Here is a 56,242-nt window from a genome sequence, read left to right on the forward strand (position 1 = left end):
AGCTACGATATGTATTTTTCCGTGTTTTAGAGTGATTTAAGTATAGCAAAACCCCAGTAAATATCGTATTTACCGGGGTAAAAAGCTATGGTGCAGGTAACTTGCAAGGGGGATAGGAATGGGGAAAATAGGGGATTTTGTTAGCTATATGTAAGCTACGGAACATAATTATGAACAATTCAGGATAATATAAGACTATATTTTGTTGATTGCGTTCACCAATTCTTTTGGGTTTATGTGGGTGTAAACCTTTTCGGTCAAGTCCATTTTCGACTTGTGACCGACTATTTTTTTGATGATTGTGTGGTTCACATTTGCCGATACAAGCATTGAAATGCAGGTATGTCTTGTTTCGTGTATGGTGTGGTCTAAACCTAAATCGTTTTGCAGAGGTGTCCAGTGGTTGCGTTTAAAGTTATCGTATTTCAGCGGCTTGCCATTGGTGTTATTCAGAACATATCCACATTGAGAATCGCAGATGAATTTCTGCCAAAACGGCAGTACTTTATCTGCTATAGGCACGGTTCGTACACCTGAATCGGTCTTTGAACTTTCAACAAAGAAAGTCTGTTCGTCAAGGTTTACATTTGAAATTTTCAGATTGAGAAGTTCAGACACACGCACTCCCGAATAAATCAGCATAAGCACTATTTTTACCGAATCAAGATTTGAATATTCCCACAAAAGATTTATTTCGCTTTCCGAAAACTCCCTGCGTGCTCGTTTTGTTTCATCTGACTTTGCATTGATTTTCAATTTTTCTGCAAGATTGTTATGGAGCATATCGTGAAATATGCAGTATTCGTAGATTTTGTTCAACAGAATTTTAATTCGCCTAACCGATTGATAACCGTTGTTGCAGTTGTCGAGAACTCGTTGCATATCAATGATTTTTATATCGGACATCTTGCGATTGTATAACATTGAGCATTGTTTGTATGCCGCATTATACTGTCTTTTGGTGTTCGGATTTGTGTCTTCGGTGATGAACTCCTTGTACCAAAGTTCATAAATTTCTGAAAAAGTGCGTCTTGCCGAATCAACATCAAACGGGTTTTGATTGTAATCAGCAAGAGCGTTCAGAGCTTTCGGCTTGTTGGGAAAGTAGCCTATAACTCTGCGTTCCTGATTGCGTGTTTCTTTGTTGTATCCTATTGTCACGCAGGCAACCCACGGATTGCGCCTGTTTCCGCTCAGCTTATAAACAGAGCCGTAGCCGTTAGGCAGTTTCATTTTATACACTCCTTTTGCTTAAAAAAGGGTGCAAAAATCCCCTGATATTCAAAACTTGAAAAATTCAGGGGAGTGTGATACAATATTATTGCTTTTAGTAGTATCACTGCACCCTGTGTGGTGGTTTCCGCTCCGACTTGCGCCAACAGGTCAGGGCGGTTTTTTTTATTTATTTATCTCTTCCATTATTGTATCTATTTTATCTATGTCGAGACTGTAGCAACGGATATTGCCTAAAGTTTTTTTGATTATTAAACCGTAATCGGACAGGGTGTTTAACCTGTTTGTAACTGTACTTCTGCTTAATTTCATAACATCCATTAGTTCCTTTGTGCTTATTCCGCTTTCGGAAAACAAACTTGCCTGAATAAGCAAAAAATACAGATTACTATATTTTTCGTCGGCGCCTTTAGGCAGAAAGATAATGCACTTTCCGTAATGTGTCAGTTGCTCTAATCTTTTCTCCAAAGCGTACACCAACTTGTGCAACGAATCATCAATAATATCGGTAAACATAATTATAAAAGGAGTTAAATCTCCCTTGTTTTTCGGGTCATTACACACCTTGAATGCCTTGTAGTAATCGTTTATGTTCTCTTTAATAGAATAAGACATTCTGTAACCGATAATTGATTCAAATTCTTTTGACAACAAGTAACTGCTGATGAAACGGGATGTTCTTCCGTTGCCGTCATAGAAAGGATGAATGTAACCAAAGAGGTAATGAAAAATTGATATTCTGAAAACACACTCAATGCTTTTGTCATTAAGTATTGCCAACGCTTTATTCATACACTCTATAATTTTTTCTTCGGGATTAACTCCTCTGTGAAGTTCTTTTTGCGTTGCACTGAGGACGCTTGTTGAATCTTTTCTGAAGATTTTACCGTCAGGCAAATCAGACGGGTTATCTTCTTCGATTTCAAAATATACTAAATCATTGTACAGGTTGCGGATATCTTCGCAGGTGTCAAAGGACATAGTTTCATTTTTTTGCAACATAAGATATTTTTGCACAAGCCCCATAAAACGCTTCCCATGGCTCTTTGTTTCCAGTTCTGACAAGACACTGTTAATTTCTCTTCTTGAGCTGTAAACACCTTCAATATCATTTGTCTTTACAATTTCATCAACCAAACATCTGATAGCGAAATGGTCAATTGCTTTTTCGGGTAATGAATCCCTTAAAGCTTTGATTTGCTTATCGGTTTTATAAATGTCACGAATTTTCGTTATAAATTCGGGTATCATCACAAAAAAAGCAGGGTTATCGTGTATCAGAAAATCTAAGTGTACTGCGTATTCGCTTTTATACCTTTCGTTGTAAATTTTTTCATAATTTTCTTTGTCAGAATAAAACAGCTTATCTAAAGATTTATACCCCAAATGTATCACCTCTCCAATAAGTATTATATGCCGTAATTTAACAATTATACGCATATATCAGAAAAGCAATTCGTAAAAATAGGCTGTTTTTACGAATTGAATATAATTATACACCGACAAATTCACAAAATCAATATATTTTTACAAATTTAACTGTTACAGTAAAACAGCTTTTCTCACTGTAACGATTTACTGACTTCTTTTACAAGACCGAGGATTTGAACACGGGTGACGTCGTTATTTTTGAACACTCGTGGGGGATAGTAGGGGTTGACTGAATGCAACTCAACGGTGTTATCGTTGTAAAGGACCTTTTTAACAACAGCCTCTTCATCGTCAACGAGGACTGCGGCAATCTGACCGCTGTCAACGGAAGTTTGCTTTTTAATAAGAATTTTACTGCCGTCATCAATCAGAGGGCTCATAGAATCACCGTGAACATTTATCCATATATATTTATCCTGTTCTGAGGGGCAGGTGATGTATGTAGGCATATAGTCAACAGGCACATCCTGAGCTATCACTCCGAACCCTGCCGAAATGCTGTCATATACCGGTCGCATAAATACATTTGTTTGCGGAAGGGGGGTTGCTTGTTCCGGTGTTTTATCGTCCCAACCCATAATATACGCAGGAGTAGTTCCTAAAGCTTTACAAAGCGGTTCTAATACGCTTGTTGGTAACTTTTCAATCTCGCTGCTTTCATATCTGTATATTGTAGCTCTGTTCTTTCCTATCAGCTCGGCAAGTTTATCAACAGTTATATTTTTTTCTTCTCGCAATTTTTTAATGCGTTCGCCGATTGTCATAAGTAACACCTTTTTTCAATATATTGTTATTGACATAATGCAAAATAAGTTGTATTATAATGGTAGTAAGGGAACGGCTTTAGCTGTTCCGCTATTCAAAAACTAATTATTTTTTATAACCGTCTTGTATTGCAGTACAGGGCGGTTATTTCTTTATGGTGAACACAATAAAAAATGTGAAAATTACTATCACAGCTATGTATTCCACGCAATCACCCCCTTTCTCAAGGGAGTCGAAACAGCCGCCACCGTTCCTTTACTGTACAGTATTATAACATAACGGTTGCAAAAATGCAACTACTTTTTGAAAAAATAAAAATAATTTTGCAAAAATGCGAAAAATATATTGACAATAACTTACAAGGGTGGTATCATATAGTTGTCGCAGAAATGCAACACAATAAAAACTGGAGGTGATAAAATTGACTAATGTTGATAAGCTGAAAGGGGCTATCAAGGAGAAAAGATTAACCCCTGAAAAGGTTGCTGAAAGTATCGGTATCGACAAAAGTACGATGTATCGTAAACTTTCTAACGGTGGTGAGGATTTTACCATTAAGCAGGCAGACGCTATCACACAAATTCTCGGATTAACAGGTGATGAGGCACAGGCTATTTTTTTTAGTCAGTTTGTCGCATAAATGCAACTATTATATTAAGGGGGTGAGAAAATGGGATTTTTTAATAATTTATTCAACATAGAAAAAGCACCAACAGTCAACAAGACTGTCAGTGCACCTTATGTTCCGCCTTATCCTTTAGAAAAAGATTTTTATACTTTTGATAAGGTAGAGTGGAGCGGAGCGTTACCACCTCATTCAATGACACTTTCTTTTGTACTTCCTTATTCCGATTGGTGCGAATTTGAAAAGTCAGACCTTTATCGAGATTTGGAGAATTATCTTCAGGAATTACAAAAACGAGGTAACCCGAATGAGAATGTAGGCACTCAAGATTGATAGGCAGATGTTCATTGTATGTAGGAACATACTCATCAACACCTTTTGCCTTGTGATGATAAGAATTAACTTCGTGGGTGTTGTAATCTTCGGTGTACTCTATGCCGTTCAGAACTAATTGAATGTCGGTAACAGAAATAGGCAGTTGCGATTTATTGTTAAGTTTATAATGAATGAAAAGTCTTTTCTTTCCCTGCACGCCTAATTTGTATGCGTATTCAAGCATTGTGATTTCCAAATTCACTTTGTGCGAAACAAAATAGTTAATCAGGTTTATTAAAGATATTAAAAAGCCTGCAATGCCTAAAATACCACTAATTATTACCCACATATAATCAGCTCCTTTGCTCGATTATAACATTCGCAAAAGATATTTGCAACACAATCAATAATACCACAATCACAGTCCTATTAAACGGACTTAGCTGAAAAGAGGTGAAGAAAGATGGAAGTAATAATAATTTTAGGACTGCTAATGCTTTGCACAGCTTTTGTTTCAGCAGTATTAGCAATAAAAATAGTAGCCGCCCATTTGTATAAAACAATAGACAGCTACCTTGATAAGCACGACGCTCAAATTATGGATCTGATTAAGTGGGCAAAGGAGAATGAAAATTGAACAAGTTTTTAATATTTGTAGTGTTTATTCTCAACGCAATTAGCTTACTTCTGCTGATTATAGCAATGCTTATCAAAGCAGGAGTTATCCGTTAAGAAAGAAGTATTCAAATAATGCAATCAAAATTGCTGATAATAGTGAAATTGCAATAAATGGCATTGAATATTTAGTAATTCCTAATATCAAAACTTTTATGTTTCGTGTTTTGTATGTATACATCTTTTTATCTAACGGTCTTAAAGGAATTCCTAAAGCAGAACAACAATCGTCATATTCTTTGTCGACTAATTTTGAAATGCTTTGAAAGTTAATTTTATCTAATGGAAGAGAAAATACATAGCTGAGTTTTCCGCCAGCGATAAGTTTATTATCGGCAATAATATCTTCGCATTTTTCAACGGCTTGTTTAATTTCAAAAGTAATTTCCTTTTTGTACAAATGTTCTTCAAGCAGGTTGAATATGGGGAAAATCACTAATTCATATCGTTCTTTCAGATAGGTTTTGTTCTGTTCCTTTTTAAATAATATCCAAGACAGAACCAAAGTGCATAAGGTTGAAACTGCGGATATTATTAAAGTCAACCACGATAAAATATCATTCATATTTACGCCCCCTTTCATAGTTAATCATAACATTTAAGGTCGTGTAAAGCAATAAAATATCGAAAAGCAGGTGAGAAAATGGCAAAACTTAAACTTATTGACACAAAGGACAGGTTCCTTCTTGAAATTGACGGAACAGAAATTCCGTATGTTACAAGCTATCAAATAACACGAACGGTCGGCGAGGTTGTACTGCTCAAACTGGCTCTCAGCGTTGCTGATGTTGAATCAGTCGAAATCGTTTCAGACAAAATTACCAACGAAAATTAAGGAGGTGTACATATGGACACAGTTCAGATGAACAAAAAAATCAAAGAAATTATGGATAGCAGTGATGTCTATCTGCTCTCGGAAGATGCCGCAAAGGCTATTGGAGTTGCTCCGCAAAACTTGCGTGAACAGGCAAAGGACGAACCCGAAAAATTGGGATTCAATGTAATTGTAGTCGGCACATCTATCCGTATTCCGAGAATACCGTTTCTCAATTATATTCTCGGTTCAAACCCGTTGAAAGGAGTGTAACAAATGCGGTTAAGAAATTACCCGACAAAAAGAAAGCTGCTCAAAGATGTGGAAAACCTCAGAGCAGAGAACAGACATCTCAGCATTGAACTGAGAAACGCAAGAACGGACCTTGCACTCGAAAAAACAGCGTCAAGCGGTTATCGTCACGAGAACCGAGAGCTAAAGTGCAAGCTCAAAGCCCTTGAAACGCCTGAAACCGAATCCTTCGGTTTTGAATGTGTGGGGGTGAAGAAATGAACTACAGAGAAGATCCATTTTTGGTGTTTGACGATGAAAAAGGTTGGATTACTCATACAGTTCACCCAAGTGGTTTTGTTGATAATGAACTGCTGACTGATGAACCCGAAGCTGTCCAGGTTATAACTAAAATATGGATTGAGTGGTGTATTACCCCTACAAAAACTGTAAATAAGCGTACAAGTAGTTATGCCCTTAAACATTGTTTTGAGCGTATGACAGGCATTTATCTGACGAACAACCAGTTTAAACAGGCAATGGTGATGTGTGGGTATCTGCCGCATTGCGATTGTTCGGAACTTAATTGGACTTATGCTATTAGTTCAAGATCTGCGTGTTTTAAATCGTATCACAAGGGCAAATATAACCCACTGATTTGCGAATACGCTTATGGGTTAAAAAAAGAAAAATCCGCTGAAGCTCTGCAAAGCCTCAACGGACAAAGAAAAATACCTTAATTAAATGATAGACAATTTTAAGCGAATTGTCAAGGAGGACTTTAATATGTCAGTAAAAATATCAGCTTTTGAAATTGAAAATGTTAAGAGAGTAAAGGCGGTTGCTTATGAACCGACCGAAAACGGACTTACCGTGTTGGGCGGTAAAAACGGACAGGGCAAGACATCTGTTCTTGACGCAATTGCGTGGGCTCTCGGCGGTAATCGTTTCGCTCCGTCTGCTCCGTACCGTGAGGGTTCAACGATTCCGCCACATCTTAAAATCAAGCTCTCAAACGGTATTGTTGTGGAGCGTAGCGGTAAGAACAGCAGTCTTAAAGTAATTGACACCGCAGGCAACAAAGGCGGACAGGCTTTGCTTGACGCATTTGTCAGTAACTTTGCTCTTGACCTGCCGAAATTTATGAATGCAACCGGCAAGGAAAAGGCTGACACGCTTTTGCAGATTATCGGTGTAGGCAACAGAGTTTACGAGCTTGAAACGCAGGAAACACAGGTGTATAACGAACGCCGTGCTATCGGTCAGATTGCAGACCAAAAGAAAAAGTTTGCCGCCGAAATGCCCGAATACGAAGGCGTGCCGAATGAACCTGTGTCAGCCTCGGAACTTATCAACAAACAGCAGGAAATTCTTGCACGCAACGGTGAAAATAACCGCCTGAGAGCAGAAAAAGATAACCTTGAAAGCCGTGCCAACAATTTGCAGAGCGAAATCAACAGGCTTAACGAGGATTTGAGAAAATACAATTCTGAGCTTACAAAAGTGCTTGCACAGCTTGAACAGAGCAGAAAGACCGTTGCCGAACTGCACGATGAAAGCACGGCAGAGCTTGAAAGGAACATTACCGAGATTGACGAAATTAACCGCAAAGTCAGAGCCAACCTCGATAAAGCAAAAGCTGATGAGGACGCAAAGGAATATTACGGCAAGTACGCCGATATGACGGCACAGCTTGAAGAAATCCGCAAAACAAAATATGACTTGCTCAACAACGCAAATTTGCCCCTTGACGGCTTATCGGTTGAAAAAGGCGAGCTTACATATAACGGTTTTAAGTGGGACAACATGAGCGGTTCGGAACAGCTTCGTGTCGCTACGGCAATTGTTCGCAAGCTCAATCCTGAATGCGGATTTGTCCTGCTTGACAAGCTCGAACAAATGGATACCGACACACTCAAAGATTTTGCAAAATGGCTTGAATCAGAGGGATTGCAGGCTATTGCAACAAGAGTTTCAAACGGCGATGAATGTTCAATAATCATCGAGGACGGCTATATTAAGTCCGAAACAACCACACCTGTTACAACACCGACTTGGACAGAAGGAGAGTTTTAATTATGGCTACAAGAACTACAGCTAAAACAACAGCAAAAACAAATGAATGTGTAATCAAATGCAATCCGCACAGAGAGCTTGCCTGCGGTTATACCAAGGTCAAGATTATGCCTGAAAACTATTCAAGAATTGTTTTGATTGCAGGTATGACAGGCAAGTCAATACAGGATTTGACAAACGAACTGCTCAACTACGCAATCGACTATGTTGTCATTGATGTTGACGGCAATAAAATCAATTTTTCAGATGTACAGGGGGTGAGATAATGAACATCACGAAAGGTAAAATCAAGTCGGCTCAAAAGGTTGTAATTTACGGTCCCGAGGGTATCGGCAAATCAACATTTGCTTCGCAGTTTCCGAATCCTCTGTTTATCGACACGGAGGGCAGCACAAAAAATCTTGATGTTGCGAGAATGGATAAGCCAACATCGTGGACCATGCTAAAGAGTCAGCTTGAATATATCAAAAGCAATCCGACTGTATGCAAGACGGTTGTTATTGATACAATCGACTGGGCAGAACAGCTTTGTATTGATGATATTTGCTCAAAGTACGGCAAAAAAGGTATTGAAGATTTCGGTTACGGAAACGGATATGTTTACGAAAAAGAGGAGTTCGGCAGATTTTTGAACAGCCTTGAAGATTTGATTGACAGAGGTATCAATGTTGTGCTTACCGCACATGCACAGCTCCGCAAGTTTTCACAGCCTGATGAAATCGGCGAGTATGACCGTTGGGAGCTAAAACTCGGCAAAAAGACTGCTTCACAGATTTCTCCGCTTGTAAAAGAATGGGCGGATATGGTGCTTTTTGCAAATTATAAAACAGTAGCGGTAGCGACCGACAAAGACGGCAGAAAGTACAAGGCACAGGGCGGAGGGAGAGTGATGTACACGCTTCATCACCCTTGTTGGGACGCAAAGAACCGTCACGGACTGCCCGAAGAAATGGATTTTAGCTACGCAGGCATTGCTCATATTTTTAATGATGTTGCACCTGTAAATAACGCTCCTGTTCCGCAAAATCCGATACCTCAGCCTCCTAAGGCAGAGCCTGCGACACAGCCTGTGCCACAACCTACGCAGATTGAAAAAGTTCCCGAGCCTGTTCCGCTGTCAACACCTCAGATACAGAATGATAAATCTGTCAATATTCCCGAGGGCATACCAAAAGCTCTTGCCGACCTTATGAGAGCTAACGGTGTTGATGAAAGCGAAATCAGACAGGCGGTGTTTACACAGGGACACTACCCTTACGATACACCAATCACAAACTATGACCCACGATTTATTAGCGGTTGCCTTGTGGGAGCGTGGAATAAGGTATTCGAAGTGATACAGAGCAACCGTGACTTACCGTTTTAATAAGAAAGGAAGATGTATAAATGGATAGAGAATTTGGTTGGAACGACGAAATAACCGAAGAGGGCGGAAATTACGAACCGCTCCCCGAGGGCGATTATGATTTTACAGTAGCAAAGGTTGAGCGTGCTCGCTCACAGGGTAAAGGTAAACTGCCACCATGCAATATGGCAAAGGTGACTTTTGATGTGTGGGGAGCAGATGACAAGCGAGAAATTACAGTTAATTTCGTACTGCACTCCTCGCTTGAATGGAAGCTGTCACAGCTCTTTTTGTCCGTGTCAATGAAAAAGCACGGCGAACCGCTCCGTATGGACTGGACAGGCATTATCGGCAAGAAAGGTAAATGTCAGGTTATCATACGCAAATATGTCAAGAATGACGGTACAGAGGGCGTAACAAATGACATCAAGTATTTTTATGCCTACGATGAGCAGGTGACAACGATATCGCCTGCCGTAGCACAGTCTGCACCTCAGCAGTATATACAGCCTACATATCCGCCGCAGTATAACACACAGCCTGCAACGCCAAATACTGCGATGCCGAATAACTGGACACCGGGTAGCTTTTAATGCAACTTCGAACGTACCAGAATGAAGCAAAGAATGCCGTTTTCTCCGAGTGGGAAAGCGGCAATTTAAAAACATTACTTGTCTTGCCTACAGGCTGTGGCAAGACGATAGTTTTTGCAAAAATCACCGAAGAATGTGTCCGTCGAGGTGACAGGGTGCTGATACTTGCCCACCGTGGAGAATTGCTCGACCAAGCGGCAGACAAAATCCAAAAAGCAACAGGACTTAATTCGTCGGTTGAAAAAGCCGAGCAAAGTTGCATAGGTTCGTGGAACAGGGTTGTTGTAGGCTCTGTACAGACGCTTATGCGTGAGAAAAGACTGTCAAACTTTGACAGCGATTATTTCGACACAATCATTATTGATGAAGCACATCACTCAATCAGCGACAGCTATCAGCGTGTGCTTGAGCATTTTGACAATGCAAAAGTGTTGGGTGTTACCGCAACACCCGACCGAGGAGATATGAAAAATTTAGGAGCAGTATTTGATTCGCTTGCGTATGAATACACACTCCCTAAGGCTATCAAAGAGGGGTATCTGTCACCGATTAAAGCTGTGACAATACCGCTTACACTTGACCTTTCGGGAGTTGCCACACAGGCAGGAGATTTTAAAGCAAGTGATATTGACACGGCACTTGATCCGTATCTTTATCAGATTGCCGAAGAAATGAAAAAATACTGTAAGAACCGTAAAACTGTTGTGTTTTTACCACTTGTAAAAACATCGCAGAAATTTAAAGACATTTTGAACGAAAAAGGCTTTAAAGCGGCAGAGGTCAACGGTAACAGCGAAGACAGAGCGGAAGTATTGCAGGATTTTGAAAATGATAAGTACAACGTGCTGTGCAACTCAATGCTTTTAACCGAGGGTTGGGACTGCCCAAGTGTTGACTGCGTTGTCGTTTTAAGACCTACAAAGGTGCGTGGGCTTTACTGCCAAATGGTCGGCAGAGGTACAAGACTTGCTCCAAACAAGACGGAGCTTTTGCTGCTCGACTTTTTGTGGCACACCGAAAGACACGAACTTTGCAGACCTGCACATCTCATTTGTGACAATGAAGAAGTCGCACAAAAGATGACCGAAAACTTATCGGAACAGGCAGGATGTCCGATTGATATTGAAGAAGCAGAGGAAAAAGCAAGCGAAGATGTTGTGGCTCAGCGTGAAGAAGCGCTTGCAAATCAGCTTGCGGAAATGCGAACACGCAAACGCAAACTTGTAGATCCGTTGCAGTACGAAATGTCAATTCAGGCGCAGGACCTTGCAGGATATGTTCCAGCATTCGGCTGGGAGTGTTCTCCGCCTACAGACAAACAGAAAGCAAAACTTGAAAAGCTCGGAATATTCCCCGATGAAATTCAGAGTGCCGGCAAAGCAAAACTTATTCTTGACAGGCTCGAAAAGCGAAGAATTGAGGGCTTAACCACACCTAAACAAATCCGTATGCTTGAAAGCAGAGGTTTTCAGCACGTGGGCAAATGGCAGTTTGACGAAGCGTCAGCCTTGATTTCAAGGATTGCCGCAAACGGTTGGAGAACTCCGAAAAACATTAACCCGAAAACATATGTACCGCAAAGCGAGGTGAATACGGTTGGACTTACTTAATGCACTTGAATACATCAGTCCGTCAGAGCTTGACTACCAAGACTGGGTAAATGTCGGAATGGCACTCAAACAAGAGGGATACAGCGTAAAGGACTGGGACGATTGGAGCAGAGCAGACAGCCGATATCACAACGGTGAGTGTGAAAAGAAATGGCAGAGCTTTAACGGCTCTGCCTCACCTGTCACAGCAGGCACGATAGTCCAAATGGCAAAAGACAGGGGGATGACTTTTCGTGAATCGAAAGAACTCGGCTGGAATGATGAAATTGCTTTTGAACAGGGCGATATCGGAGTAACAGCCTGTGAGGGTGTAAAGTTTCACGAGCCTGCAAACTGGAATCCTGTGAATGAAATTGTAACCTACCTTGAAACCCTCTTTGACAGCTCCGAAAATGTCGGCTATGTAACCGAAACTTGGGAGAAAAACGATAACGGCAAGGTTAAATATCTGCCTACAAAGGGCAGTTGTGACCGTACGGCAGGTGAGCTTATTGCCGCCCTCAACAATTGTGACGGTGATATATCAAATGTATTCGGTGATTACAAACCCGAGGCAGGTGCGTGGATAAGGTTTAATCCGTTGGACGGTAAGGGTGTTAAAAACGAGAATGTAACCGATTATCGTTACGCTCTGGTGGAATCTGACTGTATGGCTCTTGAAGAACAAAATGCAATCATCAGAGAGCTTGAGCTGCCTGTTGCGGTGCTTGTTTATTCGGGCGGAAAATCAGTCCATGCTATTGTTAAGATTGATGCCGCAAACTATGACGAGTATCGTAAAAGGGTTGATTATCTCTACAATGTATGCCATAAAAACGGCTTTGAAATCGACAAGCAGAACCGCAATCCGTCAAGGCTGAGCCGTATGCCCGGTGTTATCCGCAACGGCAAAAAGCAGTTTATCATTGACACAAACATCGGTAAATCAGACTTTGCCGAGTGGAAAGACTGGGTGGAAAGTATCAACGATGACTTACCTGATCTTGACAACCTTGCAGATTTTTTTGAAAATCCTCCTGAACTTGCTCCGCCTCTGATTGAGGGAGTATTGCGACAGGGACATAAAATGCTCCTCGGCGGACCCTCAAAAGCAGGTAAGTCATTTGGTCTTATCGAATTGTGTATTGCAATTGCCGAGGGAACAGAATGGTTCGGCTTTAAGTGTGCGCAGGGCAATGTCTTGTATGTGAATCTTGAGCTTGATCGTGCGTCCTGTTTTCACAGATTCAAGGATGTATATGAAGCATTGGGACTTGAACCAAAAAACTTAAACAGAATTGATATTTGGAACTTGCGTGGTAAGTCTGTGCCTATGGACAAGTTAGCCCCTATGCTCATTCGCAGAGCACTGAAAGGCAACTTTATAGCCGTAGTAATTGACCCGATATACAAGGTTATTACAGGCGATGAGAACAGTGCGGACCAAATGGCACATTTCTGCAACCAGTTTGACAAGGTATGTACAGAAATCGGATGTGCGGTAATCTACTGTCACCACCATTCAAAAGGTGCTCAGGGCGGTAAAAAGTCAATGGACAGAGTTTCGGGCTCGGGTGTTTTCGCTCGTGACCCCGATGCACTCCTTGACCTTACAAGGCTTGAAATCAGCGATGATTTGATGAAACAGCAAAAGGATGAAAGAACCTGTAAAATCTGCAAAGAATGGATAGGTCGCTTCAACAAAATCAGTGAAGTGTGTTCGCAGGACGATTTGGTAATGTCAAATAATATGATTGACATCGCACGCAAAACGCTTCCTGAACAGTCTTTTAAGCTGATGATGTCAGATGTTGCCCGTGCCGAAAAAACCGTAAAAGGGATGTCAGCGTGGAGAATAGAGGGTACTCTGCGAGAGTTTCCGGCATTTGATGCACTTAACCTTTGGTTTGATTATCCGATTCACAAATCGGACGCAACAGGTGTGTTGAAGGACTGTAATTTTGAGGGCGATTTTAACATCAAAGGCTCACCCTACAAAAAGAATTTCAGCAAGAAAAAAAGTGAATCGGAACGCAAAAAAGAACGCTCAGAATCTATTATGACAGCGTTTACTGCAGAAGAAAATAACGGTCAGGCAGATATAAATGACATTGCTACATATCTTGGAGTTACCGAAAAAACAGTCCGAAATCGACTAAAAGAACACGGCGGATTTTGGATTGACGGCGGTAAAACAGGATTGAGGGAAAAGGAAAAAGTCGAATAAATTTTCCTTTTTTGTCAAATTTGGAAAGAAAATTTTATCGAGAATTTCCCTTTCCGTGAAGGAAAATAGGGAAAATTTCCCGAGAAATTCTCTTTCCGAAAATGACGGAAAATGACTTTTTTCTCGAGATTTTCCGAGGGAAAGAAAAAACCTATATATATATTCTATATATATAGGAGTATTTCCGTTCCCTAAGGTCACAGGGGTGAAGTAGTTGTGCGAAGCTTACGCACAACAACTCCTTCCCCTGACCTGTGACTAAAAGCAAAATTTTAAAGTTAAGAAAGGAATGGCAAAAAATGGCAAAATGCAAATCGACTTCAAAAGATAAAAGATTGAAAATCGCTAAGGGAATGCCACCTTTGAGGCGAAAACTTCCAAATAAAAGTTACAGTTACAAAAACGATCAGGTAATGGACTGGATTTCTAAACGACCGGCGTTGATTGACTATGTGTTGGATAAGTTAGTAGCTAACGGATACATAGTTTACGACCCGAAATTAAAGTTGTGGTATGGAGTTGATTATTTTGAAGAAAATGAAGACTGAATTTTTTATGCCGATGATACCGCCGACCGTAACGGCACAGGAACATAAAGTTATGGTAAAAAACGGCAAACCTGTTTTTTACAATCCGCCCGAGGTGAAACAGGCAAGAGAAAAGCTCATGTCACATTTAGCAAAGTTTAAACCGTCAGACCCGTACAAGTCGGGTGTCAGACTGATAACAAAGTGGTGCTTTCCTCGTGGTAAACATCAGGACGGCGAATATCGTATAACAAAACCTGACACGGACAATCTGCAAAAAATGCTAAAAGACTGTATGACCGCTATCGGCTTTTGGTCTGATGACGCACTTGTTGCAAGTGAGATATGTGAAAAGTTTTGGGCAGAGGTTTCGGGTATTTACATCAAGGTGGAAATGCTGTGAATATCTCGGAAGTTAAACGCAACCTTGAAAGAACCGTGCTGTACAATGGAGCAGAATACATTCTGAAAGGCTGTATCATCAGACGGAATACAACGGGTCGGTTTTACTATCAGGCAGAGCTTATGGACACCAAAGCCAAAAGCTCGTTGATTGTAACTGCACTTGATAAGATTGACGAAAGGAGAGCAAACGATGAAAGCGAGAATACCGCCTAAAATCCCGAAACAGCTCAAACAGGAAGCTGAACGGATTGCCAAAAACGCATACGAGCAGATCCGAGAAAAAGAAAACAAGGACATCACACGCAGAGTATTTAAAACAATGCTGTATGCTTTGCATAAGGATTTCGGATTTGGTCGTGACAGATGTGCAAAGGCACTAAAGTCTATGACCGAAATAATTGAACACTCCGACACTGACGAAGTGTTTTGGGAGCATATTGACAGGGTTGTCATCGACAAGTTGAAACTTGAATTTGACCGCAGAGATTACACAGACAACGGAAAAGTTGTTAATTTTGAAGGAGACGAAGAAAGGGTCACGGGAAATGAATGAAACAGCCCTTGGTAAATATTATGATTTTTATGCCATCGATGAATATTATTGTGAAGATGACGAAGTTTTACCAAGACCTCCCAAAGTTATCGGCAAACCTTGCGAAGCAAAAATTTACAAAAAGCATATATATTTTCATTGTCGAAGTATGTTGAGATAAGGAGTGATATAGAATGAAATATTATTACAAATTGATTAACAATGAAACAAATGAAATAGAGAGCTATGTAGAAAGTTCTGGATGTATAAGACCTGAAAACATTTGTCATATACTTGGACTTAGCGGATATCACGCTGTAAGCTGTACAAAACAAGAATATGAGGAAAAGCCGACAGCGGAAAATACAGAATCAACAGCGGAGGCTATCTTATCAAAACTCAAGGATATTAACACTCATCTCGCAAATATGAAAGGATATGAAGAACGAGATGAAAATGTCGGTGAAATTGTTACATTACAAGACTTTGATAATCAGATAACAGAAGATGTTCAAGAAGTTAAACACGGAAAGTGGGTATCGACTGTAAATGCTTTAGGGTACACTGAATGTCATTGCTCAGAATGCAATAATTATTTATTCTTAGATTCTAAGGATAGCCAGTTATATCCATACTGCCCCTATTGTGGTGCAAAAATGGATAAGGAGTGAAAGCAATGACAAGAAATGAACTTGAAAGGTATTTAGGCAAATGTGTGACAATTACTCTTTTGGATAACACTGTAATTGAGGGCACTTTACATAAGACGGGTGAAAAAGCCTTTGAAAACAACCCTAATTTATCAATACCAGTTAATTTTTATTTTTGCACTGATGTAAATAATAAAGTGGTTAAAAATACTGCATTCAGAGTATCGCACATCCAGAGAATCAGTTGCTATGAAAAGTTAAGAATGACAAACTTTGAAAAAATCAAACAGATGTCAATTGACGAAATGGCTCGGAGTTGTATGAGTTTTTTTGGTTGCCCGTATGGAACTCCATATTTCGGTTGCCCTATGGAAAAGCGATTCAATGGCAGTTGTATTGACTGCACAAAACATTGGCTTGAAAGTGAGGTAGAAGAAAATGAAAGATATTAAAAACATTACCGTTAATTACGATAACAATGAAAGCAAGACGATCACAAAGGGACTTGTTATTGATTTTGGTAAACTTGATAACGATGAGGACGATGTTTGCTTTAATATGTGTAACATCAAAGGTAAGGATTTGCGTTTGATTGTAACCGCTGTTGTTGCGTTGGCGCAGGAACTTGGTATGCTTGACGAGGAGGAGCGTGAAGTGGATTGACGGTTAAAGATTATTTATATTCGGTCAGGGTTTCGGATAAGCTGATCAGAACGAAGGAACACGAGCTGTCAAAACTTAGGCTGAATATTGCACAGGTATCGGTTAAGCAGAATGAGCCTGTTAAGACATCGGGAGTGAATGACCCTATGCGGATTGTTGACAGGATTGCAGACCTTCAGGCTGAAATCAATCGGGAAATTGACAATCTTGTGCGGTTGAAAACTGAAATCCGCAGTAAAATCAACGCACTTGACGATTACCGTTACATTGCAATTTTGACCGAGTATTACATAAATTGTCAGAGGTGGGAGGATATTGCCGAGAGTATGGAAATGAGCGTAAGGCATACCCTGAGATTGCACGGCGAAGCGTTACAGGCGTTCCGAAAAAAGTTCAATTTCTCGTAAAATTATTTTGAAATGTCATTGAATGTCACCCTTACCCTGCGTATAATGGTATTATGAAAGTTTGACAAACAGTACATATGTAAAACTCTCCTAAGATAAAAATCGCACAGACCGCTCTCGTTTGAGGGCGGTTTTGTGTTGTGAGGTGAAATTGATGTATAAAGACAAATGCGGTACAGGTTACGAAAATAGCACAAGAGCGATTTTTCAGGGTGCAGGAGAATATGACATCCCGATTATTGAGCCTACAAAAATTACAGAAAACAACTTTATCGGATTTAATGAAGTTTTGAGCAGTAAGCAGAACAACTGCGGTGTGCATTTCTTTTTGGACGATTACCAGTTCCAAAGATTATGGAATACACCCGACAGGTATATTGAGAGTCTACAAAAATTCAGTTGTGTATTATCGCCTGATTTCAGTCTTTACACTGATTATCCGACAGCGTTGCAGATTTATAACCACTATCGCAAGCATTGGATAGGTGCATATTTACAACTCTACGGCATTGAGGTAATACCTACAATTTGTTGGAGCGACGAAAAAAGTTTTGAATGGTGTTTTGACGGCGAGCCTTTGGGTGGTACGGTTGCCGTATCAAGTGTCGGAACGCAGAACCGTACGGAATCAAAAGAACTGTTTTTGAAAGGTTACAAAGAAATGATTGAACGCTTACAGCCTGAAACAATTATCTTCTACGGCAGAGTCCCCGAAGAATGTATGGGAAACATCATCAACATCAAATCGTTTCAGGAAAAATTCAGGAGGTCAAAATAATGGGCGGAAGAGGCTCTTCAAGCGGTATAAGTGATAAGGGAAAGAAGTACGGTACAGAATATCACACAGTTGCTCAATTTGGTGAAATAAAAGTAATTCATATGAATGGTAATACTTCGATAAAAGCTCCTATGGAAACTATGACAAAAAATAGAGTGTATGCTACTCTTGACAAACAGAGCAACATCAAAAGTGTTACTTTTTATGACAACTACGGCGAAAGAATAAAACAAATTGACGTTAAAGGTAGACCTCATAATGGAATGATGCCACATACCCATTTGGGTTATGAACATAATGAAATTGGAGATCGTCAATTGACTGATAAAGAACAGAAATATGTAAGTGCATTATTGAATAAATGGGAAAGAAAAAGAAAACACTTGAATATTTAAAAATTTATTGATATAATATTATAAACGCAGGGGATAGTTTAAATAGGAAAACAGTTTTTACAGATTCCGGTGCAACTCCGGAAACCTGTGTTTAAAGACAGTACAGAAATGTGCTGTCTTTTCTTTTGCTTATTTTTAGAAAGGGCGGTGATACCGTGAAAGACAAATTAAATGCAAGACAGAGGAAGTTTGCGGAATATTATGCGCAGAGCGGTAACACCGTTCAGAGTGCCATTATGGCGGGATATTCCGAGAATTACGCAAATGCCAATGCCTGCAAATTGTTAGAAAATGTGAGAGTTGCAGAGTACATCAAACAGCTGTCAGACAGGCTCAAAGATGAGCGCATTATGAGTGCAAAGGACAGACAGGTTGCTTTGTCCGACATTGCAAGGAATGACGGGCAGGACACCTCCGACAGAATAAGGGCGATTGACACGCTCAACAAGATGACGGGTGAATACACCGTTAAGGTTGACGCAAAGGTTGAGCAGTCCGAAAAGCTATCAGATGTGTTCAGACAGTTGGGTGGTGAGGGACTGAGTGAGTAACAAATTCCCGTTGTCACAAAAGTATATCGACTTTATCAACACAACAAATGTGTCGGCTGAATTTCTTGAAGGAACTACAGCGTCCGGCAAAACTACCGTCGGAGCAGGCGTTAAGTTTATGCGAATGGTGTCGCAGTCGCCGAAGAAGCTTCACGCAATTGCCGCCAAAACTACGGGCAAGGCTGAGGAAACTATAATTCAGCAGGACAACGGTATTCTTGACTTGCACCGCAACGCTGTCTATTGCGGCAACGGCGACAAGGACTACAAGCTGCCGCATATCAAGTTTGAGGACAAAATTATCTATATTCTCGGTTACAGCAGTCGGGATAAGTGGGAAATGGTTCTCGGTGCGCAGTTTGGGTGCGTTTATATTGACGAAATCAACACCGCCGATATCGAGTTTATCCGAGAGATGTCAACCCGTAATGACTATATGCTTGCAACGCTGAATCCCGATGATCCGAGCCTGCCTGTGTATAAGGAGTTTGTCAACCGCTCCCGTCCTTTTAAAAAATATGAAAACGATGTTCCTCCCGAGATTACGGCGGAGCTTACCGAAGAACCTGTACCGAATTGGCGGTATTGGTTCTTTTCTTTTGCCGATAATTTAAGTCTTACACCCGAACAGATTGAAAAGAAAAAGAACTCTGCACCGAAAGGTACAAAGCTCTATAAAAATAAAATCTTAGGTTTGCGTGGCAGAGCAACAGGACTTGTGTTCCCGAATTTTGAGAGGACAAGACACATCAAATCAAAAGAGTGGGCAGAAAAGTTTTTGAACTGTAACCGCAAGTCGGAACACTTTGTTCAGTTCACCGCAGGTCTTGATACCGCCTATTCGCAAAAGTCGCCTGACACTATCGCAATGACATTTTACGGCATTACCAATCACGGCAAGTGTGTTCAGCTTGATGAAAGAGTTTATAACAACGCTGAAATGCAAACGCCTATTGCCCCGAGTGACACGGTGAAGAATTTTATTGATTTTCTTGACCGCAACCGTGATGAATGGGGCTTTGCACGCACGGCTTTTATTGACAGCGCCGACCAAGCGACTATTACCGAATTTCAAAAGTATAAGCGACAGCACGGCTGTGTCTATGACTTTGCAAATGCATGGAAGAAAACGAAGATTATCGACCGAATCAATCTTGTACTCGGCTGGCTTGCCACCGACTGTTATTTTGTGCTTGAACATTGTAAAAACACGATTGCCGAGTTTGAAATTTACAGCTGGCGAGAGGATAAAGACAACACACCTGAGGACGGTCACGACCATTGCATTAACAGCGGTCAATATGCGTGGCTGCCGTTTAAAAATATTATTGGAAGTGAAATAAATGGGGCTGATTAACAGAATGGCTGAATCTATCAGATCGGGAATTAAAAACTTTTTGCAGATTACTCCTGCAAGCGACAAAACAATTACCGTCACCGAAACAAGCAATCATCTGACCGAGTGCTTTATCAATCGCATTTGGTATTGGGGCAACAGCAGACAGCTTGCGGAGCTGTACAGGCAGATTGATACAAACAAAACTATGTTTTGGGCGGCAAAAAGCACAAAGGGGCTTGAAATTCGTAAAATACACACGGGCCTGCCGGCACTCATCTGCGAAACGCTTGTGAATATCGTAATTGCCGACTACAACGGCACAGATGTTACAAGTAAAAATTCAACCGCTTATGCAGAGCGTTGGGAAGATATTGAAAAGCAGAACAAATTGTCCGACACGGTTAAGCAAATGCTCCGTGACCTATGTGTTGTTGGTGACGGTGCTTTTAAGGTCAGCTTTGACACGGCTGTATCAGATGTTCCGATTGTTGAATGGTATCCTGCCGAAAACATCGACTTTACATATGTGCGTGGCAGAATCCGAGAGGTTAAGTTTTACACCGATTACACGCAAAAACACCGCCGTTACCGCTTTGAAGAAACATACGGTTACGGCTATATTCACTATGCTTTGTATGATGACAACGGCAAAGAGATTGACCTGCACACGGTTGACGCTCTTTCATGGATTGATTCAAAGGGCGTTACATTTGACGAATCATATATGTGGGCTGTACCTGTCCTTTACGGCAAATCGTGCCACAAGGGCAGAGGTGCGGGCATTATCGGCATAAAAACAGACGCTTTCGACAGCCTTGATGAAGTGTGGTCACAGTGGATGGACGCACTCAGAGCCTGCCGAACAAAGCAGTATGTGCCTGATTGCCTTGTTCCGAGAAATCCCGAAACCTGTCAGCCGATATCGCCAAATCCGTTTGACAACCGATTTATCACCGTGGGCAACGATATGTCTGAAAACGGCAACGGCAACAGGATTTACACCGAAAGTCCGCAGATTCAGCACGAAAGCTATTTGAGTTCATACATTACTGCCCTCGACCTCTGCTTACAGGGCATTATATCGCCGTCAACTCTCGGCATTGACACGAAGAAGCTTGATAATGCAGACGCTCAGCGTGAAAAGGAAAAGACAACCCTTTACACAAGGCAGAACCTTGTAAAGATTACGCAGAACGTACTTCAAAGCCTTGTTGCAGTTGTACTCAATGCAGACGGTGAACTTAACGGCAATGGTATTGTTGAGGGCTTGGAAGTATCCGTAAACTTCGGCGAATATGCAAATCCGAGCTTCGAAAGTCAGGTTGAAACCGTGTCAAAAGCAAGACAGGGTGGTTTGATGTCAGTTGAAACCTCGGTTGACGAGCTTTACGGCGACAGCAAGTCAGAGGATTGGAAAGCCGAAGAGGTGCAGAGAATTAAAGAGGAACAGGGTATTGCAGGCGAGGAAGAAACTTCTCCATTTGATGATGTTGACCTTACCGACACGGGCAATGAACCCGATAAACCCGAAGATATCACAAATCAGGACGATGACAGCAAATGAGTAAGCAATGAGTGATTACAACATTAAAGAGGCTTTTGAGAGAATTGAAAACGAGTTTATCGACAGCATGATGCGCAATTTCAGCCGTCACAGAGCCGAAGAAACCAAAGAGGGTTACAACTGGACACAATGGCAGGCAGAACAGCTCAAAAGTCTTGAAGAGTACCGTAAGCACAACGCAAAGAAATTCGGCAAGCGTTTCAAAACCATTAACAGCAAGGTTGAAGAGATGATTCGCACCGCCAAAGCTGACGGAAATGCAAGTCAGGAGGCAGAAATTCTTGAAGCTGTTAAGGACGGTTTCAAAGCCCCGAAAAAGCCGTCAGCACACAGCACAGCCGAGTTTTTTAAGGTGAATGACCGTAAACTTGACGCACTCATAAAATCGACCACAGACGATTTAAAGAGGGCAGAAACGGCGGTTTTGCGTATGAGCAACGACAAGTACCGCAAGGCGATTTTTAACGCACAGGTTGCAATGAACACGGGTGCGGTTACATACGAAAAAGCCGTTGATATGGCGTGTAAAGATATGCTCAACGCAGGACTGAATTGTGTGGAGTACAAAAACGGTGCAAGGCATACGCTCTCGGATTATGCGGATATGGCGGTTAAAACAGCCAACAAAAGAGCCTATCTGCGTGGTGAGGGCGAAAAGCGAGCCGAATGGGGAGTATCCCTCGTTGTTGTGAACTCAAGACAGGGCGGTTGCCCCGATTGTGCAAAATATATCGGCAAGGTGTTTATTGACGATGTTTATTCAAACGGCAAAAAGTCAGACGGAAACTATCCGCTTCTCTCAACCGCAATCAAGAACGGTTTGTTTCATCCGAGATGTAAGGACAGCACAAGTACATATTACGAGGAAATAACGACACTCGAACCTGTCACCCCCGAAGAAGAGGCAGAAATGGACTGTAGAGAACGGCTTGAAGAAAAACAGCAGTACGCAGAACGGCAGGCGCAACGCTTTGACCGCCGTGCCGAATACAGTCTTGACGAGGACAATAAACGCATTGCCCAAACCCGAGCCGATGAGTGGCACGATAGGGCTGATATGCTTGAAGAAAAGGCAAAACAATTTTCTTTGAAGACTGATGAACAAAAATATTACAGACCTGTTTTTAAGGAAGATATATCAAAAACTTTTGAACGCAAAATTGAGGGCAAAACAATTACAATTGATACCCGCAAGGCAAATACATTGTGTGATAATGTTTATATTTCAGATAAGGTAAAGCTAAAACGAAAAGAACTTCATGATTTTGATATGCAAGTGAGAAAAGCGTTTGATATGCTCGGAGAGGTTGAAACAAGCGGAAAACCTGATATTTGTATTATCTCTCCCGAAGAAATGCGAGTAAATGCTATTGCTTCATATATGCCAATGCAGAATGTTCTAAATGTCAATTCAGCATACTTTTCAACAAGTGATTTGTCAGATTTACAAGAAAACTTGGCTTGTCCGCAAGACGGATTGAGTACAATTCTTCACGAACTGATTCATTGGCAAGACGCTAAAAGTTACAGAGCAAAATTCGGAGGTATTAACGATTATTTTGAATATTGCGATTACCTTAATAAAATTTATGCTCCAAAGGTTGAAAAATTGATAAATAACGGTTATAATATAGAGGATATAAGTGAGTATGCTTTTGAATGCTTAAAAGATAAAGCTATGGATGAAGTGTATAACGAGTACAGAGTCAGCAAACTTTTAGGGTGATGATAGTATGAGATTGATACAAACTGAAGAACAAAAATCTCTATGGAATGCGTTTAAGCCGTACCTTGTAACAAATGGTTTAAATGTCACTTTGCGTGAAGATGCTCCACAAGAAGCTAAAGATGCTGAAGCACTTTACAGTAAGCTTAGAGAAAAACAAAAAATGCAATATCTAAAAGATAGTGGCATAATCTAACCGCTCCGTAAAAAGGGCGGTTTTGTTATATGCAATTCACAAAAACAGCATAAAATTACGAATTGAGCATTTTATAATCGACAGCAATGTTGATTATAGGGTGCTTTTTGCATTTAAACCCGTCGATTTCGACCGGTTTAGAAAGGTGGTGACAGAATGAAAATCAGAGTAACAACAGCATTTAATGACAGGCAGAACGGCTATGTAACCCGACCTGTGAATGAAGTTTTTGAATGCTCCGAGCAGAGAGCAAAGGAACTCATTGACGGCGGTTTTGCAGAAGAGGTCAAGCCTGACACTCCCAAAAAGCCGAGAGCCAAAGCAGTTAAAACAGAAAAAGCAGATTAAGCACTTTACGAATATGTAAGGTGCTTTTTTATTGTCCGAAGACATTAAACTACGGGAGACACCGTGCAAAACTGAAACAGAGAGACACTCTATAAACTGATTACGGGAGACACCCGAAAAACTGAAAGGATATGAAAAAATGGCAGAACCAAATCCAACACCAACCCCCAATGAATCGACACCTGCACCGCAGGGAACTCCACAGGAAAACGCTCCTGCCTTTGATTACGACAAGCTCGCAAGCCTTATTACAGGCAAACAAAGCGTGACAGAGGACACCGTTTTGAAGTCTTATTTTAAGGAGCAGGGATTGTCAGCCGATGAGATGAAAGAGGCTATCGGTGCTTTTAAAAAGCAGAAAGCCGAGAACACTCCCGACTTAGCAAAAATGCAGTCGGAAGTTGAATCGGCAAACAACGCAAAGCTTATGGCAGAAGTCAACCAGTCGGCAACCCTCGAAGCCGTAAAACAGGGCGTTGACATTGCAACCGTTCCGTATGTGCTTAAAATTGCAGACTTTTCAAAGGCTGTGACAGACGGCAAGGTCAATGCGGAAAAGCTGACAGAGGCTGTTAAAAAGGTGCTTGACGATATTCCCGCACTCAAGGGCAAACCTGCCGAGAACGGCACAGGAGTTAAGAAAATCGGCGGTGACGGCAACGGTACATCGGACGGTACAAAACCAAAGGCAAATGTTCCTACCAAAAAATGGAACAGATTTAATATTTAACCAAAGAAAGGATTGAAAAAATCATGGCAAACACAAATAACTATGCCGAGCAGTTCAGCCCTGATCTGCTCGAAATTCTCGTTCAGGGCACACTTACATCACCGTTCATCACTTCAAATGTAAAGTGGGTTGGCGCAAGAACTTTCCACTTCACACAGATGAGTACATCAGGCTTTAAGAACCACAATCGCAACGGCGGTTGGAACAAGGGCAAATATATTCAGACAGATGTTCCGTTCACCTGCGAACACGACCGTGATATTGAGTTTCTCGTTGACAAGGCAGATGTTGATGAAACTAACGCAACCGCAAAGGTTGAGAATATTTCAAAGACATTTGAACAGACACAGGTTGCTCCCGAAACAGACGCACTTTTCTTCTCAAAGGTTGCAGCAAAGGCTCAGGCAACAGACGGCTACCATTCTTCAACAAAGACATCGGAGTGGACTAAGGAGAACGCTTATTCAAAGCTCAAAACAATTCTCTCTGCCGGCAAGCTCCGCAGATACAAGGCAAGAGGCACACTTGTTGCCTATGTGACATCTCACATTATGGACTGCCTTGAACAGTCAACAGAGTTCACTCGCAAGATTGAGCTTACACAGATTGCAGAGGGCGGTATCGGCATTGAAACAAGAGTGACCGAGATTGACGGTTGCCCTATCATCGAGGTTATTGACGATGAGCGTTTCTACGATAATTTCAACTTTAACCCCGATGACGGCGGTTTTGAGCCTGCAACAGGCGCTCACAAAATCAATGTTCTTGTTGCCTGCGGTGAAACCTGCAAGACTGTTCCGAAGATTTCAAGCATTTACTTCTTTGCTCCCGGCTCACACACAGAGGGTGACGGCTGGCTCTATCAGAACCGTTCACTTTCCGACACATTCGTATTCCCGAACGGCAAGGACGGCAAAATTGACAGCATTTATGCCGATGTTGACACAACGGCGGTTGCGTAATGTATGCTGATTACATTGAACATCAGGGCGGAGATGAAAACAGTATTATCTCTGCCGAACACATTGATGTTCTGACTTTTAACCGCATTGATTTTGAAAAACTTTCGGAAATGCAGAAGAGAATCATCGGCAGAGTGCATAGCAGACTTACTGCTTTTGAAGAAGAAAATGCCGATATGATTTCTTCCTACCTGAAAAGCTATTCAATCAACGGCACATCAATGGAATTTGGCGTAAGCTGGAACTTAATGTGTATCAGCGGAGTGGCAATTCCTGCCGACCTCTATGCGTTGCTAAAATCAACAGGACTTTGTTATCCTGCAATCTGAAAGGTGCGTGAAAACCGTGAAATTTCCGTCACTTGTAAAAAAGCAGTTCTGCAAAACTCCTGTCGAGGTCACAATCTACGGTGAGGGTGTTACCGAAGACGGAGCACCCCTGACCGTGTTTGAATGCAAAAATCTGTATCCCTCCGACAGCTTGTACCCGTCAGCAACCCTGCACGGTGGCTCTGCCTTGTGTAATATGCAGTCAAAGGCAAAGACGGTCTATACCAAAGAGCAGAAAATTGTTCAGGTGTCGGCTGTCTTGCTTTTTGACGGCGACATTGCTCCCGACAGCCCCACTTTAAGCGGTGGCTTTGTAATCCTTGACGGCGTAAAACGAAACATCGTACAGGGTACAAAACACCGCAACCCCGACGGCAAAGTTAATTTTACGGAATTGGATGTGATTTAATGGGATTTTCGGTATCATCAAAAATCAAACTCAATATGCCTGTTGTAAAACAGCTTGATAGGGCAAAGCAACAGGCTCTTGAACAGACAGGTGACGCACTTCTTACACGGGTGAAAAACAAGCAGGTAATGCCGTTTGATACAAGCATACTTCAAGACGATAGTACCGCTGTTGATTATTCACAAAGTGCAAAGGGGATAGTTAAAATTGTGTCAGATACTCCGTATGCAAGACGGTTGTATTTTCATCCCGAGTATAATTTCAGCCGTAAGGAAAACATTGCCGCCGGCGGTAAATGGTTCTCACCGTGGCTTGAGGGCGGTACACGGCAGAATTTTTGCAGTCAAACATTCACTAAAATATATAGGAGAAATACAGGACTTTGATTTACTTATCGGACATCAGAGATTGGCTCAAAAGCGTTACCTCAGCCGAGCATTATTACATCGGCAAGCTTGACAACAAGCAGGACAGGTCCATCGGTGTGTATTCATTAAAGCAGTCGGGAACACCCACAAGGGCAATCGGCGGTGAAAGCACCTACGATACAATAAGCGTGTCTTTGCTTATCCATTACACCGACAACGCAAGAGAAACCGAGGAGTTTGCACGCAGACTTTACGAAACGCTTTACGGCATTAAAAATGTTGAAATTAAGGAACACAAAATCTATATAATCGAACTGCTCACGGAAGAACCCGTTGATGTGGGAACAGACGACAAGGGTGTGTATGAGCAGGTCATTGAAGTTAAATTTTATTACGAAAGGAAGTAATTTTATGGCAAAAGTTGAATCGGGAGTATTCCCGTGCTATGAAAATCAGTTTGCGGTTGGCAAGGCAGGAACAGAATCCGCCACGACAAATATTGCTAACTGCGAAGAATTTTCTGTTGCATTTGACAACGGTGTCGAGGAATGGACAGCCTTTGAAAACGAGGGCTGGAAGTCAAGGCTTATGACAGCAAAGTCAATCACAATTTCGGTAAAGGGCAAGCGTACAATCGGTGACGCAGGCAATGACCAGATTGCCGCCCTTGCATTTGAAAACGGCAGAAAGACAGAAGTTTCGTTTATGTGGACCTTCCCTAACGGTGCAACCGTCCTCTTTAAAAATGCAGTTGTATCCGTTACATCAAACGGTGCAGGCGCAAGCACGGGTGTTGCTCCGCTTGAATTTGAAGTTATGTCAAACGGCAAACCCGTATATACAGCAGCCGCTTAAAAAACGAAAGGAATGAACGATTATGTCAAAGTTAATTGATATTACAGACAAGCTTAATTTTGAGGAAAAGCCGAGTGTCAGAGTTAAAAATGTTGACCTTGCAATCAACAATGACGCAGTTTCAATGCTCAAAGTTGCGGCACTTTTTGAGGACGGCAACGGTAAAAGTAAAGATGTTATCGAAATGTATCATCTTCTTTTTGATGAATCCGAGAGAGAAAAGATTGAAAAGTTAAAGCTGAATATGCACGATTTCAACGCCCTTATCAGCGAATCTGCCAAAATTGCAACAGGCGATTTGACTGACGAGGGGGAAGCTCAGACCCCGGCTACGACCTGATTGATGACTTTGATTTAATCGTGTCGAGCTTTCGCTCGGAGTACGGGGTCAGCATTTATTCAAAGGATTTTGCTAAAATGAGTTGGAATGAGTTCTGCTCACTTCTGCAAGGCTTAGGACCCGAAACACCGCTTGCAAGAACGGTTCAAATTCGCCTTGAAACCGACAAAGAAGTCTTGAAAAACTTTACTTCGTCACAGCATAAAATCCGCAACAAATGGCGGTCAAGGAATGTAAAGCACTATTCAGACGAAGATATGAACACCGTTCTTGCAGAATTTCAAAACTTCTTCGCTAATCTGTAAATTTGTACATAATTTTCGCTGTATCTACAAAATTCTTGACAATGTTAATATATAGTGATAAAATGTAACATACACTAACAAATTTATTAAGGAGAGTGTATGTTTATGAAATGTCCACATTGCGGAAACGAATTAAAGGACGATGCAAAATTTTGCGACAAGTGCGGTGCAGGCTTTGGCGGAAACGATTCAACCTCGGCAACCGTAAATCCTGTAAATGCGAAGAAGAAAATTTACAAGCGTTGGTATTTTTGGGTTATTATCGTTGTTGCTATTATGATTGTTGGCGGTGTAAACGGTGCAATTAACGGTAACAGCGGTTCAAACAAATCAAAGCAGGAAACTACTGTTGCAAATCAGAGTTCAGAAAAAACAACTGAAAAAGCGACAGAAGCACCGACCACAAAAGAAGTTGCAACAGAAAAGCCTACTAAAGACCCGAAGAAGGTTGAAAAAGAATTTAAAGACGGTTGCAAAACAGTCGACTTTAAAACTCTTTCAAGAAACCCTGACAAGTACAAAGGTAATGACTACAAGTTTGAAGGTCAGATTATTCAGGTTCAGGAAGGCTGGGGCGATTCGGTTGACCTGAGAATCAATATAACCAAAGAAGAAAATGAGTATCTTGATGAACCATTGTGGACTGATACAATCTACGCAACTGTAGAAATTCCTGACGGTGCGGACAAACTCCTTGAAGATGATGTAATCACATTCTGGGGAACTTGTGACGGCGACTATACATATGAAACCGTAATGGGCAACAATGTGTCACTTCCGAAAATCGACATCAAATACTACGAACTCAACAACTAAAACAAAAAGCCACTCCAAATGGGGTGGCTGTTCTTTTGCAAAATTTTATTAGCGTACATCATAGCGGTGTGCGCTGTTTTTATGCCTGTTTTTAAAGAATCTAAAATGAAAGGAAGTGGTGAATATGGCGACAAAGGCGGGTGAAATTGAGCTTGATGTCAGGCTTACAGGTGATGATATTTCCAAAACATTGCATAAGATTTCCGATTCAATTACAAAAAAGTTTGATTCGGCGTTTTCAAGTCTTTCAAAAGATTTTGAAAATGTAAGCACGGATATGAAACAGTCCTTTTCAAAGGTTGCGGAGGGCGTTTCTCAGAAAACCGAGAAAGAGTTTTCAAACATCAAAGGCAGCGGTGAGCAGTTAAGCAATTCGGTTTCATCTTCGTTTAAGAAAATAGGAATGGCTGTGGTTGCCGCTTTTTCTGTTGCTAAAATCAAGGAGTTCGGTCAGCAGTGCATTGAATCGGCTGCGGAAGTCAATGCGGCAAATTCGCAGTTTGAGCAGACATTCGGTACAATGCAGTCGCAGGCAGAATCAGCCATTCAGAGCGTTGCCGATCAAAGCGGTATTCTTGAAACCCGATTACAGGGTGTCGGCACAAGCATTTATGCCTTTGCAAAAACTACGGGTATGGACAGTTCAAGTGCTTTGGGTATGATGCAGGAGGCTTTGCAGGTAACAGCCGACAGTGCCGCATATTATGACCGTTCGCTTGAAGACACCGCAGAAAGCCTGAAATCGTTTCTCAAAGGCAACTTTGAAAATGATGCCGCACTCGGTTTGTCCTGTACTGAAACCACACGAAATGCGGCGGCTAATAAGTTGTATGGCAAGTCATTTATGGATTTGTCGGAATCGCAGAAACAGCTCACGCTTTTGCAAATGGTTAAGGACGCTAATCAGCTTTCGGGTGCTATGGGACAGGCAAGCCGTGAAGCAGACGGTTGGGAGAATGTAACAGGCAACCTCAGAGAAAGTTGGAAACAGCTCCTTGCCGTAGTCGGTCAGCCTATTCTTCAGGTGGCAACTCAGGTTGTAAAGCGGTTGAGTTCCGCACTTGCGACTTTAACGGAATATGCCAAAGGTGCGGTTGAATCGCTTTCAAAGGTCTTCGGCTGGGATACAGGCAATAACACCGCAAGCAATATCAAATCTGCGTCCGATTCTGCCAAAAGCCTTACGGATACAGCAGATGACAGTTCAAAGTCACTTGATAATGTTCAGAAAAGTTCCGAAAAAGCAAAGAGAAGTGTAGCGGGCTTTGACAAGCTGAATGTGCTTTCAAGTACCGATAGTTCTTCAAAGTCAGATACATCTTCATCAAAAAGCTCATCGGGCGGTTCATCAGGCGGAGCTGTTGCAAAGAATGTTGTCAAGGACACAAGCAAAAACCTTTCGGGGGCATTCAAAAATCTATACGAAAAAAGCGGATTCAAAGGCTTTGTCGAGAATGTACAGAAAGGTATTAACAAGGTTGATTGGTCAGCTATAGGCAAGAACTGCAAGACCGTTTTTAATAATGCTGTTCCCATAGTTCAAAAGGCATTCGGCACAATGCAAAAGGTCGGTTCTGCAAAACTCGGGGCAATCGGTTCTGCATTCGGAGCGGTTGCGACAATCGGCGGAAAGTCGTTTCAGACCATTTCAGGCGGTGTTGCTAAGTGGATCTCAAAAGACAGGGAAAAGATTATCGGCTTTATCGATACCATAGGCAACAATCTTACAAACGGCTATAACAACCTTTCAACCTTTTTTGATAATTTCGGTACACTTGCAGGGAATGCAATTGACAATGTTCGCCCTCAAATGGAAGAATCAATTTCCAATCTTTTAAGCGGTCTTACAACCTTTGCGGGTTCAGTCGGCGAAGTTGTTTCGGGTGCGTTTTCAATCGCAACCGAAAGCCTTGTTGAATGGACTGAAAATGACGGTGCAACAATCACTGAATTTCTCGAAAATTTACAATTGCAGTTTGCAGATGTGTTTGACTTTATCGGTCAGATTTTCGGAAATATCGGAACAATTATCAGTAATTGGTGGAACGGCAACGGACAGCAGATTTTTCAGAATGTCTGCAATATGTTTACCAATATCGGCACAACCCTGATGAATGTTTACAATCAATGGATTAAGCCTGCGTGGGATTTTATCGTAGCAATCGTAAAATCAGCTTGGGAAAACTGGCTGAAGCCTGTTTTTGAGGGTGCAATAAACTTCTTCGGCAAGGTTGCAGACTGTGTTTCAACCGTGTGGAATAACTTCCTGTCACCGTTTGTAAACTGGCTTGTCAGTTTTTGGGGACCTATATTTCAGAATGTTTTCAATGCCGTAAAAAGGGTGTTTGATAATGTGTTTACATTTATCGGTGGGTTGGTTACCTCTATACAGAAAACATTCGGCGGTCTAATTGACTTCATTACAGGTGTTTTCTCAGGCGATTGGAACAAAGCATGGCAGGGTATCTACGACTTCTTCAAAGGCATTTGGGACGGCATTTGCGCCGTGTTTAAGTTCATTATAAACGCAATCATTGACGGCATAAATGCGTTGTGGACAGGTATTTATAACTTTGTTTCTGGCGTTGTTAATTCAATCGGCGGAATAGCCGGTATTATCGGAGCGGCTTTTGGACAGGATTGGAGTTTTTCAATGCCTGAAAATCCGCCTCTCATTCCGAGATTTGAAGAACCCACGGAATCACCGGCACGAAAATTTGCAAAAGGCGGTATTGTTAAAGCTCCGACACTTGCGGTTGTCGGCGATAACGCAGGTGCTAACAGCGGTAACCCTGAGGTTATTTCTCCTCTTAACAAGTTACAGGGTATGCTCGACAATTCGGGCGGTCAGGATACAGTGATTCTCACACAAATTCTTGACCTGCTTAAACGCATTTATGAAATGTTCATTATCTTTCGCAATAACGGCGGCAACACTTATTCGTTTACGGCAGAACTTGAGGGTTCAACGCTTTTTGAAGAAATGATAAGACAGGATGAGCTTTACAGACGCAGACACAACGGTAAATCCGCATTCGCATAAAGGGGGAAATGATATGTCAAATTATAACGGCTATTTGCTTAAATTCGGCAACAACATAATGCCGAATAAGTACATTACCGCATTTTCATCAACTCCGAATCAGCGACTTGAAACTTCTGCGGAACGAGATCAGAACGGTACGCTTCAAAGGGCAACGCTGCCAAATTACAAAACAAAAATTTCGTTTTCAACTCACATTCTTCATCTTGACGAAAAGATTGATTTTCAGTCGATTATCAACCTCTCAATGGCAAATAAGTTACAGAGAAAGTGCAGGGTAACTTATTGGAACGATGAAACGAACAGCTATTACACCTCTTATTTTTATATTCCTGATATTGAATATACCGTAATGAATGCTGAAAAGAATGATATAACCTATCAGCCGATTACGGTTGAGCTGATTGAGTATTAAGGGGTGATTCTTAAAAATGCTTGTATCTAAAGAAATTGCTGATAAGCTGAAAACGAACACACTTTACAACACCGTTGCCCTGCATTCTCCTGACGGTAGTTTTGAAGATATAACCGGCGAAAGTATCGTGCTTGACAGCTTTTCACTTGAAAATGAAATCGTTGAAAAAGAATTGAAATTCGGCGGTTGCATAGCCTCTGAAATGAGCGTGAAACTCATTGATTATGATTGCTCGGCTTTGATAAGAAAGACGGTACAGGTCATCATAACGGCAACATATCTTGAATCAGAGCTGTATCCGTCAGATGATTTGTACCCGTCAGATACTCTTATTTGTCCTGCTGAAACAGGAACGGTTGAATGTCCTGTTTTCTACGGTAAAATTCAGTCGGCTCAAAGAGATAAAAAACAGCGTAACATCGTCAAAATCACAGCCTATGACGCTTTTTATGATATGTCAAAGGTGGATATGTCTTTGTGGTTTGCAGGCAAAGAGAACGAGGACGGCAGTTTTGCTTATGGTTATGCGCACTATCAAAAAGACGATAATTTTAAGAGCTTTTATTCAATAATCGCAGAATTTGCCAAAGATTATGCAATTACAGGGGTTTCACCGCCGAGCTTATCTGTCTTTAGTGTACCACTGAAATTTGATGATACCTGCGTGGAAAAGGTTATAAAGGACATTACCTTGTCAGATTTAATCCAAGCTTATGCAGAGTTAACTTTGAGCTTTGCCGTTATAGATGCCGACGGAAAAATGCGTTTTAAAAGGCTGTATTCTCAATCTTCCGTTGAAACAATCGATTCGTACAAAGATTTATCCTTTGAAGATTACGAACTTGAGCCTATCCGTATGTACAGTGCTAAGTTTGCTGATAAAAAAGCGTTTTTGTATGGCAACAGTAACGATTTTTCGTGGTATGTTTCCGATAACATTTTGATGAGGTGCAGAACAACAGCAAGTGATATCGGCACAAAATATAATTCTGTTAATTTTTTTGGTGATGTATATAAATACCGCCCGACAAAAATTAAGCTGTTTTCGTATTGGTGGCTTGAGGCAGGCGATAAGTACACAATTAAAACTCCGTTTGAAGATTTGCCGACAATCGAAACATTTGTGTTCAATAAGAAAATGGACGGATTTATAACTGCCCTCACATCAAAGGGCGAAAAACGATTAGGAAAGGAAGTAAAAGAAAATGAACAAATACAATAAAATTGTCTTTGTGAACGGCTCTGCTCCGCCCCTCAATGCCGATAACCTCAACCATATGGACGAGGGGATTGAACGGGCAACAGACGGAGCAATTGCACTTGAAACCGAAATAGCCACGGCAAGAGGCGGTCAAAATTCACTCGGAGCAAGGCTTGATAAAACAGACAAGAGTATTGCCCGAAAGCTCGATTCAATGCCGTTTGACAGCGAGCCAAAAAATAACAGCCCGTGTTATCTCACAAGCGGAGCAATTTACAACGCTCTGCTTGTGAAAGCAGATAAAACCGCCTTGGCGACTAAATACGATTCGTCAAATATCGAACTCGGCACAGCTACTCTTACTCCGTACTCTACTCAGATTGATAAAATAAAATCTGCAACTTGCCTTTATGAAAAAATTGGCGATATCGTTATTGTAAATGTCACCGTCATTATGAACGCAACAACTTTAGGCGGAACATCTACAATAGCTTTGCTCAATATGCCTTTCTCAAACAAATCGGATGTGATTGTTCATGATATCGGCATAAGCAAAAACGGCGGAATGTTCAGAGGAAGTGTAAATAAATCGGCTTGGTTGCAGTTTACTCCACTCAATAAACAGGCTTATAATTTCGTCGCTGATGAGCAGGTAAACTTTTCTTTGATTTACAAAATATAAAAATAACGGAGGTATGAAAAATGGAACTTAAAGAAAAAATCACACTGGATATGCTCACAAGGGACAGCGTTTCGGTACTCAGACAGCAGTTTTTGACCTTTAACGGTGAAGAAATGCAGGTCGGCGGAAACATCCGCAATGCATATATGAACGACGAATCCGGCAGAGAACAGCTTAAAACGGTGCTGTCAGACGAATATTACAATGCCGTTATGGCGGTGTGGGGTGATAATCCAACCGTTGACGAGCCGACAGAAAGCGAGGTGTAAACAATGAAAGAAAACATTTTACAGGCATTATTTGCCACGGTGTGTGGTGCTATTGTCGCATATCTTAACATCTTGCTTGTGCCGTTTGCGGTGATGATTGCGGTAATGATTATCGACTATATCACAGGAATGGCGCAGGCATACATCAGTCACACGCTTAACAGCCGTGTCGGTGTAACAGGCATTATCAAAAAGGTAGGCTATATCGTAGCTGTAGCGGTCGGAATTGTTGCAGATTATCTCATCAGCTCGGCACTTGTCAACTGCGGAATCGACCTGCGGATTAACTACTGCATCGGCATGATTGTTACGATTTGGTTTATCATCAACGAGTTGATTTCAATCTTAGAAAATCTCTCGGAAATCGGTATTCCATTGCCGAAATTTTTGGTGTCAATCGTCAAGAGATTAAAGACAACAGTCGAAGTAAAAACAGATGAAAGCGAGGAGTAATTATGGTTTTATCTAATACTGTTGACAAAATGTTAAGCGAAGATTACAAAGAAAGGTTTATCGCTGAATATCAGCAGTTATCAATCCGCCACGACGGCTTAAAGAAAATGCTTGATAACTGGGATAAAGAGAATCTGAATTTTATTCCGACTTGCCCACGCAGTACATATGACTTGCAAATTAAAGCAATGAGCGATTACAGAGCCGTACTTGAAGCAAGGGCAGTTATGGAAAATATCGACTTGAAAAAATTATACGCAGAAAGCGAGGAATAATTATGAGTAATTCAAAACTTGTTAATTACACAAAATTAAGCCCAAACCACAGTGGTAAACGCACACACAGTATTGACCGCATTACTCCGCATTGCGTTGTAGGTCAGTGCAGTGTCGAAACCCTCGGCAACATCTTTATGAATACAGCCTGTGAGGCAAGCTGTAACTACGGAATCGGCTATGACGGCAGAGTGTTGCTTTGTGTAGATGAGGGCAATCGCTCTTGGTGTTCATCAAGCAATGCCAATGACCAGAGAGCAGTCACAATCGAATGTGCAAGCGACACGGTAGCTCCGTACACAATGAACAGTAAAGTGTACAACAAACTTATTACACTATGCGTTGACATCTGCAAGCGTAATGGCAAGACTAAACTGCTTTGGTTTGGTAATGAAAGCAAGACGCTAAATTATTCACCAAAGTCAAATGAAATGGTATTGACTGTACATAGGTGGTTTGCGAATAAATCTTGTCCGGGCGACTGGCTCTATAACAGGCTTGGCAATCTTGCAGACGAAGTAACTGCACAGCTCGGCGGTAAAACATCAAATAAGGAGAATGAGGAAATGATTAAATACGGTTCACACAACACAGCAACACTTGCATTCAAAAAGCAGTTAATTACTCTTTACAATATGAAAGTTATTAAAACAAAGGTTGATAACTCGAACGGCTTCGGTGACGGCACACTTAAAGCCGTTAAAGAGGCACAGAGAGCAGGTAAAGTTACAGTTGACGGTATTGTTGGCGAGAAAACAATCAATGCTATCTATCATCTTATCAACGATGGTATCAGGGCTAAGGACAACAAAATTGCCAACGCAAAAAAGGCACTCGGCTAATTAAAACCTAAAGGACATTCTTAATGTCTTGACAAACACATGATTGCAAAAAAAATCCCCTCATCCGCCGTAAAAAGCGAGTGAGGGGAGTTTTGTCATTTGTAGATTTGTTAGCTACTTGTTAGCTGTGTGTTAGCTACGATATGTATTTTTCCGTGTTTTAGAGTGATTTAAGTATAGCAAAACCCCAGTAAATATCGTATTTACCGGGGTAAAAAGCTATGGTGCAGGTAACAGGACTTGAACCTGCATGAAATTGCTTTCACATGGACCTGAACCATGCGCGTCTGCCAATTCCGCCATACCTGCTTATTAAATTGAAAATTGAAAATGGAAAGTTGAAAATGATTGTGTCAACTTTTGTATAATCAATTTAAATTCCCTTGATTTTTACACGGTGGGGAAACCGAGGCGGAGCTTACTTTCAGATAAATCTTACTTTTCGGCTGATTCCGCAACAGTACTCAAAATGTGCTATATTATTATAGCAGACCGACAGGTAAGTGTCAAGTCACATTTATTTTATCGGTCTGTTTTACGCTGATTATTTTTCAGAATCGGGTTTGCGGATTTTGAAACCGTCATATTTTCCAATGTCGCAGAGGGCAATTTCGTGGCAACCCATTCTTGTTGACAGCGGTGCAAGCTCCATATAGTCGCCGTAGAGGAAAGTAAGGTACTTGTCATATTCCTTTGGCACGGGAAACTTGTAACCCTCAAAGTCGGCATAAGCAACATCGTCAAGATATTCCTTTGGAAAAGCACCGTTATAAATATTTCTGCCCATTCCGTCATAGAGATATTTTGCGTTCTTTTTGTTTATAAAGAATTTTAAAGTACGGACTTCAAGCCACATACTGAATCTGAGCGGAAATATTTTCTTGCAGAAATTTGTTACAATGCTCTGGATTCTACTGCCGTTTTCAGCCTTGCGATTGTTCCATTTATTGAACACTAGCGCTCTTGTGAACAGAGTCACAGCCATATGAATTTTTCGTCCGATTGCTGAATTGGCTGTGTTATCATGACAGAAAATATCAAACGCAATTCCGTTGTGCATTGCGTGATGGTCTTTTGCAAAGTCGGTTGCAAAGAAAGTGTCGTCAAGTCTGACCTTGGCAAATTCATAGAAACAAGCCTTGTCCGTATGGTATGATTGAAAAGTCATATTGCTCGGAAGTTCCTTTGGCGCAATCTCGCAAAAGCGGTCAAAATCTTCACGCAACATCATAATATCGGCATCATCATCCCACGGAATGAATCCTTTGTGACGGATTGCACCGAGAAGAGTTCCTCCACCGAGAAAATATTTTATGTTGTGCTTTCGGCAAATTCTGTCGGTTTCAAGCAGAAATGCAAGCTGAATTTCGTGAATTGAATCAAGTCTGCGCTCGTGTGAGTGGGGGATACGCAGAACCTTTTCGGACTTCATCTTGTCCATTATGCAGATTTTCAGCATGGTTTCAAGGTCAATGTCGGGAGTGCATTCGTTTACGGAAATCTTGTTTGAATTAATTGCACAGCCGTCAAGCTCCGTAAAATCGCCCGACTCAATTGTACAGCGACTGCCGTAAATATCGTTGAGAACAGCCGCAATCATAATCAGCGATGCGTTGCAGTTTTTGCCGCCGACATTATAAACTGCGTTTTCTTCAAGATTTGTCATTGCGAAAACAATCGCCTTTAAAACATCGTTGATATAAACAAAGGTGCAGCGATCCCTTGTTGCCGGAACAACTGTGTCACGGCGGTTGGCTATATCGTCAAAAACAGGATCAAGCACGCTTGTAAAGTTGCTTGACGCTCCCAAAATTATGCCAGTTCTGAGCGTTGTAACGGTTGATTCGCTGTTCTTCAAAACCGAGTGCAAGGTGGTTTCTCTCGTTCTCATAAGCTGACCTGCAAGCGATGAGGGAGAGGTTGCGTCAAGTTCTGCGTACTCGTTTTCGGAATAAACTCTGTGCGGTTTGGCTTTGCCGTAAATTCTGCTGTCGTTCACAACTACAACCCTTGCGCCTGTGGCTTTTGCAATTTTGGCACAGGCATTTATCTCTGCAATGCCGTCAATCATGATCTGTGGGTTGTTGTCTGTATGTTCACCGCAGATTCCTGTTGTAATTACATAGTCGGCACTTGAAACTTCTGATGCGGAATTATAATCAACAAAATCAAAATCATCTCTTAACAAGAGTTCGCTGTGGTATGATGCCATTGCGTTGCGTGATTTGCCGAGAAGGATAACTTTTATTCCGAGCCTTTTAGCCTCGTTATTGTACAGAAGGGCATAGCAAAGACACCTTGCAAGTTCACCGCCCGAGATGACAATTGTTTTGTTCCTGAGCTTTGCAAGAGTTTCTTTTTCAACTCCGGGCAATGCCGCCCTGTCGGCCTCAAATTCGTTTAAAAAATCTTTAATACGCATTACTTTATCCTTCGCAATTCTGCACGCAGTTCTGTTGCTCTTATACTGCGTTTTATTCCGTCTTTAAGCGTGGTTTTCGGACTAAAGCCGAGTGATTTTATTTTATCGTTGCACAAAACATACGGTGTGGGGGATGACGGAGAAAATTCGGGTTCTTCTTCGTCTTTTCTGTGAACGAACACTACGGAGAGATTCTTTTCGGGATTTGCCGATTTTACAAGCTGTGCAAATTCCCGCATTGTCACATTTGCGTTATCGTTTGAAATGTTGTATGCCTCACCGCTTTTTCCGTTAAGCAAAATATCAATCAATGCAGAAACCGTGTCCGTCACATAGCAAAAGCTGAACTTTTCGCCACCGTTATCTGTAAGCATAATGCTCTGATTTTTTGCCGCACTGACAATCAGCTTTGCCCATTTTCTTTCATCGCTCATTCTGACACCTCCGAGTGTGGGGCAGGGACGGGCGATTTTTACATTCATACCGAACTTTTCAGCATAGCAAACAGCAAGTGTTTCGGCTGAACGCATACTTTGTGCGTATGCACTGTCGGCATCGGTCGGATCAAGATAGCCGAGGTCGTTTTCGCAAATGTTATTTTTACCGCTGAAAACCTCCCCGTAAACCATATATGAAGATACGAGCAGAACCGATTCGGCATTTGACTCTTTTGCATATTCAAGCACATTTGCAAAGCCCGAAGTGATTGTATCCGCAATTTCGGGATTACTGCAATCTTCCTCTGCAACCTCACACGGGCAGTTGCAGTATATTACAAAGTCGGCTCTTTCAATCTCCGGAAAGTTCTTTGACTCTCCGATTTCAACAACAAAATCTTTGCGGAGAGTAAGGTTGCCGAACTGCTTTTCGGCATCTTCACGGCTTTTTGCAAGGGTGATTACCCTTGCGTTGTTTTCAAAAAAATCATTGTCCTCAAGCAATGTGCATATAATGTAATATGCAATAAGTCCGTGACAGTCCGACACGAAAACAGTCTTGTTTTTTAACTGTTGAAAATTTATCCTGTTGTCTGCAATTTTTTTAATGTCCTCAAAAATTTCGGAGGGCAGATTGCCTTTTACGGTACAGTCCATATGGGTTTACCTCTCAGATAAATCAGAAAAGCTCCGCAATTGTGGAGCTTTTGCTTTATTCCGAAACGGAATTATTTTTTCTTTTTTGATTCCTCATAAACTCTGAGGGTTTCATCTGTCGGTCCGTCAAACATAACAGTTCCTTTTTTCAGGAAGATTGAACGCGCGCAGATTTCTTTAACCGAAGCGGCATTGTGACTTACATAAAGTACGGTTACACCGCTTTCGATAATCTCTTTAATTTTATTTTTACACTTCTTTTTGAAAGTTGCGTCACCGACCGAGAGCGCCTCATCAACAACAAGAACATCGGGTTCAATGTTGACATTGATAGCAAAACCAAGACGCATTTTCATACCGCTTGAGTATGTTCTTACAGGCTGGTCAATGTAATCTCCAAGCTCTGCAAAGTCGATGATTTTCTCCTCGATCTGCTTAATGTAGCTGTCCTCAAGACCGAGAACATAACCCTTCAGATAAATGTTTTCCCTGCCTGTCATTTCCATGGAAAAGCCTGCAGTGAGTTCAAGCAATGCGGCAACCTTGCCGTCAACGGTGATTTCGCCTTCGTCGGGAAATGCAACGCCCGTAATCATCTTGAGCAGAGTTGACTTGCCTGCACCGTTGTCGCCGACAATACCAACCGATTCGCCACGATTGATTACCATTGAAACATTGTTAAGCGCCTTGTTCGTTTTTGCATTTCTCGGCTTAAAGAAAAGAGCCTTGAATCTTGCCTTGTCATCTTTGTAGAGTGTGTAGGTTTTGCTGACATTTTTAAAGGTAATAATCGGATCGGATACTTTTGTTTCAGCCATAATATTACCTCCTTAAAGTACATCAGGAAGTTTTTTCCTGAGTCTGTTGTAGTTGAAAATACCAAGGGCGAAAATTACAACAAATTCAATTGCAAACACAAGACATTCCGTTTTGTTTGCATAGAACGGTCTGTTGTAGAGGAAACAGTTGCGGTAGCCGTTTACGAAAAAGTTAATCGGATTGATAAGCATGAGCTTGTTGAGAAACGGCGAATCAAAGCCGTAGGAGTTGTACATAATACCGGATAACCAGAAAATACCTGACATAACGGAAACAATCAGGCTTTCAAAGTCCTTACTGAACGCAGACATCGGGGCTGTTGACCATGTGAGTGCAAGGAAGAAGATAAACATCAACGGACAGTACAGGAAAAATTGCAGATTGTACCAGCTCGGTCCGATTGTGAAAAGTACATATGCGTACATAAATGCCATAAGAATCAGGTGAACAAAAAGCCTTGAAACCTCTGTATAAGTAAGGATTGTCGAAACGGGGAACTTAACCTTTGTAATAAATTGACGGTTGATTCTCAGTTCCTTTGCACCCTGCGTTATGCTGTCCTGAATAAAGAACCACGGAATGATACCGATGAACATAAAAGTAAAGAAGTCAATGGAAAAAGGCTGTGCTCCGCCGATGTCAAGGTGAAGTGTTTTAAGCTGTTTGATACCGCAGGAAAAAGCGAACCAGTAAACAAAAATTGTAAACGCAGGCTTAACAACAGCCCAAAGAGGACCGATTACGGCGCCTTTGTAAGTTTTAATAAGTTCGTTTTTGGCAAGGAGCAAAATCTGCTTTCCGAAGCCACGATGTTCTTTTAAAATTGTAAACAATTATTATACCATCCTATCTCTTTTGTGATGCACAGGCGCCCGCCTGCAAGTGAATAAAATCGAAAAATGTATTATGCACTCTTTAACAGTATATATTATATTACTTTTTCCTAATTTGTCAATCAAAACAAGGCAATTGAAATCTATTTGTAAGATTGAGCGAATCCCCGTTAATTCTGTGTATTTTGAGTGTTCGCAGAGCTAATATGACAACCTGTCACGGAAACCCTTAAAAATAAGGAATAATACTTTTCAGATAACATAAAATTTAAAGGCTGTATAAATGGGGGATGATTGATTTTAAAAATTCACCAAAATTAAAATCCCGAACAGAGCCTTTAAAAGCTTTGCTCGGGATTAATTTTATTGCTTATCAGTCTGCCTGGATTTTTACAAACTGTTCCTGCATATAGGAATAAACCTCATCGGAAACATTTGCAAATACATAGCATTTGTCAAGATACTCGTCACTCGGGAAGATGAATTCGTTTTTCTTTGCGTCTTCATCAATGTAATCGTCATATGCCACCTGATTGGGTGTTGCATAGTTGAGATATTCAAAGTTTGCGGCGGCAATTTCAGGATCCTGCATAAAGTTGATGAACTTCTCTGCATTTTCCTTGTTTTTACTGCATTTCGGAATACACATTGCGTCATAGAAAAGGTTTGAGCCGTCCTTTGGCATTGCGTAGTCAAGATCCTCGTTGTTATCAATCATTGTCATAATGTCGCCTGCGTAGTACGGAGCAATTGCCGACTGGCTGTTTTCCATTTCAGTAAATACCTGATCCATTACATATTTTTTAAGGAGAGGCTTCTGCTCTTTAAGTTTAGCGGCGGCTTTGTCAACATCTTCCTTGGTGCAGTTAGCAGGATTAATGCCCTCAAGCTGCATTGCAATTGCCATTGCATCACGGCTGTTGTTAAACATAAGAATCTGACCTGAAAGGTCTTTGTTCCAAAGTGCGTCCCATGAATCGGGCTTTGTTTTAACCTTTGTTTTGTCATAAACCATACCTGTTACGCCCCAGCTGTAGCATACGGTATATTTACCTTCGGGATCGCAGGCAAGCTTTTTGAAACGATCCATAAGATTGTCGTAGTTAGGAATATTGTCAAAGTTAAGCTCCAACAGCATATCCTCATCAATCATTCTGCTGATCATATATTCGGACGGAATGACAACATCATAGCTTACATTACTGTTTTTCAGCATATTGTAAAGCTCTTCGTTGGTTTCATAGGTTGTGTAGTTTACCTTGATGTTGGTGCGTTTTTCAAACTCCTTGATAATGTCGAGTGAGTCATCTTCGCCGTTTGAAATGTACTCGCCCCAGTTGTAAACATTAACTTCTCCTGCGTCAGCTGAGTCAGCCGAAGCGCTTCCGCCACAGCCTGAAAGGCAAGCCGCACATGTTGCCGTCATTGCAGATGCAAGGACAATGCTGATGATTCTTTTCATTTCTCAATCTCCCTTTAATAAAATTTTTAAAATCAAGTTCTCTTTTTCTGCACCTTTTCTTCGTGTCTGTCACGCAGATTAATAATAACCATAACAATGAGTACAGCAAGGAAAAGCAGTGCGGAAAGAGCGTTGATTTTCGGTGAAATTCTCCTGTGAGTCATCGAGTAAATTTCAATAGAGAGGTTCTGGAATTTTGCACCTCTTGTGAAATATGTTATGATGAAATCGTCAAGAGAATATGTAAAACTCATGAGCAGACCCGAGAAAATACCCGGCATAAGCTCGTGAATAATTACCTTGTAAAATGCCTGCCATTGGTTACAGCCAAGGTCAAGGGCGGCATCGTAAATGCTCTGATCCATTCGTTTGATTCTCGGCATAACATTAAGCACAACAAACGGAACACAAAAGCATATGTGCGAAATTAAAACCGTGAAAAATCCCATTTCAAAGTTAAAGATAACTCCGAGAGTCGTAAACAAAAGCATGAGAGAAACACCCATTACTATGTCAGGGCTGATGATCGGAATGTTTGACGCATTCTGAATAAGCATTCTTTTTTTGCCCTTGAAATTGCTGATGCCGATTGCGGCGGCAGTTCCGAGGATTGTTGCAAAAACAGATGCAAGAACGGCAATAATAACAGTGTTCCACAATGCGTTCATAATATTGTCGTCACGAAAAAGCTGTACATACCATTTGAATGTAAATCCTTTCCAGACGGTAGTTTTTCCGTTGTTGAAGGAATAGAAGATAAGTACGGCAATGGGCGAATAAAGGAAAATAAGCAGGATTGCAATGTAAATTTTTGAAAGAATACCTGTTTTCTTTTTCATTATGCAATCGCCTCCTCATCACCGAACAAGTTCATGATTATCAGGAACACGAAAATAAAAATCATTAGTATCAATGAAATTGCCGAACCCGTGTTTTGGTCTGTCCAGAATATTTTTTCAATGACATCACCAATCATAATGTCATCCGGACCGCCGAGATACTGTGCAACCAGGAATGTGCTTGCACTCGGAACAAATACCATTGTCACACCCGAAATAATTCCGGGAACGCTGAGCGGTGCGACAACCTTTCTAAATACGGTAAAGTTGTTTGAACCGAGATCCTGCGCCGCCTCAATAAGACCGTTGTCAATCTTGCTCATAACGGTGTAAATCGGCAGAACCATAAACGGAAGATATTCATACACCATTCCGAGAATTACCGCACCCGTGTTGCCGATGTAGGTTGAATGAATACCCAAAAGCGAGAGCATCATATCAATCGGACCGTTGTCCTGCAAAAGCGTTACCCATGCGTAGATTCTTAGCAGAAAGTTCATCCACATAGGAATCATAAGCAACATAATGAGCGTGTTCTGGGTTGATTCTTTCATTCTCGTGAGAAGGTATGCAAGCGGATATGCAAGTACAAGACAGATTGCCGTTGAAATAAGCGCAATCCAAAGTGATTTTACAAAAATGTTTGTGTAGTAAAACGCATTTGTAAATGCCTGAAACGAAAAATTACCGTTCTTGTCGGTAAAGGCGGTAAAGCCGATCATAATAATCGGAATCATTGTGAAAACAACCATCCAGATTATGTAGGGAATAGAGGGCTTGCGTGATTTCATTTATCAGCCCTCCTTTTCCGAAAACTCTGAGATTACCTCAAACCGAGCCTTTGAAAAGTTGAATGAAAGCGGAACATAGGTTGCAACCTGCTCGTCCGTATCGCTGAGCATAAGCCACTTTCTTTCGTCCGATTCAAGAATGATTTCGTTGTGTTCACCCTTGTAAACTACGGATTCAATGTACAAATCCTTTAAATCGCCCACGCCGTCGCCTGCAAGCGAAAGAGCGTCGGGCGGCAGAGTGATTTTTAGCTTTGTACCTTCTTCATAGTATTTATCGGGAACGGTAACGGTTTCGCCCTCAAGCTCAAATTCAAAGGAATTGTCATTCTGATTTGCGTATGTAACGGTTGTCTCAATAACATTATCGTAAAACGGAAGAAGCTTGTTCATAATCTGAATGTTGAACGGGATAACCCTCATACCGATTTTGCTTCCGATTTCAGCCGATTCGGTGGAGTGGATAAGAATTTCACACTTTCCGCATCTTACGCTCATCTCATAGTGAACGCCCTTGAAGGTTGTGTTCTCAACAGTTCCGACAAGCTGACCGTCCTCGGGAGAGGTAACTTCAATATCCTCGGGACGGATGACAACATCAACAGGAGTATTCCTGCCGAATCCTTTGTCAACACATTCAAGCTCTTTGCCGAGAATTTGAATTCTGCAGTCATCAAGCATAATTCCGTTGAGAATATTTGCCTCACCGATAAAGTCTGCAACAAATGCGTTCACAGGCTCGTTGTATATATCCTCGGGAGAACCAATCTGCTCGATTACACCGTTGTTCATAACAACAACACGGTCGCTCATGGTCAGAGCCTCTTCCTGATCGTGAGTAACATATATAAATGTTTTCTGAGTTTTCTGCTGAATCTCCTTAAGCTCAAGCTGCATACTCTTACGCAGTTTAAGATCAAGAGCACCGAGAGGCTCGTCAAGCAGAATGATTTCGGGATCGCACACAAGCGCTCTTGCAATTGCAACACGCTGCTGCTGACCGCCCGAAAGCTTTGCAACGGAACGCTTTTCATAACCCTTGAGGTCAACGGTTGCAAGCATATCGGTTACACGCTTTTTTATTTCATCTTTCGGCATCTTTTTAAGCTTGAGTCCGAAAGCCACATTATCAAAAACATTGAGGTGGGGAAACAAAGAATATTTCTGGAATACCGTGTTTACATTTCTTTTATTCGGAGGAGTTCCGTTAATTCTTTTGCCACCGAAAATGACATCGCCGCTGTCGGGTTCAACAAAACCGCCGATGATGCGCAGGGTTGTGGTTTTACCGCAGCCTGACGGACCGAGAATAGTTACAAATTCCTTTTCATTTATATCAAGGTTGATGTGGTTAAGAATTACCTCACCGTCAAATTTGATGAAAATATCCTTGAGTGAAACTATTGTTTTCTTTGATGTCTGTTCCATTTATGCACCCCTGTTCCGTTGTGATAACAGTAAAATCTGTAAAAAATAAAGCGGATTGTGTCAGCCTGAAAAATGCAGGCGAACACAGTCCGCTCTGCCGTTTCTGCAAAGACATAACCATGATGCTCAGAATTTTTGAACAGAAAAATAAGACGGCTGTGTCGCCCCGTCCTTTTTCTTTACACAAAATCCTTATTAACCGCTTAAAAGCGATTGCACGCAATACAATTTAAATTTTCCGAAATGTCACCCGTCACATAAGCATCAGGGGACAACTGCTCTTTGATTATATTCTAAATGCACAAAAATGTCAATCAATATCGTGTAAAAAGAAAATCAAATTTGCATTACTAATATTCTTTTAAAGAAGTAAAGTTCATACAGAGTCAGAAAAGGTTAAATATAATGCTTTTTGGTGCAAAATTATTGTTAAAAAATTTTTACAACCGTGTAATCTGCACAAAAAACAGCCCTCGAATTTGTAACATAAAGTATGTACTTTTTTGGTGAAATTTGTTATAATGAAATCGAGAATTTTATGAAAGGATGTTTTCCCTATGAAGAAAGCAAAAAAGATTGCAAGTCTTGTTGTTGCGTCTGCGCTTCTGACATCTTCTTTTGCGGCAATTACCTCCGTAAATGCTGCCGAGGTTGATTCCGCACAGACTGCATCTGCCGACAGTACCCTTCGTGATAAGGTCGGCGACGGTGTTATGCTCCACGCATTCAACTGGTCTTACAATACAATCAAAGAAAACCTTCCCGCAATTGCAGCGGCAGGATACACAACAGTTCAGACTTCTCCCGTTCAGCAGCCAAAGGACTACTCAACCTCAGGCGATGTAACAGGTCAGTGGTGGAAGCTTTATCAGCCGATCAGCTTCCATATTGCAGAGGAGTCATGGCTCGGCACAAAGGACGATCTTAAATCACTTTGTGATGAGGCTGACAAATACGGCATCAAAATCATCTGCGATATCGTTTCAAACCATATTGCAAATGCCGATGAAGCTAGGCCGGAGACTGTGAGCAATCAGGTTAAAAAATATGAGCCTGAGTTCTATAAGAAAAGAAAAACCTACACCCGTACGTACAAAGGCGATGCAAACGACAGTTCGGTTCAGGCAGTTGTTCAGGGTCATGTTTCAAAGTGTCCTGACCTTGTAACAAACGATACTGCTGTTCAGGGATACATTATCAATCTCCTCAAGGAATGCATCGACTGCGGTGTTGACGGTTTCCGTTTTGATGCCGCAAAGCATATTGAAACAGAGGATGACGGCGAGTATGCGTCTGATTACTGGAAAAATATAACAACCTCGGCTTCTTCTTACTACACACAGAAAACAGGCGATGACCTCTACATCTACGGTGAAATTCTTAACAACTGCGGTGCAGACAGAAGCTACTCCTCATACACCAAGTATATCAATGTTACTGACAACAGAACGGGCGACGCAGTGCTTTACAATGTCACAAGGGGTAAGGCAAGCACAGCTACCAATGCGAAATACAAATCAGGTGTTGCAGCGTCAAATGCAGTTCTCTGGGCAGAAAGCCACGATACATACGAGGGCAGCTCGGGTTCATCGGGATTCTCAAACACTGCCGATGTTTCGGATGAAAATGTTGTAAAGGCATGGGCAATCGTTGCATCAAGAAAAGATTCAACAGCACTTTTCTTTGCCCGTCCGGGAACAGCTCTCATGGGTAACATTTCAACGGATTCAACTTACAAGAGCACAGCTGTTTCCGAAATTAACAAGTTCCACAACCTTTTTGTAGGTCAGTCTGAAAAGCTCGGTTCTTCAGGCGACATTGCTTATGTTGCAAGAGGCACAAGCGGTATCGTTCTTTCAAATTGTAAAGGTACAAACGCAAGCGTAAGTATTTCCGGCACAGGTCTTGCAGACGGCAAATATACGGATACGGTTTCAGGTGCTGAGTTTACGGTTGCAAACGGCGTTCTCACGGGTTCAATCGGTAACACGGGTGTTGCTGTTGTTTACAACGGTACAACAACCCCGAAGGCAATAAACTCTGTTGAAAGCGGTTCGTTCAGGGGCGACACAATGACCCTTACACTCAGTCTTGAAAACGCAACATCGGGTACTTACTGTCTTGATGATTCAACTCCTGTTAAGTTTACGGGTACAACATCAATCCGCATCGGTTCAGATTATAAGCCGGGCGAAACAATCAATCTCACAGTTACGGCAACCGACGGTGTAAAGACCTCTTCAGTGGTTTATAAGTACGCAAAGAGTACCGCTCAGGAATCGGGAGTGTATGTATTCTTCAACCCTGCTAACAAGAAGGGCTGGTCAGCACCTTACCAGGTTTACATCTTTGATGAAACCACAAACAAGGGTACTGTTTACAAGAATGCAAACTGGCCCGGCGAAGCAATGACTCTTGATCCTGCAACAGGTTACTATTACTACGAAGTTCCGAAGTCATCAAGTATTTCAGCTGATGAGGATGATGAAAATCAGGCTGCGTCGGATTTTGACCTTTCAACTTCAGCCAACACAAGAGTAATCATCTCTGAAAAAGGCGGCGAGCAGTATCCGGGCAGAACAGGTACACCTATCAGCCTCAACGGTTCATCAAAGGCATTCTCGCTTACAAAGGCAGGTACATGGGAGGATACAACTCTTACACCTACAAAGGTTGAGATTGAGGCTACTGATGTTACAAAGGGTTCTGCAGCAGAACCTACAACAAAGCCTGTTCCGTCAACTCAGCCTACAACCGCACAGCCCGCAACAGAGCCTTCGGGCAATGCTGTTTACGGTGATGTAAACGGTGACGGTGACATTACAGTCGTTGACGCTACACTCGTTCAGAAACATGTCGTTCAGCTTGAAACACTTTCGGCTGACAAGCAGATTCTTGCTGATGTTAATGGGGATAATACAATCTCTGTTGTTGACGCAACATTGATTCAGAAGTACGTTGTTCAGCTCAAAGACTGGGGCCGCACGGGTGATGTTTATCAGGCAGAACAGCCTACAACACCTGAGCCGACTACCGCTGAGCCTACAACCGTAAAGCCGACTGCACAGCCTACAACAAAGCCTGCTGACACATACACTCTTTACTTCAAGACTAAGCTTGGCTGGATGACATCTGACGGTGTTTCACTCTTTGCTTATGACCTTGACACAGGCGTAAGCTATCAGTTTGAGCAGGATACAGACGCTTACCCGAATGTTTACACAGTTGAAGTTCCTGCAACAGTTTCAAATGTCAGCGTTTATCGTTCTCTTTCAGAGGTTGACGAAAAGCCTGTAGGCGGTGATGACGGTAATGTTTACAATTGCTGGAATGCAACAGTTTCAAAGACAAACAACTGCATCACACTCAGCAATGACGAAGCTGTTTCAACAGCTCCGTATGTTCCGGAGCAGAAGCCTGCATTCACACTTTCAAGAGTTTACTTTGATAACTCAAAGGCACACTATACTGATGTTTATATCTACGGTTGGGCAGAGAGCGGACTCGGCAACGCAGCAGCTCACATGAATAAGATTGCAGGTACAGATATCTGGTACTACGATTTTGACACACCGCTCAGCCCCGGTTCAAACTGTTTCCTCTTTAAGGACACAGAATCAACATGGAAAACACAGACAAGCGACTTGACAGTTGCTGACGGTAAGAACTGTTTCCGTGCAAATCCGGGTTCAAAGTCCGGCGGTGTCTGGGTAAGCTATTCAGAATAACAGAACTACAGAACAACCTTTTCTTAATATTCTGCTAACAGCAAAGCATTCCCTCCGATAAAATTCGGGGGGAATGTTACTTTTAATATGATTTTACTTGAAAAAGAATGTAATATACAGTATTATATTAGGAGTATTAAACCGAAATTTAAGTGAATTTATGGACGGGAATTTATGAAAACAGAGCAGATTTTTCAGGAATTTGAACAAAGGCTTGAAAAAGAATATTACGCACAGCTTGCAAGCAAAGAAATTCTGACTGTTCCTTTGCTTATTGAGATTTTTCTTGACGATGATTACGCAAATGCTCACTGGGCGGAACAGGTTCTTGAGTATATTTGCGAAGTAAATCCGAAACTTGTCTATCCGTTCTTTGAATTTGTTGCCAAAGGTCTTGACAACTGCAACGGCTTTCTTGCGTGGAATACCTGGAAGATGATTACAAAGCTTTTGCCGACTGACACGGAAAATAAATTTGAAAGCGTAAAAGAAAGGTTTTACGACGCACTTGCTTCAAAAACACCGGCAGAATTTTCCATAGCCTGTGATTGTGCCGTGTCTGTTTTCATTAACAAAGCGGATGAACAGAAAAAATTGCTTGATATTTTGAAGAAATCCGCTGAACACAAGTTTTACATTGGCGATACCGAAATTGAAAACAGCGGAGAGATAGCCAAAGAAAAAGTACAGATATTTCTTGAAAGAATAATGAACTATAAAACAAAAACGGAGAACAATTGTTAACTGATATAATCCCCTTAAAGCAGACTCTTGAAAAACATGGTTTTCAGGGAATGCTTTAAGGGGAGATTTTTTATGTGAAAAAGAAGAAAAAAGTACGGTGCTGAAACGGGATAAAGACAACTGTTAAATCATATTTTCGGATTTGACAATACCATGTTACAAAAAATCCGCAGACGGTAAAATCTGCGGATAAAATGTTTAAAATTATAATTAAAATGCCTCTATAAGCGGATTGACTGCACCCGGCTGTATTTTTTCGGGATGGTCAATATATTCGATTGCCTTGCCGCAACCGTTGATAACGCAGTCAGCGGCGGCTTTGTGAACTCTTACTTTCAGCTTTGTGGATTCGCTGAGAAGCCTTGCAAATCCCGTCAGCTTGGCAAGACCGCCTGTCAAAATTATACCGTCAGTGTAGATGTCACCGACAAGCTCGGGCGGAGTCTGTTCAAGCACATCTTTAATTGCCCTGATAATGTTAAGCGCAATATCCTCGATTACAGGCTTGATTTCGGCATAGCCAACATCAATAAATTTGGGCAGACCGCTTACGGCATCTCTGCCTTTAACTCTGAAAAGCTTAGGCTCTTTCGGAATTTTTACACAGCCAACAGCCTTTTTGCAGGCCTCTGCCATGTTTGTGCCGATAATCAGGTTATGCTCTTTTCTGATGTATTTAACGATTTCTTCGTCCATTGCACAGCCTGCCGACTTTATGCACTTGGAAACCGAAATTCCGCCGAGAGAAAGCACGGCAATATCTGCCGTACCGCTGCCGACATCTGCAATCAGAATACCGTGAGGACTTGTTATGTCGAGCGAACAGCCCATTGCCGCCGCTTTTGGTGCTTCAATAAGATACACCTTGCGAACACCGATTGAGCTTACTGCGTTTACAACAGCTCTTTTTTCAACCTCGGTAACCTCACTCGGGATTGATGCAACAACCCTCGGCATAGTCACCTTTGACGGACTGACCTCTTTTATAAGAATTGAAACCATATCCTCAACAAGTTCGGAGCGTGAAATAACACCGTCATCAATCGGGTGCATTGCTCGTATGCCTGCAGGCGTTTTGCCAATCATCTTATAAGCCTCGTTGCCGACGCCGACAATGTCGTAGGTGTCAACATCAAACGCAACAACGCTTGCCTCATCAAGCACTATTCCTTTATTTTCAATAAAAACTCTTGTTCTGTCAGAACCGAGATCAACAGCTATATCCATTTTAATCACTCCAATGCTATATCAGCAGAGATGTGCAAAGCGTACAGCAACAAATCTCGCCGCATTTGCACTTGTTAAGTATTCTTGCACATTCGCCAAGCGTACTGCCTGTTGTAATAATGTCGTCAATAATCAGTATTCGCTTGCCTTTGATTAAATTCTTGTCAATCGGCGAGTAAACACCTATAACATTTTTTGCCCTTTCAGCCGCTTTTATGCTGTGCTGGGTTTTATTTTTCTTTGTTTTGACAAGCAGGTCGGCATACTCAATGCCGAGAATCCTTGCACATTCCTTTGCAAGCAACTCAGCCTGATTGTATCCACGCTTTCTGAGAGTATCCTTGTGCATCGGCACACAGGTGACAAGGTCAAATTCCCTGTCACGGTAAACATCTTTTATTGAACGAACCATTTCGTGTGAAAGCAATTCGGCATATGCACCGCAGTTGTGAAATTTAAAGTTAAGAACTGCCCTGCGGAAAATTCCGTCATAGGGGAAAGGAGAGGTGCAGATGTACCCTCCCGTTGCATATCGTACAAGCGGCATTTCGGGAAATTCTTTTCTGCATTTGTCACAACAGCTTTTGTTCGGTTCAATAACCCTTCCGCAGTACGGACAACGAACCGTAAAGAAAAATCCTTTTATCGTGCCGAAAACTTTCTTAATAAAGTGTGTCATCTCTCAGTAAAAATTCTTTAAGACCGCTGTACCGTTTTGTACGGCGGTTATTGTTTACCATATATTCAACGGTTGACGGATTGCCGACAAGCACAAGCGTTTTCTTCGCCCTTGTAACAGCGGTGTAGAGCAGATTTCTGTAGTAAAGCTGAGGAGGACCCGAAAACATCGGTATAATAACTGCGTCAAATTCATTGCCCTGACTTTTATGCACCGTGATTGCGTAGGCAAAATCAAGGTCGCCCGCAAATTCAAAGGTGTATCTTGCAATCTTGTCAAAAAATTTAACGACAAGCGATTTTGTCTTTCTGTCAATCTTTGTGATGATTCCTATGTCACCGTTGAAAATTCCTTCGCCCGTTTCGCCGTTTTCACGAAACCAGCGAATATCATAGTTGTTTTTTATCTGCATAACCTTGTCGCCTGTACGAAAGGTTTTTGAACCGATTGTGATTTCCGCCTTATCGTCATCCTTCGGATTTAGCGCCGCCTGCAATTTGTGGTTAAGCTCGGCAGTTCCGAGTTCACCTTTTTTGGACGGAGCAAGCACCTGAATGTTTTCAAACGGAGAATATCCGTATGCCTTTGGCAGACGATTTGCACAAAGGTCAGCTATTACCGCTGAAACTTCTGATTTATTGTTTCTTTGAAGAAAGAAAAAGTCCTTGTCGGCGGAATTAAGAATGGGTATTTCACCGTTCACAATCTTATGTGCGTTTGTGACAATAAGACTCTGCTGTGCCTGACGGAAAATTTCATTCAACCGTACAACGGGAATAAGTCCGCTTTCGATAAGATCGCCGAGCACATTACCCGGACCTACGGAGGGGAGCTGGTCGGAGTCGCCTACAAGAATAAGTCTGCATCCTGTGGAAAGCGCTCTCATAACGCTTTCCATAATGAATGCGTCTACCATTGAAACCTCGTCAACAATCAATGCGTCGCATTTCAGCTGATTGCGTTCGTTCTTGTTGAAAACGGGGTTGTCATGTTTATCCCAGCTGACCTCAAGCAGTCTGTGCAGAGTTTTTGCCTCATCGCCCGTGAGCTCGCTCATTCGTTGAGCAGCTCTGCCTGTGGGGGCAGAAAGCAAAACAGTTTTGCCGTTTGCTTTCATTATTTTTATTATAGCATTGAGGGTTGTCGTTTTTCCTGTACCGGGGCCGCCCGTCAGAACAAGCATACCCTCGGTAAGTGCCATAGTGATTGCTTTCTTTTGCAAATCGGCATATTCGATTCCGTCCTCTTTTTCACATTTTTCAATCGCCTTGTCAATGTTTTTAATTTTCTCTGACGGAAATTTAAGCAACATTTTTATTCTTGACGCTATGTACATTTCGCAGAGGTGAACATTGGGGGGAAACACAAATTTTTTGCCGTCAATCTTATCCTCGATAAGCGAACGGTCAAACAGCATTTCTTCCATGCACTCCGAAACCTTTTCACCGTCAATTCCGAGAAAATCGGTTGAAACCTTCAGCAGCTTTTCCTTTGGCAGACAGGTGTGACCGTTTCGCTCGTTGTGATGAAGAATGTGTACGATTCCTGCACGCATACGGACATTTGAATCGGGTTCTAATTTTTCTTTTTTAGCAATAAAATCCGCACTCTCAAACGATACCCCAAAATCACCCTGACAGAGAATGTACGGATTTTTCTTGATTAAATCGACACAGCTCGGACCGTAAGCGTTGAAAATTTTGACCGATGCGGTGTTTGAAATTCCGTACTCGCCGAGAAAAAGCATGAGTGTTCGCACGCCTGTGTTCTGCTTTAACTGCTTTGAAAAATCCTCGGCTTTTTGCGAAGAAATTCCTTTCAGCATTGCAACTCTTTCAGGCTGATTTTCAAGCACATCAAGCGTTGCCTCGCCAAATTCCTTTACAAGCCTTTGTGCGGTCTGAGTGCCGATTCCCTTGATAGCTCCGGATGACAGATAACGCAGAATATCAGCCGCCTCGGTAGGTCTGCTGATTTCGCAAATCTGCACGGCAAACTGTCTGCCGTAGCTCGGATGATTTGTATATTTGCCGGTAAGCTTTACAACATCACCCGACGACACCTGTGGCATAATTCCGACAGCGGTCAAATAATCGTCACCGTCAGCAAGCTCAATTACCGTGTAGCCGTTTTCATCGTTTCGGAAAACCACGCTTTCAATTGCTCCCTCAAGCTGAAGAAGATTGTCGTTGTTCATCAAAACTTACTCCTCAAATCTTTTTGTGAGTTCGCCGAGAGTAATTTCGTAGCCCGCTCTTTCGTAGTCAAGGTAATCCGTACACGGCTTGAAGCCATCCGTATTTTTTGAAATCTGCAAAGCAATGTATTCAAGAAAATGCGGATTTTTAATCATAATAGGACCTGTAACATGAGTAGCAAAAAGGTTCTTGTCCTTCAAACCTTCCGCTTTTGCGTTTTCGTAGTCACCGAGTCCGTGTTTAACAGTGAAAAGATGATTCTCAATACCTTTAATTTCACTGCACTTGTTTACGAAGCCGACAATCGGTTTTGTGAGAATGTCAGATGTATAAACAATATCGCCTGTAATTCTGCGTTTGTTCTGCTCGGTAACTGTAAAATCATAAATTCCGAGTCCGTCAAAAACCTTGCCGTCAGAGTCTGTAATTGTTTTTCCGAGCATTTCAAATGAGTTGCCCGTCATAAGAATCACCTTGCCGCTGTTGATGTATTCAACAAGAAAATCCTTGTACTTTTTAAAATCCTGCAAAACAAGCTTCTGATTTTTTTCTGTACCAGAACCGATGTAGATAAAATCGTAATCGCCCAGGTCGGCATTGTCAAACAGGGTAAGCCTGTCGGTTGTAAATTTTACACCGCTCTTTTCAAGCATTCTTTCAAGTGCAGAAACATTGGCATATTCTCCGTACAGGTTCATTATATCGTGATACAAATGAAGAATTTTCATAATCAGTCCACCTTTACCTTTTCAAGAAATTTACCCTTGTCCGAGAAACAGGTAATTACATAAATCTTTTCTTTGCGGTCATTGTCAAGATAATCAACGGCTTCTTCAATGTCCTTGATAACCTTGATTTTGTTTCTGTCAACTTTTGAGAAAGAAAATCTTGTTGCAAGGTCGTTGCAATATGTTCCTGCAAGCACAATGTTCTTTACATTGTCGCTTTTGAGAAGGTCAAAGTTGATGTCCCAAAGCCATGAAACATCGCTTGTAAAATACTTTCTGCTGACTGCGTCAACAATAATCAAAACATCGCACTTATCCTTGTCGGATGCGGCAAGCTTGAGTGACTGATTGTACGAAATGCTGTTTTCATGTTTTGATGTAACAAGCGTACCCTTTCTGTTTCCGAGCGTGAATGTTACAACACGGAAGTTTTTAAGAACATAATTGCTCAGGCTCTTTGCAATTGTGTTGCCGTCAACACCTGTGATTGATGCAACGGTAAATGCCGCAAGCAAATTGTAAACATTATAAAGCGATTTGAGTGTAAGTTCAATCTTGTACTTATTGTTGATTGTAATTTCGCCTTTTTCAAGATCGGCAGATGTAACTGTGTAGCTTGTATCCTGTCTTTTAAGACCGCAGTTAGGGCATTCATAGTTGCCTATGTGGTCGTAGTGATAGCTTGAATATGTCATAGGAGATTTGCAGTGAGGGCAATATGCACCGTCATTATAAACACCGACAAACTCCTTTGTATCGGTCGGAAGATTGCCTGCACCGAACCATACAACATTATCCCTGCCGTAGCCAAAGCACGAAACAAGCGGATCATCGGCGTTAAGAATAAGCTGAGTTTCTGGATGAATACTATCCTTTACGGCATTGTAAACCCATTCCGGATGACCGTTTCGTGTGAGCTGGTCACGGTAAAGGTTTGTGATAACATAATGAGTCGG

The 56,242-nt window shown here is 41.7% G+C and carries 65 protein-coding genes, 1 tRNA gene and 1 pseudogene (1 of these 67 cut by a window edge); 49 read left to right on the top strand and 18 right to left on the bottom strand.

Annotated features, from left to right (window positions below):
* Nucleotides 1-195: 195 nt before the first annotated feature.
* From AC2HW8_RS07070 to AC2HW8_RS07080, 3 genes are all read right to left on the bottom strand, one after another.
* Nucleotides 196-1,233, bottom strand: coding sequence for a tyrosine-type recombinase/integrase (locus tag AC2HW8_RS07070; protein WP_298178071.1), 1,038 nt, complete (start codon nt 1,231-1,233; stop codon nt 196-198).
* A gap of 165 nt (nt 1,234-1,398) precedes the next feature.
* Nucleotides 1,399-2,619, bottom strand: coding sequence for a Fic family protein (locus AC2HW8_RS07075; RefSeq protein ID WP_484327341.1), 1,221 nt, complete (start codon nt 2,617-2,619; stop codon nt 1,399-1,401).
* Nucleotides 2,620-2,795: 176 nt separating this feature from the next.
* Nucleotides 2,796-3,428: a LexA family protein gene (locus AC2HW8_RS07080; RefSeq protein ID WP_303667693.1), complete on the bottom strand. Its 633-nt coding sequence runs from the start codon at nt 3,426-3,428 to the stop codon at nt 2,796-2,798.
* A gap of 422 nt (nt 3,429-3,850) precedes the next feature.
* Here AC2HW8_RS07080 and AC2HW8_RS07085 point away from each other — a divergent pair, with 422 nt between their 5' ends.
* The 3 genes from AC2HW8_RS07085 to AC2HW8_RS07095 all read left to right on the top strand — a co-directional run bounded on the left by AC2HW8_RS07085 (nt 3,851) and on the right by AC2HW8_RS07095 (nt 5,006).
* The gene (locus AC2HW8_RS07085) at nt 3,851-4,069 is read left to right on the top strand and encodes a helix-turn-helix domain-containing protein (protein ID WP_117967752.1); all 219 of its coding nucleotides are present in this window, start codon (nt 3,851-3,853) and stop codon (nt 4,067-4,069) included.
* Nucleotides 4,070-4,099: 30 nt separating this feature from the next.
* The gene (locus AC2HW8_RS07090) at nt 4,100-4,387 is read left to right on the top strand and encodes a hypothetical protein (protein WP_169923237.1); all 288 of its coding nucleotides are present in this window, start codon (nt 4,100-4,102) and stop codon (nt 4,385-4,387) included.
* 445 nt (nt 4,388-4,832) lie between these two features.
* A complete protein-coding gene (locus tag AC2HW8_RS07095) occupies nt 4,833-5,006 on the top strand; it encodes a hypothetical protein (protein WP_302602356.1) in 174 nt (57 codons plus the stop codon).
* An 84-nt stretch (nt 5,007-5,090) separates the two neighbouring features.
* On the opposite strand, the gene AC2HW8_RS07100 is transcribed toward AC2HW8_RS07095, so the two are convergent.
* Complete coding sequence (locus AC2HW8_RS07100) at nt 5,091-5,609, bottom strand: hypothetical protein (protein WP_306526384.1); 519 nt, start codon at nt 5,607-5,609, stop codon at nt 5,091-5,093.
* A gap of 78 nt (nt 5,610-5,687) precedes the next feature.
* On the opposite strand from AC2HW8_RS07100, the gene AC2HW8_RS07105 reads away from it, so the two are divergent.
* The 44 genes from AC2HW8_RS07105 to AC2HW8_RS07320 all read left to right on the top strand — a co-directional run bounded on the left by AC2HW8_RS07105 (nt 5,688) and on the right by AC2HW8_RS07320 (nt 36,294).
* Entirely contained in the window at nt 5,688-5,879 is a 192-nt protein-coding gene (locus tag AC2HW8_RS07105) for a hypothetical protein (RefSeq protein WP_015522728.1), read from the top strand.
* Nucleotides 5,880-5,891: 12 nt separating this feature from the next.
* On the top strand, nt 5,892-6,131 hold the full coding sequence (locus AC2HW8_RS07110) for a hypothetical protein (RefSeq protein ID WP_117882356.1): 240 nt from the start codon (nt 5,892-5,894) through the stop codon (nt 6,129-6,131).
* 3 nt (nt 6,132-6,134) lie between these two features.
* A complete protein-coding gene (locus tag AC2HW8_RS07115; RefSeq protein WP_484327342.1) occupies nt 6,135-6,371 on the top strand; it encodes a hypothetical protein in 237 nt (78 codons plus the stop codon).
* Nucleotides 6,368-6,829, top strand: a complete 462-nt coding sequence (locus tag AC2HW8_RS07120; protein WP_484327343.1) for a hypothetical protein — start codon at nt 6,368-6,370, stop codon at nt 6,827-6,829. The genes AC2HW8_RS07115 and AC2HW8_RS07120 overlap by 4 nt, the downstream gene beginning before the upstream one ends.
* A 46-nt stretch (nt 6,830-6,875) precedes the next feature.
* Nucleotides 6,876-8,165, top strand: a complete 1,290-nt coding sequence (locus tag AC2HW8_RS07125; protein ID WP_484327344.1) for an AAA family ATPase — start codon at nt 6,876-6,878, stop codon at nt 8,163-8,165.
* A 2-nt stretch (nt 8,166-8,167) separates the two neighbouring features.
* Nucleotides 8,168-8,431: a hypothetical protein gene (locus AC2HW8_RS07130; RefSeq protein WP_484327345.1), complete on the top strand. Its 264-nt coding sequence runs from the start codon at nt 8,168-8,170 to the stop codon at nt 8,429-8,431.
* Nucleotides 8,431-9,531, top strand: a complete 1,101-nt coding sequence (locus tag AC2HW8_RS07135; RefSeq protein ID WP_484327346.1) for an AAA family ATPase — start codon at nt 8,431-8,433, stop codon at nt 9,529-9,531. Before AC2HW8_RS07130 ends, AC2HW8_RS07135 begins: the two co-directional genes overlap by 1 nt.
* A gap of 20 nt (nt 9,532-9,551) precedes the next feature.
* Nucleotides 9,552-10,103: a DUF669 domain-containing protein gene (locus tag AC2HW8_RS07140; RefSeq protein ID WP_484327347.1), complete on the top strand. Its 552-nt coding sequence runs from the start codon at nt 9,552-9,554 to the stop codon at nt 10,101-10,103.
* A complete protein-coding gene (locus AC2HW8_RS07145; RefSeq protein ID WP_484327348.1) occupies nt 10,103-11,713 on the top strand; it encodes a DEAD/DEAH box helicase in 1,611 nt (536 codons plus the stop codon). The genes AC2HW8_RS07140 and AC2HW8_RS07145 overlap by 1 nt, the downstream gene beginning before the upstream one ends.
* Nucleotides 11,700-13,919, top strand: coding sequence for an AAA family ATPase (locus tag AC2HW8_RS07150; protein ID WP_484327349.1), 2,220 nt, complete (start codon nt 11,700-11,702; stop codon nt 13,917-13,919). Before AC2HW8_RS07145 ends, AC2HW8_RS07150 begins: the two co-directional genes overlap by 14 nt.
* A 299-nt stretch (nt 13,920-14,218) precedes the next feature.
* Nucleotides 14,219-14,467 carry a hypothetical protein gene (locus AC2HW8_RS07155; protein ID WP_101028762.1) on the top strand — a complete coding sequence of 83 codons (249 nt, stop codon included), beginning with the start codon at nt 14,219-14,221 and terminating at the stop codon, nt 14,465-14,467.
* Nucleotides 14,457-14,849 (top strand): RusA family crossover junction endodeoxyribonuclease, encoded by a 393-nt coding sequence (locus AC2HW8_RS07160; RefSeq protein WP_484311713.1) that lies wholly within the window; start codon nt 14,457-14,459, stop codon nt 14,847-14,849. The genes AC2HW8_RS07155 and AC2HW8_RS07160 overlap by 11 nt, the downstream gene beginning before the upstream one ends.
* A complete protein-coding gene (locus AC2HW8_RS07165) occupies nt 14,846-15,064 on the top strand; it encodes a hypothetical protein (RefSeq protein ID WP_484311690.1) in 219 nt (72 codons plus the stop codon). The genes AC2HW8_RS07160 and AC2HW8_RS07165 overlap by 4 nt, the downstream gene beginning before the upstream one ends.
* Entirely contained in the window at nt 15,042-15,404 is a 363-nt protein-coding gene (locus tag AC2HW8_RS07170; RefSeq protein ID WP_484311688.1) for a hypothetical protein, read from the top strand. The genes AC2HW8_RS07165 and AC2HW8_RS07170 overlap by 23 nt, the downstream gene beginning before the upstream one ends.
* Nucleotides 15,405-15,577: 173 nt before the next feature.
* Complete coding sequence (locus tag AC2HW8_RS07175; protein ID WP_484311686.1) at nt 15,578-16,054, top strand: hypothetical protein; 477 nt, start codon at nt 15,578-15,580, stop codon at nt 16,052-16,054.
* A 5-nt stretch (nt 16,055-16,059) separates the two neighbouring features.
* Nucleotides 16,060-16,485: a hypothetical protein gene (locus AC2HW8_RS07180; RefSeq protein ID WP_484311684.1), complete on the top strand. Its 426-nt coding sequence runs from the start codon at nt 16,060-16,062 to the stop codon at nt 16,483-16,485.
* Entirely contained in the window at nt 16,472-16,696 is a 225-nt protein-coding gene (locus AC2HW8_RS07185) for a hypothetical protein (protein ID WP_484311682.1), read from the top strand. The genes AC2HW8_RS07180 and AC2HW8_RS07185 overlap by 14 nt, the downstream gene beginning before the upstream one ends.
* A complete protein-coding gene (locus AC2HW8_RS07190; RefSeq protein WP_303667674.1) occupies nt 16,693-17,103 on the top strand; it encodes a DUF1492 domain-containing protein in 411 nt (136 codons plus the stop codon). Before AC2HW8_RS07185 ends, AC2HW8_RS07190 begins: the two co-directional genes overlap by 4 nt.
* Before the next feature lie 154 nt (nt 17,104-17,257).
* A complete protein-coding gene (locus AC2HW8_RS07195; protein WP_303667673.1) occupies nt 17,258-17,881 on the top strand; it encodes a DUF4417 domain-containing protein in 624 nt (207 codons plus the stop codon).
* Nucleotides 17,881-18,276 (top strand): polymorphic toxin type 24 domain-containing protein, encoded by a 396-nt coding sequence (locus AC2HW8_RS07200; RefSeq protein ID WP_117949256.1) that lies wholly within the window; start codon nt 17,881-17,883, stop codon nt 18,274-18,276. Before AC2HW8_RS07195 ends, AC2HW8_RS07200 begins: the two co-directional genes overlap by 1 nt.
* Nucleotides 18,277-18,431: 155 nt before the next feature.
* The gene (locus tag AC2HW8_RS07205) at nt 18,432-18,827 is read left to right on the top strand and encodes a terminase small subunit (protein ID WP_484327350.1); all 396 of its coding nucleotides are present in this window, start codon (nt 18,432-18,434) and stop codon (nt 18,825-18,827) included.
* The gene (locus AC2HW8_RS07210) at nt 18,820-20,184 is read left to right on the top strand and encodes a terminase large subunit domain-containing protein (protein ID WP_117951464.1); all 1,365 of its coding nucleotides are present in this window, start codon (nt 18,820-18,822) and stop codon (nt 20,182-20,184) included. The genes AC2HW8_RS07205 and AC2HW8_RS07210 overlap by 8 nt, the downstream gene beginning before the upstream one ends.
* Entirely contained in the window at nt 20,171-21,730 is a 1,560-nt protein-coding gene (locus AC2HW8_RS07215) for a capsid protein (RefSeq protein ID WP_484327351.1), read from the top strand. The genes AC2HW8_RS07210 and AC2HW8_RS07215 overlap by 14 nt, the downstream gene beginning before the upstream one ends.
* 7 nt (nt 21,731-21,737) lie before the next feature.
* A complete protein-coding gene (locus tag AC2HW8_RS07220; RefSeq protein ID WP_484327352.1) occupies nt 21,738-23,456 on the top strand; it encodes a phage minor capsid protein in 1,719 nt (572 codons plus the stop codon).
* Nucleotides 23,457-23,463: 7 nt separating this feature from the next.
* Nucleotides 23,464-23,652, top strand: a complete 189-nt coding sequence (locus AC2HW8_RS07225) for a hypothetical protein (protein WP_117838486.1) — start codon at nt 23,464-23,466, stop codon at nt 23,650-23,652.
* Nucleotides 23,653-23,808: 156 nt separating this feature from the next.
* Complete coding sequence (locus AC2HW8_RS07230) at nt 23,809-24,000, top strand: hypothetical protein (RefSeq protein ID WP_484327353.1); 192 nt, start codon at nt 23,809-23,811, stop codon at nt 23,998-24,000.
* A gap of 139 nt (nt 24,001-24,139) precedes the next feature.
* A complete protein-coding gene (locus tag AC2HW8_RS07235; RefSeq protein ID WP_484327354.1) occupies nt 24,140-24,730 on the top strand; it encodes a hypothetical protein in 591 nt (196 codons plus the stop codon).
* Between the two features lie 23 nt (nt 24,731-24,753).
* Nucleotides 24,754-25,692 (top strand): phage capsid protein, encoded by a 939-nt coding sequence (locus AC2HW8_RS07240; protein WP_484327355.1) that lies wholly within the window; start codon nt 24,754-24,756, stop codon nt 25,690-25,692.
* Entirely contained in the window at nt 25,692-26,021 is a 330-nt protein-coding gene (locus AC2HW8_RS07245; protein ID WP_303932402.1) for a head-tail connector protein, read from the top strand. The genes AC2HW8_RS07240 and AC2HW8_RS07245 overlap by 1 nt, the downstream gene beginning before the upstream one ends.
* Before the next feature lie 16 nt (nt 26,022-26,037).
* On the top strand, nt 26,038-26,430 hold the full coding sequence (locus AC2HW8_RS07250) for a hypothetical protein (protein WP_117949272.1): 393 nt from the start codon (nt 26,038-26,040) through the stop codon (nt 26,428-26,430).
* On the top strand, nt 26,430-26,816 hold the full coding sequence (locus AC2HW8_RS07255; RefSeq protein WP_296642441.1) for a hypothetical protein: 387 nt from the start codon (nt 26,430-26,432) through the stop codon (nt 26,814-26,816). The genes AC2HW8_RS07250 and AC2HW8_RS07255 overlap by 1 nt, the downstream gene beginning before the upstream one ends.
* Nucleotides 26,813-27,205 carry a phage tail terminator protein gene (locus tag AC2HW8_RS07260; RefSeq protein WP_117882315.1) on the top strand — a complete coding sequence of 131 codons (393 nt, stop codon included), beginning with the start codon at nt 26,813-26,815 and terminating at the stop codon, nt 27,203-27,205. Before AC2HW8_RS07255 ends, AC2HW8_RS07260 begins: the two co-directional genes overlap by 4 nt.
* A 4-nt stretch (nt 27,206-27,209) precedes the next feature.
* The gene (locus AC2HW8_RS07265; RefSeq protein WP_101028663.1) at nt 27,210-27,653 is read left to right on the top strand and encodes a phage tail tube protein; all 444 of its coding nucleotides are present in this window, start codon (nt 27,210-27,212) and stop codon (nt 27,651-27,653) included.
* Nucleotides 27,654-27,675: 22 nt separating this feature from the next.
* A complete protein-coding gene (locus tag AC2HW8_RS07270; protein ID WP_117912485.1) occupies nt 27,676-27,993 on the top strand; it encodes a hypothetical protein in 318 nt (105 codons plus the stop codon).
* 20 nt (nt 27,994-28,013) lie between these two features.
* Nucleotides 28,014-28,298, top strand: a complete 285-nt coding sequence (locus AC2HW8_RS07275) for a Gp15 family bacteriophage protein (protein WP_181979534.1) — start codon at nt 28,014-28,016, stop codon at nt 28,296-28,298.
* Nucleotides 28,299-28,403: 105 nt separating this feature from the next.
* The gene (locus tag AC2HW8_RS07280; protein WP_303667664.1) at nt 28,404-29,114 is read left to right on the top strand and encodes a zinc ribbon domain-containing protein; all 711 of its coding nucleotides are present in this window, start codon (nt 28,404-28,406) and stop codon (nt 29,112-29,114) included.
* Between the two features lie 124 nt (nt 29,115-29,238).
* Nucleotides 29,239-32,157, top strand: coding sequence for a phage tail protein (locus AC2HW8_RS07285; RefSeq protein ID WP_484327356.1), 2,919 nt, complete (start codon nt 29,239-29,241; stop codon nt 32,155-32,157).
* Nucleotides 32,158-32,170: 13 nt separating this feature from the next.
* The gene (locus tag AC2HW8_RS07290) at nt 32,171-32,572 is read left to right on the top strand and encodes a DUF6711 family protein (RefSeq protein ID WP_117967690.1); all 402 of its coding nucleotides are present in this window, start codon (nt 32,171-32,173) and stop codon (nt 32,570-32,572) included.
* A 16-nt stretch (nt 32,573-32,588) separates the two neighbouring features.
* Nucleotides 32,589-33,794 (top strand): hypothetical protein, encoded by a 1,206-nt coding sequence (locus AC2HW8_RS07295; protein WP_303693370.1) that lies wholly within the window; start codon nt 32,589-32,591, stop codon nt 33,792-33,794.
* Entirely contained in the window at nt 33,778-34,455 is a 678-nt protein-coding gene (locus AC2HW8_RS07300; protein WP_303693369.1) for a hypothetical protein, read from the top strand. The genes AC2HW8_RS07295 and AC2HW8_RS07300 overlap by 17 nt, the downstream gene beginning before the upstream one ends.
* A 20-nt stretch (nt 34,456-34,475) precedes the next feature.
* Complete coding sequence (locus AC2HW8_RS07305; protein WP_117912497.1) at nt 34,476-34,724, top strand: hypothetical protein; 249 nt, start codon at nt 34,476-34,478, stop codon at nt 34,722-34,724.
* Between the two features lie 3 nt (nt 34,725-34,727).
* Nucleotides 34,728-35,177: a phage holin family protein gene (locus AC2HW8_RS07310; RefSeq protein ID WP_117912499.1), complete on the top strand. Its 450-nt coding sequence runs from the start codon at nt 34,728-34,730 to the stop codon at nt 35,175-35,177.
* Nucleotides 35,178-35,179: 2 nt separating this feature from the next.
* Nucleotides 35,180-35,452 carry a crAss001_48 related protein gene (locus AC2HW8_RS07315; RefSeq protein WP_181979532.1) on the top strand — a complete coding sequence of 91 codons (273 nt, stop codon included), beginning with the start codon at nt 35,180-35,182 and terminating at the stop codon, nt 35,450-35,452.
* A gap of 2 nt (nt 35,453-35,454) precedes the next feature.
* Complete coding sequence (locus tag AC2HW8_RS07320; protein ID WP_117912503.1) at nt 35,455-36,294, top strand: peptidoglycan recognition protein family protein; 840 nt, start codon at nt 35,455-35,457, stop codon at nt 36,292-36,294.
* Between the two features lie 222 nt (nt 36,295-36,516).
* On the opposite strand, the gene AC2HW8_RS07325 is transcribed toward AC2HW8_RS07320, so the two are convergent.
* From AC2HW8_RS07325 to AC2HW8_RS07365, 9 genes and pseudogenes are all read right to left on the bottom strand, one after another.
* Nucleotides 36,517-36,603, bottom strand: a tRNA-Leu gene (locus tag AC2HW8_RS07325).
* 235 nt (nt 36,604-36,838) lie between these two features.
* The gene (locus tag AC2HW8_RS07330; protein WP_484327357.1) at nt 36,839-38,716 is read right to left on the bottom strand and encodes a LicD family protein; all 1,878 of its coding nucleotides are present in this window, start codon (nt 38,714-38,716) and stop codon (nt 36,839-36,841) included.
* A complete protein-coding gene (locus AC2HW8_RS07335) occupies nt 38,716-39,810 on the bottom strand; it encodes an NAD-dependent epimerase/dehydratase family protein (RefSeq protein WP_484327358.1) in 1,095 nt (364 codons plus the stop codon). The genes AC2HW8_RS07330 and AC2HW8_RS07335 overlap by 1 nt, the downstream gene beginning before the upstream one ends.
* A gap of 71 nt (nt 39,811-39,881) precedes the next feature.
* Nucleotides 39,882-40,628 (bottom strand): ABC transporter ATP-binding protein, encoded by a 747-nt coding sequence (locus AC2HW8_RS07340; protein ID WP_015524229.1) that lies wholly within the window; start codon nt 40,626-40,628, stop codon nt 39,882-39,884.
* Nucleotides 40,629-40,640: 12 nt separating this feature from the next.
* Entirely contained in the window at nt 40,641-41,462 is an 822-nt protein-coding gene (locus tag AC2HW8_RS07345) for an ABC transporter permease (protein ID WP_021884043.1), read from the bottom strand.
* Between the two features lie 373 nt (nt 41,463-41,835).
* Complete coding sequence (locus AC2HW8_RS07350) at nt 41,836-42,924, bottom strand: ABC transporter substrate-binding protein (protein ID WP_484327359.1); 1,089 nt, start codon at nt 42,922-42,924, stop codon at nt 41,836-41,838.
* A 32-nt stretch (nt 42,925-42,956) separates the two neighbouring features.
* Complete coding sequence (locus tag AC2HW8_RS07355; protein WP_021884045.1) at nt 42,957-43,763, bottom strand: ABC transporter permease; 807 nt, start codon at nt 43,761-43,763, stop codon at nt 42,957-42,959.
* The gene (locus AC2HW8_RS07360) at nt 43,763-44,554 is read right to left on the bottom strand and encodes an ABC transporter permease (RefSeq protein ID WP_117524224.1); all 792 of its coding nucleotides are present in this window, start codon (nt 44,552-44,554) and stop codon (nt 43,763-43,765) included. The genes AC2HW8_RS07355 and AC2HW8_RS07360 overlap by 1 nt, the downstream gene beginning before the upstream one ends.
* Before the next feature lie 384 nt (nt 44,555-44,938).
* Nucleotides 44,939-45,982, bottom strand: a pseudogene (locus AC2HW8_RS07365) (ABC transporter ATP-binding protein); the annotation flags it as partial.
* Between the two features lie 557 nt (nt 45,983-46,539).
* Between AC2HW8_RS07365 and AC2HW8_RS07370 the strand changes: the two are divergent.
* Together AC2HW8_RS07370 and AC2HW8_RS07375 are read left to right on the top strand one after the other, a co-directional pair.
* Complete coding sequence (locus AC2HW8_RS07370; protein WP_336300739.1) at nt 46,540-49,710, top strand: alpha-amylase family glycosyl hydrolase; 3,171 nt, start codon at nt 46,540-46,542, stop codon at nt 49,708-49,710.
* A 174-nt stretch (nt 49,711-49,884) separates the two neighbouring features.
* Nucleotides 49,885-50,454, top strand: a complete 570-nt coding sequence (locus tag AC2HW8_RS07375; protein ID WP_484320602.1) for a hypothetical protein — start codon at nt 49,885-49,887, stop codon at nt 50,452-50,454.
* 210 nt (nt 50,455-50,664) lie between these two features.
* On the opposite strand, the gene mreB is transcribed toward AC2HW8_RS07375, so the two are convergent.
* The 5 genes in view from mreB to AC2HW8_RS07400 are tightly spaced (at most 16 nt apart) and all read right to left on the bottom strand, a layout consistent with a single transcriptional unit that may run on beyond the window.
* A complete protein-coding gene (gene mreB, locus AC2HW8_RS07380; protein WP_015524221.1) occupies nt 50,665-51,681 on the bottom strand; it encodes a rod shape-determining protein in 1,017 nt (338 codons plus the stop codon).
* A 16-nt stretch (nt 51,682-51,697) separates the two neighbouring features.
* Nucleotides 51,698-52,360 carry a ComF family protein gene (locus AC2HW8_RS07385; RefSeq protein WP_484327360.1) on the bottom strand — a complete coding sequence of 221 codons (663 nt, stop codon included), beginning with the start codon at nt 52,358-52,360 and terminating at the stop codon, nt 51,698-51,700.
* Entirely contained in the window at nt 52,344-54,557 is a 2,214-nt protein-coding gene (recD2, locus tag AC2HW8_RS07390; RefSeq protein WP_117971126.1) for an SF1B family DNA helicase RecD2, read from the bottom strand. The genes AC2HW8_RS07385 and recD2 overlap by 17 nt, the downstream gene beginning before the upstream one ends.
* Before the next feature lie 6 nt (nt 54,558-54,563).
* A complete protein-coding gene (locus tag AC2HW8_RS07395; protein ID WP_117979422.1) occupies nt 54,564-55,286 on the bottom strand; it encodes a glutamine amidotransferase in 723 nt (240 codons plus the stop codon).
* Nucleotides 55,287-55,288: 2 nt separating this feature from the next.
* Nucleotides 55,289-56,242, bottom strand: partial view of a Mur ligase family protein gene (locus tag AC2HW8_RS07400; RefSeq protein ID WP_046433453.1) — the 3' portion only. Its footprint extends 372 nt past the window's final position; the window shows 954 of its 1,326 coding nt (coding positions 373-1,326); its start codon lies off the right edge, out of view; it ends in the stop codon at nt 55,289-55,291.

Source organism: Ruminococcoides sp., assembly GCF_057037865.1.

Excerpts from the sequence above, each read along its gene's own strand:
- AC2HW8_RS07070 (WP_298178071.1), bottom strand. The coding sequence starts at position 1,233 with ATGAAACTGCCTAACGGCTACGGCTCTGTTTATAAGCTGAGCGGAAAC.
- AC2HW8_RS07080 (WP_303667693.1), bottom strand. The coding sequence starts at position 3,428 with ATGACAATCGGCGAACGCATTAAAAAATTGCGAGAAGAAAAAAATATA.
- AC2HW8_RS07090 (WP_169923237.1), top strand. The coding sequence starts at position 4,100 with ATGGGATTTTTTAATAATTTATTCAACATAGAAAAAGCACCAACAGTC.
- AC2HW8_RS07095 (WP_302602356.1), top strand. The coding sequence starts at position 4,833 with ATGGAAGTAATAATAATTTTAGGACTGCTAATGCTTTGCACAGCTTTT.
- AC2HW8_RS07100 (WP_306526384.1), bottom strand. The coding sequence starts at position 5,609 with ATGAATGATATTTTATCGTGGTTGACTTTAATAATATCCGCAGTTTCA.
- AC2HW8_RS07105 (WP_015522728.1), top strand. The coding sequence starts at position 5,688 with ATGGCAAAACTTAAACTTATTGACACAAAGGACAGGTTCCTTCTTGAA.
- AC2HW8_RS07110 (WP_117882356.1), top strand. The coding sequence starts at position 5,892 with ATGGACACAGTTCAGATGAACAAAAAAATCAAAGAAATTATGGATAGC.
- AC2HW8_RS07115 (WP_484327342.1), top strand. The coding sequence starts at position 6,135 with ATGCGGTTAAGAAATTACCCGACAAAAAGAAAGCTGCTCAAAGATGTG.
- AC2HW8_RS07120 (WP_484327343.1), top strand. The coding sequence starts at position 6,368 with ATGAACTACAGAGAAGATCCATTTTTGGTGTTTGACGATGAAAAAGGT.
- AC2HW8_RS07125 (WP_484327344.1), top strand. The coding sequence starts at position 6,876 with ATGTCAGTAAAAATATCAGCTTTTGAAATTGAAAATGTTAAGAGAGTA.
- AC2HW8_RS07130 (WP_484327345.1), top strand. The coding sequence starts at position 8,168 with ATGGCTACAAGAACTACAGCTAAAACAACAGCAAAAACAAATGAATGT.
- AC2HW8_RS07135 (WP_484327346.1), top strand. The coding sequence starts at position 8,431 with ATGAACATCACGAAAGGTAAAATCAAGTCGGCTCAAAAGGTTGTAATT.
- AC2HW8_RS07140 (WP_484327347.1), top strand. The coding sequence starts at position 9,552 with ATGGATAGAGAATTTGGTTGGAACGACGAAATAACCGAAGAGGGCGGA.
- AC2HW8_RS07145 (WP_484327348.1), top strand. The coding sequence starts at position 10,103 with ATGCAACTTCGAACGTACCAGAATGAAGCAAAGAATGCCGTTTTCTCC.
- AC2HW8_RS07155 (WP_101028762.1), top strand. The coding sequence starts at position 14,219 with ATGGCAAAATGCAAATCGACTTCAAAAGATAAAAGATTGAAAATCGCT.
- AC2HW8_RS07160 (WP_484311713.1), top strand. The coding sequence starts at position 14,457 with ATGAAGACTGAATTTTTTATGCCGATGATACCGCCGACCGTAACGGCA.
- AC2HW8_RS07170 (WP_484311688.1), top strand. The coding sequence starts at position 15,042 with ATGAAAGCGAGAATACCGCCTAAAATCCCGAAACAGCTCAAACAGGAA.
- AC2HW8_RS07175 (WP_484311686.1), top strand. The coding sequence starts at position 15,578 with ATGAAATATTATTACAAATTGATTAACAATGAAACAAATGAAATAGAG.
- AC2HW8_RS07180 (WP_484311684.1), top strand. The coding sequence starts at position 16,060 with ATGACAAGAAATGAACTTGAAAGGTATTTAGGCAAATGTGTGACAATT.
- AC2HW8_RS07185 (WP_484311682.1), top strand. The coding sequence starts at position 16,472 with ATGAAAGATATTAAAAACATTACCGTTAATTACGATAACAATGAAAGC.
- AC2HW8_RS07195 (WP_303667673.1), top strand. The coding sequence starts at position 17,258 with ATGTATAAAGACAAATGCGGTACAGGTTACGAAAATAGCACAAGAGCG.
- AC2HW8_RS07200 (WP_117949256.1), top strand. The coding sequence starts at position 17,881 with ATGGGCGGAAGAGGCTCTTCAAGCGGTATAAGTGATAAGGGAAAGAAG.
- AC2HW8_RS07215 (WP_484327351.1), top strand. The coding sequence starts at position 20,171 with ATGGGGCTGATTAACAGAATGGCTGAATCTATCAGATCGGGAATTAAA.
- AC2HW8_RS07220 (WP_484327352.1), top strand. The coding sequence starts at position 21,738 with ATGAGTGATTACAACATTAAAGAGGCTTTTGAGAGAATTGAAAACGAG.
- AC2HW8_RS07225 (WP_117838486.1), top strand. The coding sequence starts at position 23,464 with ATGAGATTGATACAAACTGAAGAACAAAAATCTCTATGGAATGCGTTT.
- AC2HW8_RS07230 (WP_484327353.1), top strand. The coding sequence starts at position 23,809 with ATGAAAATCAGAGTAACAACAGCATTTAATGACAGGCAGAACGGCTAT.
- AC2HW8_RS07235 (WP_484327354.1), top strand. The coding sequence starts at position 24,140 with ATGGCAGAACCAAATCCAACACCAACCCCCAATGAATCGACACCTGCA.
- AC2HW8_RS07240 (WP_484327355.1), top strand. The coding sequence starts at position 24,754 with ATGGCAAACACAAATAACTATGCCGAGCAGTTCAGCCCTGATCTGCTC.
- AC2HW8_RS07245 (WP_303932402.1), top strand. The coding sequence starts at position 25,692 with ATGTATGCTGATTACATTGAACATCAGGGCGGAGATGAAAACAGTATT.
- AC2HW8_RS07255 (WP_296642441.1), top strand. The coding sequence starts at position 26,430 with ATGGGATTTTCGGTATCATCAAAAATCAAACTCAATATGCCTGTTGTA.
- AC2HW8_RS07265 (WP_101028663.1), top strand. The coding sequence starts at position 27,210 with ATGGCAAAAGTTGAATCGGGAGTATTCCCGTGCTATGAAAATCAGTTT.
- AC2HW8_RS07270 (WP_117912485.1), top strand. The coding sequence starts at position 27,676 with ATGTCAAAGTTAATTGATATTACAGACAAGCTTAATTTTGAGGAAAAG.
- AC2HW8_RS07280 (WP_303667664.1), top strand. The coding sequence starts at position 28,404 with ATGAAATGTCCACATTGCGGAAACGAATTAAAGGACGATGCAAAATTT.
- AC2HW8_RS07285 (WP_484327356.1), top strand. The coding sequence starts at position 29,239 with ATGGCGACAAAGGCGGGTGAAATTGAGCTTGATGTCAGGCTTACAGGT.
- AC2HW8_RS07290 (WP_117967690.1), top strand. The coding sequence starts at position 32,171 with ATGTCAAATTATAACGGCTATTTGCTTAAATTCGGCAACAACATAATG.
- AC2HW8_RS07295 (WP_303693370.1), top strand. The coding sequence starts at position 32,589 with ATGCTTGTATCTAAAGAAATTGCTGATAAGCTGAAAACGAACACACTT.
- AC2HW8_RS07300 (WP_303693369.1), top strand. The coding sequence starts at position 33,778 with ATGAACAAATACAATAAAATTGTCTTTGTGAACGGCTCTGCTCCGCCC.
- AC2HW8_RS07305 (WP_117912497.1), top strand. The coding sequence starts at position 34,476 with ATGGAACTTAAAGAAAAAATCACACTGGATATGCTCACAAGGGACAGC.
- AC2HW8_RS07310 (WP_117912499.1), top strand. The coding sequence starts at position 34,728 with ATGAAAGAAAACATTTTACAGGCATTATTTGCCACGGTGTGTGGTGCT.
- AC2HW8_RS07315 (WP_181979532.1), top strand. The coding sequence starts at position 35,180 with ATGGTTTTATCTAATACTGTTGACAAAATGTTAAGCGAAGATTACAAA.
- AC2HW8_RS07320 (WP_117912503.1), top strand. The coding sequence starts at position 35,455 with ATGAGTAATTCAAAACTTGTTAATTACACAAAATTAAGCCCAAACCAC.
- AC2HW8_RS07330 (WP_484327357.1), bottom strand. The coding sequence starts at position 38,716 with ATGCGTATTAAAGATTTTTTAAACGAATTTGAGGCCGACAGGGCGGCA.
- AC2HW8_RS07335 (WP_484327358.1), bottom strand. The coding sequence starts at position 39,810 with ATGGACTGTACCGTAAAAGGCAATCTGCCCTCCGAAATTTTTGAGGAC.
- AC2HW8_RS07340 (WP_015524229.1), bottom strand. The coding sequence starts at position 40,628 with ATGGCTGAAACAAAAGTATCCGATCCGATTATTACCTTTAAAAATGTC.
- AC2HW8_RS07350 (WP_484327359.1), bottom strand. The coding sequence starts at position 42,924 with ATGAAAAGAATCATCAGCATTGTCCTTGCATCTGCAATGACGGCAACA.
- AC2HW8_RS07355 (WP_021884045.1), bottom strand. The coding sequence starts at position 43,763 with ATGAAAAAGAAAACAGGTATTCTTTCAAAAATTTACATTGCAATCCTG.
- AC2HW8_RS07360 (WP_117524224.1), bottom strand. The coding sequence starts at position 44,554 with ATGAAATCACGCAAGCCCTCTATTCCCTACATAATCTGGATGGTTGTT.
- AC2HW8_RS07370 (WP_336300739.1), top strand. The coding sequence starts at position 46,540 with ATGAAGAAAGCAAAAAAGATTGCAAGTCTTGTTGTTGCGTCTGCGCTT.
- AC2HW8_RS07375 (WP_484320602.1), top strand. The coding sequence starts at position 49,885 with ATGAAAACAGAGCAGATTTTTCAGGAATTTGAACAAAGGCTTGAAAAA.
- mreB (WP_015524221.1), bottom strand. The coding sequence starts at position 51,681 with ATGGATATAGCTGTTGATCTCGGTTCTGACAGAACAAGAGTTTTTATT.
- AC2HW8_RS07385 (WP_484327360.1), bottom strand. The coding sequence starts at position 52,360 with ATGACACACTTTATTAAGAAAGTTTTCGGCACGATAAAAGGATTTTTC.
- recD2 (WP_117971126.1), bottom strand. The coding sequence starts at position 54,557 with ATGAACAACGACAATCTTCTTCAGCTTGAGGGAGCAATTGAAAGCGTG.
- AC2HW8_RS07395 (WP_117979422.1), bottom strand. The coding sequence starts at position 55,286 with ATGAAAATTCTTCATTTGTATCACGATATAATGAACCTGTACGGAGAA.